Origin of the sequence: Nonlabens sp. SY33080 (genome assembly GCF_011784885.1) — a bacterium.
GTDB classification, from domain to species: domain Bacteria; phylum Bacteroidota; class Bacteroidia; order Flavobacteriales; family Flavobacteriaceae; genus Nonlabens; species Nonlabens tegetincola.
In genome coordinates this window covers 2,710,556-2,768,226 of sequence record NZ_CP050461.1, presented here as the reverse complement: position 1 = coordinate 2,768,226, position 57,671 = coordinate 2,710,556, and the positions used below count along the sequence as shown (strand labels likewise).

Below are 57,671 nucleotides of genomic sequence, written 5' to 3'. Positions count from 1 at the left end.
TATTTGCAAAAACTAATATGATTGACAGTGTAGTTGGCAAATCCTATGCCGATCAACCAGAATGGTTAAAGAACTATGAAGAAATTGGATTGATTGCATGGGCAGATAAAAATGGAGATGGGAAAATTCAATACGGGCCTGGAAATGCATTTGCAGGTAATAAAAACAAACCCATGTATGATGAAAAAAATAGAACTGCAATCGGTAATAGAATTACAACAAATGCAGATACTGCTGTAGCCAACGAACTTTATGTAGATAGGGATATTATGGTTCTTGCAAATCCTGAAATTGCAAATTTACCTGATTGGGTAATCGCTCTGGTTGCTGCCGGTGGCCTTGCTGCAGCTTTATCTACAGCAGCAGGATTATTGTTAGTTATTTCTTCATCTGTATCTCATGATTTAATCAAAAAGGTAGTAAATCCTAATATCTCAGAAAAAGGTGAGTTAATCGCTGCACGTTTAAGTGCTGTAGGTGCTGTGTGTGTAGCTGGTTATTTTGGTATCAATCCGCCAGGATTTGTGGCTGCTGTTGTAGCATTAGCCTTTGGACTAGCTGCTGCATCATTTTTCCCTGCAATAATACTGGGAATTTTCTACAAGCGTATGAATAAAGAAGGTGCTATTGCTGGTATGGTAGTAGGTATCGTTTGTATGCTACTTTACATGATAAAATATAAATTAGGATGGTTTGATGCCACCTTACCTAGTAAAGAAGAATGGTGGTTTGGTATCTCTCCAGAAGGGTTTGGTAGCATCGCTATGCTCGTAAACTTTGTGGTAAGTCTTGTGGTATGTCACCTGACTAGCGCTCCTCCAAAAGACGTTCAGGAAATTGTGGAGAACATTCGTATTCCTAGTGGTGCTGGTGAGGCTACTGGACATTAATAATTACAAACCTGGTAACATGCAAGGTTTCCCTAAACTTTGTATGTTATCTGGTTTTACTGTGTATTAACACCAATTTTTTCTGAACATAGCAAAGCTTATAATAATTTAAAAAACCGATATTTAAGGAATCAAAGATTATTTAAACTAGTATTTCAGTGCTAAGCATGAAAAAAAGACACCAACAAAAATTAGTCATACTTTCAATAGCTCTAGTCATATTTTTGAACATCCCAATCCTATGGATATTCAATTATAGTGATTCCATCCTTGGAATGCCTATTTTATATGCCTACATATTCTTTGTGTGGTTGGTAAGTATTTTCATTACTTATTTAATTGTAAAGCGCTATGCCTAATTATGCTCTTATAATAGTAATAGTGTGCTACCTGCTTCTCCTATTTGGAATGGGTATTTGGGCCGATCGTAGATCTAATTCAAAATGGGTTCACAATCCTTGGGTGTACTCACTTTCACTTGCTGTTTATTGTAGTGCTTGGACTTACTATGGTAGTGTAGGAATTGCCGCTACTGATGGTATAGGCTTTTTAACCACTTACCTAGGTCCGGTTATCGCGCTACCCTTATGGATTTTAGTAATGAAACGCATTGTTTTAGTATCAAAGCAACATCAAGTATCTAGCATCGCAGACTTTATATCGCTACGATATGGTAATAATCGATCCATTGGAGCTATAGTAACCGTTATTTGTGTTATCGCTGTTGTTCCCTATATAGCATTGCAATTAAAAGCTGTATCAGAAACATTTGATATTTTGACTACAGGTGATAAAAGCAATTCATTACTTACAGATAGTACTTTCTACATAGCGATTTTACTCGCCGTGTTTGCTGCTCTTTTTGGCACACAAACTACTGATGCTTCACAACAACGCAGTGGCCTCATGTTCTCTGTTGCTATTGAAAGTGTTTTAAAACTCATATTCTTTTTAATTATAGGGATATATGCAACGTTCTATCTATTTGATGGAACTATTGATATCTATAATCAAATAAGCGCTCTGGAAGAATTTGACAAACTGGCCACGTTTGAAAATATGGAATCGAGTATCAATTGGTATTTTATGATCGCCCTTTCCTTTTTTGCCATATTTCTACTTCCTAGACAATTCCAAGCGAGCGTTGTGGAAAACACATCTACCAACCATTTAAAAAAAGCAAGTTGGGTTTTTCCATTGTATTTGTTGTTATTCAACGTATTTGTAATTTTTATTGCATGGGCAGGAAAATTAGTATTAGGCAATCAGGTTAATCCAGATTATTACACCTTGTTTTTACCCTTGCATCATGGTCACAAATTAATCGGATTAATGGTTTTTCTAGGTGGGCTTTCTTCCGTAATCTCTATGGTAGTAGTAAGCGCACTGGCATTGAGCACTATGGTAAGTAACAATTTAATTATACCCTACGGTTTTCTTAAGGTACTTAATAAAAACAATTCTGAAAGTAATTTTCAAACCATTAAAAACATTAGACGAGTTGCAATCTTCAGTTTAATAATTGGTGCTTATATTTTCTATGTCAACTTCAATATTGAGTTATCACTTTTTAGTATTGGGTTAATCGCATTTGTCATAATCGCACAACTGGCCCCAGCATTTTTCATAGGTTTATTTTGGAATAGAGGTAGTGCAACAGCTGCAAAAATGGGCATACTAGCAGGTTCAACTGTTACCTTTTATACGCTCGCACTACCTTTTATTACAGATGTTTTTGTTTCCAATAGTAAATTTACAAGTGATGGACCTTTTGGTTGGGAACTTTTAAAACCTTATGCCCTATTCGGGTTAGATTTTATGCCACCTGTACCACACGCTTTCTTTTGGTCAATGGTGATCAACCTTATGTTCTATCTCGTTTTTTCAGTTATTCGTAAAGGAAATTATCGAGAACGTAATTACGCCGAAATGGTGGTTAATGCAAGCAGTCTTAAAATGGGTGAAAACGCCTATGTATGGAAAGGCGAGGCAAATAAAACCGATATAGAGCAAGTCCTCATAAGATTTTTAGGAGCCAAAAAAACCCATCGAGCTCTTACCTTATTTTACCGTAAATACAACATAAATCCCAATGAAGAAAAGGCCGACGCTAGACTAGTCAATTTTTCTGAAAAAATACTAACGGGCTCCATAGGTGCTGCTAGTGCAAAGCTCATGATTGGTAGCGTGGTAAAAGAACAACCTGTCACACTACCAGAAGTTCTCAAAATACTTGAAGAAAATAAAGAAACTATAAGCGCAAACAAGCAACTACAGCAACAATCTTATGATCTTCAAAGATTAACCGACAGTTTGCAGCAGGCAAACGAAGCTTTGATTGAGAAAGACAAACAAAAAGATGAATTTCTTGACACAGTTGCTCATGAACTCAAAACACCTACAGCCTCAATAAGAGCAGCGAGTGAAATTCTAGCAGATGATGATGACATGCCAGAAGAACTCAGGCAAAAATTCCTGAATAACATCGTTGCCGATGCTGACCGTTTGAGTGTTTTAATCACCAACATTCTAGATCTAGAGAAATTATCTAGTGGTAGAGAAATCATGCATAAAAGAACCAATAACCTACAATCAACAGTTAAAAAAGCGGTTGAAGGCATCTATCAATTGGCTAGTAGAAAAGGCGTTAAAATTGATGCATCGCAAGTTGAAGACGTTACGCTGGTTTACGATGAGGACCGTATTCTTCAGGTTTTTACTAATTTATTAAGTAACAGTATCAAGTTTGTTCCTGAACATAATGGCCACATCAATATCAATGGTAAAGATCTAGGAAATCGCGTAAAGCTCACCTTTGAGGATAACGGTAAGGGAATTCCTCAAGAAGACATGAAATACATATTTGAAAAATTCTATCAATCAAATAATCAAAACATCAAAAAACCTTTAGGTAGTGGTATGGGATTAGCCATCAGTCGTCAAATCATTGAAAGCCATAACGGCGTTATTGAAATAGATAAAAACTATCAGAAAGGAGCTAGATTCATTATTGAATTACAAAAAGAAAATGCATGAAAAAATTACTAATAGTAGACGATGAACCTAATATAGTTATGTCTTTGGAATACGCATTTCAAAAACAAAACTACAATGTTTTTATCGCTAGGGATGGAAGCGAGGCCCTTAAAATAATGAAGCAAGAGATTCCTGATCTGGTTATCCTAGACATTATGATGCCACAAGTAGATGGGTATGAAACTATCGCTAGAATTAAAGATAATCCCGCTTTCGCGAAAGCGAAAATCATATTTCTATCTGCAAAAAATAAAGCCGCCGACATTGAAAAGGGTCTTTCCTTAGGCGCTGACCTCTACTTCACAAAACCCTTTTCAGTCAAAAAACTTATAACAGCAGTAAATGACCTCATACGCATATAATTAACCTCAAAAAAACAACTTAACATGAGTAATTACCACATAAAACACCTCGAAGAATACTGGCAAGTATATCGCAAATCAGTACGAAATCCTGAAAATTTTTGGGAAGAAATAGCAGAGGAACATTTCCTCTGGCGCAAAAAATGGGACAACGTTCTCTCTTGGGATTTTACCAAACCAGAGATAAAATGGTTTGAAGGAGCTCAACTTAATATCACAGAAAATTGTTTAGACAGACACCTGGCAACAAGGGCCGATAAAACTGCCATTTTATTTGAACCTAATGACCCTAATGAAGAAACCCAACACATAACCTATAAGGAGTTACACAAGCGTGTTTCTACTATGGCAAATGTTCTCAAATCTCAAGGAGTAGAAAAAGGAGATCGAGTATGTATTTATCTTCCTATGATTCCAGAACTTGCCATTGCTGTGCTTGCTTGTGCTAGGATAGGAGCCATTCACTCAGTAGTTTTTGCAGGTTTCAGCGCCACGGCACTTGCAACAAGAATTAACGATTGTGACTGTAAATTAATAATATGCAGTGATGGAAGTTATAGAGGTAATAAGACCATTGATTTAAAGAAAATTGTTGACGAGGCATTAGAGGACTGTCCTGGTTTAACAACCAGCTTAGTAATAAAAAGAACAGGTGGTGAAGTAACCATGAAAGATGGTCGCGATAAATGGCTAGCACCTTTATTAGATACAGCCGATTCAGTTTGTAAAGCTACTGTAATGGATGCCGAAGATCCCTTGTTTATTCTGTATACCTCGGGTTCTACCGGGAAACCTAAAGGTATGGTGCATACCACTGCTGGATACATGGTATATGCGGCCTACAGTTTTAAGAACGTATTCCAGTATAGAGAAAATGATATTTATTGGTGTACTGCAGATATAGGATGGATTACAGGGCACAGTTATATTGTATACGGGCCGTTATGCAACGGTGCTACCACGGTCATGTTTGAAGGTGTGCCTAGTTATCCAGACTTTAGTAGGTTTTGGCAGATTGTTGAAAAGCATAAAGTAACTCAATTTTATACTGCTCCTACTGCGATTCGAGCTTTGGCAAAACAGCATATCGATTTTGTAAACAAACACGATTTGAGCTCACTTAAAGTTCTAGGTACTGTAGGAGAGCCTATTAATGAAGAAGCATGGCACTGGTACAACGATAATGTAGGAAAACAAAACAGTCCGATAGTAGATACGTGGTGGCAAACAGAAACCGGTGGTATTATGATAAGCCCTATTCCCTACTCTACTCCTACAATCCCAACCTTTGCTACATTACCGCTACCAGGAATTCAACCAGCCCTAATGGATGAAAACGCGCAGGAAATTAAAGGGAATCAAGTCGAAGGTAGATTATGCATCAAATTTCCATGGCCATCCATCGCACGTACTATATACGGTAACCACGACCGCTATCGTGATACCTATTTTAGCGCTTACAAAAACATGTATTTCACAGGCGATGGCGCACGACGAGATGCTGTAGGTTATTATCGTATTACAGGTCGTGTAGACGATGTAATAATTGTGAGCGGACATAATTTAGGTACAGCACCAATTGAAGATGCAATAAATGAACATCCTGCAGTCGCAGAAAGTGCAATAGTAGGCTTCCCTCATGATGTTAAAGGAAATGCACTTTACGGTTACATCACATTAAAAGAAACAGGTGAAGATCGCAATCAAGATAACCTGCGCAAGGAAATCAATCAGCTTATTACAGACCGTATAGGACCTATCGCAAAATTGGATAAAATTCAATTTACCAACGGTTTACCAAAAACTCGTAGTGGGAAAATCATGCGTAGAATTCTACGTAAAATAGCAAGTAACGATACGGCCAATTTAGGTGATACCAGTACACTTTTAAACCCAGAAACTGTTCAGGAAATTATAGACAATAAACTAGTATAAGTTAAAATAATCTAATTTTTTAGAATTTCGCTTTCGCGAAAGCGAATCCTATACTATGTTTGCACCGTAATGAAAAAACAAAACCTACATCATCATCATTTTATTTACTCGCAACAGGCGTGCAAATGATGTATTGATGTAAGTCAACTATAATTATTAACCCGTCTGTTTTGCAGACGGGTTTTTTGTTTTTACAATCATAAACTCTATGCAAATCAAATAACAGATAACACAGAGTTTAAAAGAAAAATGAATACAACAGAAAACAAAACAAACGATAAAGTCTCTAATACTAGCATGAAAATAGCAGTTCAAAAATCCGGAAGATTAAGCGATAAGAGCTTACAATTATTAAAAGACTGTGGAATCAAGTTTGACAATAGCTCTCGTAAATTGTCTACTAAAGCTAAGAATTTTCCACTAGAAATTTTATTTCTTAGAGATGACGATATTCCACAATATGTGGCAAATGGAGTAGCAGATTTAGGGATTCTAGGACTTAATGAAGTAGAAGAAAAAGATCAAGCGGTAAATGTAATAAAACAACTAGGATTTGCAGGATGCCGTTTAAGTCTAGCCGTTCAAAAAGATGTGGATTACACAGGACTAGATTGGTTTGAAGGTAAAAAAATAGCAAGTAGTTATACCACCATTGTCAAAAAATTCTTTGCTAGTAAAGGGATAAATGCCACAACCGAAGAAATAGGTGGTAGTGTAGAGATCGCTCCAGGTATAGGACTTGCAGATGGTATTTGCGATATAGTCTCTACAGGATCAACACTGATCATGAATGGTCTTAAAGAAGTTGAAACTATCATGTATAGTGAGGCCGTGATGATTGCAAACAAACAACTGGACGGTGAAAAGGCAGCTCTTTTAAATAAACTACTCTTTAGACTAGAGGCAGTACAAAATGCTAAAAAGAATAAATACATTCTGCTTAATGCTCCCAATGAAAAGATTGATGAAATTACACGACTTCTTCCTGGTATGAAAAGCCCTACGGTGTTACCACTTGCAGAAGAAGGATGGTCTAGTTTACACAGCGTTATCGAAGAAGAAGATTTTTGGAATGTAATAGATCAACTTAAAGAAGCTGGTGCCGAAGGAATATTGGTGAGCGATATTCAAAAACTTATTGCATAATGTTACAAATTATTCAAAGCCCTACTCGGGAACAACAAGCAGATCTTTTACAAAGACCTCAACAGCAAAAAGCAAACATAGATACTGCGGTAAAAGAAATTTTAAATCAAGTTAAACAACAAGGTGATAGTGCCTTAATAGAGTTTGCTCAACGATTTGACAATGCTAGTTTAAGCAGTTTAAAGGTAAGTAATCAAGAAGTTACTGCAGCCATAGATAAAGTAAGTAACCAATTAAAAGAGGCGATAAAAACAGCTTACCAAAATATTTATAAGTTTCACAAGGCTTGTTATACCCAGGAATATCCAGTTGTTGAAACCATTCCAGGAATCACTTGCTGGCGTAAATCACTTCCTATTGAAAAAGTAGGCTTGTACATTCCTGGTGGTAGTGCTCCTTTATTTTCTACTGTACTTATGCTAGGTGTTCCTGCTCAAATTGCAGGTAACAAGCAAGTCATTCTTTGCAGCCCAACAGATAGTGATGGTGCAATAAATCCAGTAGTTTTATACACTGCACAATTATGTGGCATTACCGAAATATATAAGGCTGGCGGCGCAGGAGCAATAGCAGCTATGACTTATGGTACAGCCACCATTCCTGCAGTTGATAAAATATTTGGACCTGGTAATTCATTTGTTACTAGAGCCAAAGAACTCGCTCAACAGCAAGGTGTCGCGATTGACATGCCTGCTGGACCTAGTGAAGTTCTTGTAATCGCTGACAAAACAGCTAATCCAGATTTTATTGCAGCCGATTTGCTAGCGCAAGCAGAACACGGACCTGACAGCCAAGTAATTTTACTTACTGAATCTAGCGAGCTTGCAAACCGAGTTACAGATTCAGTTCAAGAACAACTGGCAGAATTAGAAAGGAAAGACATAGCTAGCGCAGCACTTCAAAATAGTAAAATAATCGTTTTAGAATCGATTCAAGAATGTGTGAACTGGTCCGATTTCTATGCTCCAGAACACCTTATCATAAACACTGAAAACGCAGAGAATGTGTCTTCACAAATAAATATTGCCGGTTCCATTTTTATAGGTGCTTACACTTGTGAAAGTTTAGGAGATTACGCTAGTGGTACAAATCACACATTACCTACTTATGGATATGCACGTAATTATAGTGGTGTGAGTGTAGATAGCTTTGTCAATAAGGTAACATATCAAAAAGCCACCTCACAAGGAATCACAAATTTAGGTCCAGCTGTGGAACTAATGGCGGCGGCAGAAGGATTAGGCGCTCACAAAAATGCGGTGAGCGTTAGATTGAAAAGTATAAAATCACAAGGTATCTAGTTTCATTCAACTGTAAAATAACATGACATTTAACTTAAAAGATATTGTACGTAAGAATATTTGGGACCTGAAACCTTATTCTAGTGCACGCAGTGAATTTGACCTGTACAATAGCGGTAAAAACAAATTGACCTTATTAGATGCAAATGAAAATCCGCAAGGGCAATTAAATCGTTATCCGGATCCTTTACAACTGGAATTAAAGAAAGAACTAGCTTATCAAAAGAAATTATCCATAGATCAAATATTTGTAGGAAATGGAAGTGATGAGGCTATTGACCTACTTTACCGAATATTCTGTAATCCAGGTAAGGACAAAACCTTAATCCTTCCTCCTACTTATGGTATGTATGAGGTAAGCGCTGGTATTAATGATATAGAGGTTTTAAAAGCACCACTTAATTCGGTATTTGAGATTGATTTTGATGCGGTCAACAATCAAATTACAAATAACGAAAACTTAAAAATTATTTGGATTTGCTCGCCTAATAATCCTACTGGAAATGCCATTTTAAAAGCAGATCTTAAACACGATTGGCAAGCTCAAAACTATACTAAAGGCGGTATGATGGACCTTCCCTTTAACCCAGCTTTTGAGGAAGAAATGCAAGAGAATCAAGAAAGGTTGGACAAGCTATTTAATAATTTTAAAGGGATTATTGTAGTCGATGAAGCCTATCAAGATTTTACTGAAAACATAAGTTTTATTAATAGATTACAGGATTACCCTAATCTTGTTATCCTACAAACTATGTCAAAAGCACAAGGACTAGCTGCAGCCCGAGTAGGATTTGCTTATGCAAGTAAAGAAATTATTGAACTTTTTAATAAGACTAAGCCACCCTACAATGTAAATGAGTTATCGCAAAAAGCAGCGTTATCAGCTATAAGAAACGTTGAACAAGCTCAAAAAAGTATTACTACGTTAAATGCAAATAGAAAATGGCTAAGTGAACAATTAGATACATTTGATTTTATAAATAAGGTGTTCCCTAGCGAAGCTAATTTTATACTTGCCCGTGTAAAAAATGCCAACCACGTATACAACTACTTGAGAGATCAAGGCATTATTATACGTAATCGTAGTAGTCAAATTGAAAACACATTACGTTTCACTGTAGGTACTATGCAAGAATGCGAGGAAATGGTACTAGCATTAAACAATTATCAAAAACAAGTCCAGTAAACTTTAAACCAATTAAGCAAACCTTTATAAGGTTATAGAATATGAAAAAAGTATTATTTATAGATCGTGACGGTACTATTGTAAAAGAACCACCTGTAGATTATCAATTAGATAGCTACGAGAAATTAGAATTTTTACCGCAAGCAATTACACAATTACACCGCATTGCACGAGAGTTAGATTATGAGCTAGTCATGGTTACCAATCAAGATGGTTTAGGAACAGATAGTTTTCCCGAAAATACTTTTTGGCCGGTACACAACCTTATGATGGACATATTGCAAGGTGAAGGAATTAACTTCAGTGAGGTGATTATAGACAAAACCTTTCCAGAAGATAATGCACCTACTAGAAAACCTGGAACAGCACTGCTCACTCATTTTATCAAGGGTGATTATGACCTTGCAAATAGTTTTGTAATAGGTGATCGCAATAGTGATATGCAATTAGCAAAAAACCTAGGATGTAAAGGAATTCAGTTACCTTCTATCACAGATGATAGTAATTTTGAAGACCAAGATATCGTAGCCTTAAAAACAGATAGCTGGAAAGAAATTTTCCAATTCCTAAGAGGCCAACCTCGCAAAGTGAATGTAAGTAGAACTACCAAGGAAACTGACATCAATATCACTTTAAATCTTGATGGAGCTGGAAATGGAACTATCGATACCGGTTTGAAATTTTACGACCACATGCTAGAGCAATTACAACGTCACGGCTCATTGGATTTGGACATTAAAGTTAAGGGCGACCTTGAGATAGATGAACACCATACCATTGAGGATACAGCTATTGCTTTGGGTGACGCTTTCGCGAAAGCGTTATCAACTAAAAAAGGTATAAATAGATACGGCTTTTTACTACCTATGGACGATAGCCTTGCACAGGTTGCCATTGATTTTGGTGGACGACCATGGATAGTTTGGGACGCCGATTTTAAAAGAGAATATGTAGGTGATATGCCTACTGAATTATTCTTTCACTTCTTCAAAAGTTTTAGTGATGCAGCTAAATGTAATTTGAATATGAAGGTTGAAGGAGATAACGAGCACCATAAAATTGAAAGTCTATTTAAAGCATTTGCCAAGGCTATCAAAATGGCTGTAAAACAAACTGGCGATGGTAAACTACCATCTACAAAAGGAGTATTATGATTGCTATAGTTAAATACAACGCAGGTAATATAGGTAGCGTTACCAATGCTTTAAACAGACTAGGTGTAGACAATATCGTAACTGACGATCCTATAGAATTACAGGCTGCAGATAAGGTTATTTTTCCAGGAGTTGGAGAAGCAAGTACTGCCATGAAATACTTAAAAGAAAGAGGTCTGGATAAGGTTATTAAAGAACTTACACAGCCCGTTTTAGGTATTTGTTTGGGAATGCAGTTAATGTGCACGTATAGTGAAGAAGGTAGAACAGATTGTTTAGGGATTTTTGACACCATCGTTAAAAAATTCCCAGACAACCCAACGCTTAAAGTACCTCATATGGGATGGAACAATATCGCGAGCGAGCCATCATACGGATCTAGTTCTCCATTATTAAAGAGTATCGATTCACAGGATGATGTCTATTACGTTCACAGTTATTATGCTGTGCCCAATGAAGATTCACTTGCTGTGTGTAATTATATCAATCCATTTGCAAGCATGATGAACAAGGGTAACTTTTATGCTACCCAATTTCACCCAGAAAAAAGTGCTCAAGTAGGCGAGCAACTATTAACTAACTTTCTTAACCTCTAGAGAAAACAATCCATGTCAACAAGCAATATTGAAACACCACGCATGAGAATCATTCCGGCCATTGATATTATTGAAGGTAAGTGTGTACGATTATCACAAGGTGATTACAACAAAAAAACAATTTATAATGAAGATCCACTAGAGGTTGCCAAGGAGTTTGAGGACTTTGGTATTAAACACTTGCACCTAGTTGATCTAGATGGGGCAAAAAACAGTCATGTCGTCAATTGGAAAGTACTAGAAGATCTATGTAATAAAACAAATCTTCAGGTAGATTTTGGAGGTGGCGTAAAGACAGATGAAGATATAAAAATAGTTTTTGAAAGTGGTGCACAACAGGTTACAGGTGGTAGTATAGCCGTTAAAAATCCTGAACAGTTAGAAAAATGGATTTCCAGGTATGGTAGTGAGAAAATCATTTTGGGTGCCGATGCTAAAGAAGGTAAAATTGCCACTCATGGTTGGCTAGAAAGTAGCGAACTCGAAGTAATTGAATTTATCAAAGAATGGCGCAAAAAAAATATTGAGTATGTTATTTGTACTGATATTGCCAAGGATGGGATGCTTTCTGGACCTAGCTATGACTTGTATAAATCTATTTTGGAAATACAAGTAGATCCTTCTAACCATTCAACAACCAAACTTATTGCTAGCGGTGGTGTAACCTCGATAGATGACGTGTATAAATTAAATGAAATGGGTTGTGAAGGCGCCATAATTGGTAAAGCAATTTATGAAGGAACTATTGAGTTAAAACAGTTGAGCTCCTTTATACTTTCTAATTAAAAATCAATCAGGTTGAGATATTCAAATCTCATAATGCAAACTAATATGCTTAAAAAAAGAATTATACCTTGTTTAGACATTAAGGATGGTCGCACTGTAAAGGGAATTAACTTTGTAGGTCTGCGTGATGCTGGTGATCCCGTAGAGCTGGCTAAACAATATGCCTTGCAAGGCGCCGATGAGCTGTGTTTTCTAGACATCACAGCAACTATTGAAAAAAGAGAAACCTTGGTACCGCTCGTTAAGGAAATTGCAAGCGTTCTTAATATCCCTTTTACCGTAGGAGGCGGAATTAACGATGTAAAGCTGGCTAAAGAAATCATTAAAGCAGGTGCCGATAAAATAGCCGTTAATAGTGCTGCTGTTAAACGACCTGAACTTATTAACGAACTGGCACAAGAGTTAGGTAGTCAGTGTGTTGTTGTAGCTGTGGACACTAAACTTATAGAAGTTGACAACACAGACAAATCAACAAATAAGGTTTTTATAGGTGGTGGACGATTTGAAACTGACAAGGAAACCATTACATGGTGTAAAGAATGTGAAACTCGTGGCGCAGGTGAAATTCTACTTACTAGCATGAATCACGATGGAACAAAGAACGGATTTGCACTTGAGATTACCGATATTCTTTCACGAGAACTTAATATACCGATTATAGCATCTGGTGGTGGCGGTAACACGCAACACTTTGTTGATCTGTTTTCTAAAACCCATGCAAGTGCTGGACTTGCGGCAAGTATATTTCATTTTGGTGAATTGCCGGTTCCAGATTTAAAAAATCAACTTAATGAAGCTGGTGTAGCTGTAAGAATATAAAAAAGATACTAATGAAAACACCCAATTGGAATAAAGCTAGCGATGGACTATTACCCGTAATTGTTCAAGATGCCACTACCTCAAAAGTGTTGATGCTGGGATATATGAATGAAGAAGCTTTTACGCTTTCGCGAAAGCAGAACAGAGTAACATTCTATTCACGTAGTAAGCAGCGACTGTGGACTAAAGGAGAATCAAGCAATAACTTTCTAGATATTGAAGAAATAAGATTGGACTGCGATCAGGACGCTATTTTAATTAAAGCACACGCTCATGGACCTACTTGTCATCGAGGTGAGGTAAGTTGTTTTGATGATGACGATTCTAATTCACAAGCGTTTTCGGTTTATGATTTAGAAAAAACCATACACCAGCGCATTGATGAAAAAACAGAAGGAAGTTATACGTATTCTCTTGTTCAAAAAGGCATCAATAAAGTAGCCCAAAAGGTAGGTGAAGAGGCTGTAGAAACTGTTATAGATGCTATAAACGGTAAGGAAGAAGACTTCATTTATGAAGCTGGTGATTTAATGTATCATTACTTGGTATTGCTCAAGGCCAAAGGTTACTCTCTAAAAGACATTGAGAATGAACTAGCTAAAAGGCATAAGAAGTAATTTCTTTATTGCATTGGACTTAGAATGGCAACTGATTGTCATTCTAAGTCCATTATCAATTGCACGATAGGTTAATGCAACTGTTAATTTGTAATTACTTTACGACCGTTTAGAAGTTCCTATATAATTACCATTTTCCCAATACCCGACTTTTTGTTGACCGTTGCTGTAGATCAGGATACCGAATCCGTGTTCTTTATTATTGAGCCAGTTTCCCGTATAAGAAGTTCCATTTTTCCAAAAATATTCACCAAAGCCACTGCGCAATCCATTGACGTATTTACCTACGTAGCTATCTCCATTTCCAAATACTGTGAGCGAATAATTGCTTAATTTACTATTTTTCCAAAATCCAACACTTTGACCGCCATTGCGGTATCGATAACCGCCGAAACCGTTACTGCAATTACCTCTACAACTACCGGATATTTTCTTGTTTACATATTGAGTTCCCAAGCTTAAGGTAAACTTATTGCTGTCTAAAATACCAGCGTTAAGAATTTTCTTTCCCTTTTTGTTGATACCGTAACCGTGCTGTACATTATTCTTCCAGCTACCTATGTAGTACTGGTCTGTTTCTTTCCAATAATAAGTTCCGCTACCATTTCTTTTGCCATAAGCATATTCACCACGATAGTAATTTCCATTTTCTTGTGTAGCTACGATAATACCGTGTGGTTGTCCATTTTTAAATTCGCCTTCGTATTCTATGGTCCCTTTGGTGGCAATTCCATATCCATCAATACAGTTTCCTTTTTTGCAAATTAATGTTGTAGTTGCGGACGCTTTTTTTTCTTGATTTGAATCATTGCTAGCAACCACAGAAGCTGATTTCAAGGGTTCACCGTTATAAGGTAAAACAGGTTTTAACTCCTTGTCTTTGGCTTGATAGTAACCCTTAAGAATATAGGTAGGTATTTTGTTTACCGTTATCACTGGATCGCCATTTTCTAGAAATTCCCATTTACCAAATTTCGAATAGTCTGACATTCGTTCTCCCTTGTCAAGAACTACAAATTTATTAGTCGAAATATTGCGATAGTAGGCCATTTGAGTGTTGTAAACAGCTTTGGCTTCTGCTCGTGTTACTCTACCGTCAAGTGTAGGTAATAGATTTACGTCGGGAACAACGTAGTAGTTGACTAATGGAAAATAAAACACCTCATAAGCTTTGTCTTTCTTACCTATTATAGTGCGTTGAGCTGCTCTAAAAATTTTATCGTTTAAATAAGGATAGATTAAAGAAGTGTATTCCGTTCTAGGGTCTGGAGCAAAATGAAATGATGGCTTTTTAAAATCTGAATAATAAATGATAGAGCGCACCTTTTTTGAGAATCGATCCTCTTTAGGAGAAAAACGATTATAAACCCAATTGCCTTTTTCATCAAATTTATATTCGTAGGTATATTTATCTCTTTCAGAATAGGTGATTAAACCATTTTTATAATGATAGGTGTTATGGGTTATGTCACCGTTGTAGTATTTAGACTCCATGTTTACTTTGATCTCACCGTTTTCTATATCCTGGTACGTGTATTTGATATAAGTTTCTACCTCAGGTTGGTCATCTTTTGCTGGATGAATGGTGGTAGACAAAATAATTCTTCCTTTGTTATCGTACTCAAAAATACGCGTATTCCACTTGGACACCTGCTTTATAAAAAGTCCATTTTTATAAAAATACTGAGTCGCATTTAATGTTCCATCAGCATCATAGCTACCTCGCTCAATTAAACGGTCTTTTTCATCTCGCAAGCAGTAGTATTTTCTCAAAGCTTTGGCTTCTTCCTTAGAGTATTTACAAAACTCAGTTACTTTACCTGCTAGACCTGTTAATATTTGTTTTCCATTTCTATCATACAAGTACTCATCAAGTGCATAAACATCTCCTGTAACATGTTCTGCATGCAGTGTGTGAAATTCTGGAACGGGATTGCAAGGCGCTATATCAAAGTTTGGTTCATATTGCGCATGTAACCCTAGACATTGTAAAAAAAATAGCAGGCTCAGTTTTATAGTCTTACTCATTACGTTAGTTTAATCAATCAAACTTATGGCAACCGCCTATCCAGTTCAATCAGGCAAATAGCGTATTTCTCTTAAACTAAAAAAGCCACAAGTCCCCTACAACCTGTGGCTTAAAAGATTACATAAATAATTTCCCTTTATTTCATTTTATCCTTAAGCTCTGCGAGATGGTGTTTTAAAAACTTACTCATCGCCATTTTTGCTCCCTTGATATAGGCCGCACCATCTACCGGTACTGATTGAAATTTTCTAGTTGTTTTGTCGTAGGTGTAAACAATAGGATTAAAACTAGTAGCAGTTTCTGACATTCCTTTAGATTGCACTGCTTTGATTTTTTGCTTTTCTAGCACTCCTTCTATAGGTAGTGCCTTTTTCAAAGTACCGTTGTAATTATTCCCTTTACTATCTGTAATATGAACCATTGTTTTTACTGGAAACACATCATTTGAACCTTTAAATCTCAAACCTTTTTTCTTTTCGGCGGTGATGTTGTCACTAGACACCAGTCGTAAATCAGTTTTAAAAGTAACTTTTGCAGTTCCAGGACTCCAGCCTTCTTTTACTTCGATAAACAAAATATTCAAATCCACTTTGGCAACTAGAACATCACCCAATTCCTTGGCTAATTTTTTGTTCTTGTTTAAATCTGTGTCCATTGAAAAAGGATTCCAACCCTTTTTTTCATTTCCTTCTTTATCTAAACCTTTAACGTAGTAACTAAAATTTTCTGGAGTTACTGTAACAACGCCAGGTAATTTAGTGGGAATTATTTCTCCGCCTTCACGTCTCGTGTAATCTTTATAGACCTCTGTTTTACCAGCTTCATCGGCCGTGATAATTTCTAATCCAGCGTCCTTTAAATCAGACACAAAGTCGTTATAAACTTCATTGGTAATTCGTTTTAATTCATTCTCGTCTAGTCCATCGAGTGCTACGGCAAGTTTAGCCGTTGCCGAATTTCTACCGCCAAATGAACTACCACTTTTATAGCTCACAGCGTCCTTAAAAACCTCAAAGTTGGTTTTAAATTGAGCAATGTAAATTCTTTTGTTTGCCTGCTTCAGTTTTTTAACTCCATATGATCCAGAAGTACTGGCTTTAAATTCTCCTAAGGATTGAGCTTGCAAAGCGGTGAAACTAAAAACACACATCAATAACAAGCATACTAAATTGTTTTTCATGGTTATATGTATTTATAGTTCAAATATGCCCTAGTAACCGTGATTGTGAAATAGGTCAATTGTCCTAAATCACTATTTAGGAAGTAACACTGTTTGAGTTACGAGATTTAATAAAGGGATTTGATGGACCTCAACACTATCGCCACCATTGAGTTGTTGGTATACATCTACTGGGACAGTAATGCTTTTCTCGTTTATTTGTATATAATGAGTAGTACGCGATCCATTGCTACTACTGGAAAACTTATCAATAACTTGAGATCTTGTAACGGTTTTATTATTACTGGATAAAACCCTGCGATACTTGCTGTACCACTTTATTAAAGAAAACAACTGCCATCCGACAATAATGGGTAATGGAAATAAAAACAAGAGTAATCCAGATAAACCAGAACTTATTAAACTAATAATTATGAATAAAGGTACAATTGATATAAGTACTGCTTTGCGTAATTTGGTGTACCAGGCTTTTCTTAATGCTTGTTGATCCGTAGCATTTAAAGAAACTATTTTGGGTATAAAAGCTGCCGTGTATTTAGTTGAGAATCTACTATCCTCTTCGTTAGTTTTAGTAGGTTCTATAACCGTTACATTCAAAATTACTTTACTTGTTGGCACCTGTTCTAGCTGTATAACATCACCTACCTGACCCTTTGAATATTGAGCGGCACTTACCTGGAACTCTGCATTATTTAATTTAAGGTAGTAGGTGATGGTTGTTTTACTACTTGATCGACCATTTCTTCCGCTACCTGATGACTGGGTTCTTGTAATCGATTTACGTTTATCTTGTAAAACACCTGTATAGACGTGTTTAATACCTGCTCTAAAGTCAATTACTTTTTTCCATAGCATTACAGTACATAAGAGGATAATTATTGACATAAAGGCAATAACCATATATTCTGGCATCGCAATTTCTTGACTAAATAAAGGCTTACCCTGAACCCAGCTGAAACCAAAAAATATAAAAGCGCCAAAAAGTATAGGCACCACTACAAATCCTATGATACCAAATCTGAGCGTGCGTTTATCTTGTTGCGATAAAGGTGCTTCTTGAAATAAAACATTTGTTTCCATTGCTACATGCTGTTAGTATCGTTTTATTTTGTGCTGAAAAAGAATATCAAATTGAGTGCTACCTACGGTTGTACTATCAGGAAAGTATAATTTCCTAAACACCCATCTATCTTCAAGTTTTGAAAACATTTTGCGAGTTATGTGTCGTTTAGTCCATTCGCCGGTTGAACTTTCGGTTGATGTGCTGTATTGCTCTAGCATCACTTCTTGCTGGGTAATTTCCTTTCTTTTGTTAAACAAATCGGTTCTTGAAATTGCAGCTGCTTTTTGTAATGCTTCAATAGCTTGTTCTTGAGATAACTGTGTACGTATTTTGTATACTCCAGTAAAATCGGCCACGGTGATTAATGGATCATTGGCAGTAACTCTAGCAATGGGAATACCTCTTGTATAATACACGGTAAATTCCTTTTTAAGTTCACCGTTTTCCTTGTATTCATGTTGTTTTACATAATCCAGATTTCCTTTTTTATAGTAGTAAGTTGCTGTTCTACGATTACCTCTTTTCAACTTCATTTCAATATGTTGCAGTTGATTGTTCTCATAAGTATACTGGGTAACATAATTGATGTATTTACCCGTTGCCTTTTCACTGGTTACACGACCTTGATTGTCACATTCAAAAATCATGGTAGCATCAAATCCACCGGAACTCGTTTTTTTAACGATACTATCTAACCTGGTTCCTGTGTAATAAAAACTGTCTAGGGTCTCTGACTTGTACTTACCAAAAATTTGTTGATAGTCTTGAAATTTCAATCCTTCTTCATTAAAATTTTGAACCTCTAGAACAACCGGTTCATAACCCAAACTATCGGCCTTATAAGTTGCCGTTTGTATTCTATACACTTCGTTTTTGGCCGTATTATCTGCCTGCGATATTTGAGGTAACTTTAAGTGTTCTAGACTTGAATGAACTTGTGCTGTTATCGCTTTCGCGAAAGCGAACACTAAAAACACACTTATTAAACTCTTCATATTTTATAGATTGTAACTGTGAATCAAAAAAGGTTAGTACATGCGTACTCCACGCAAGTAAATGTGAGGCTTACCATAGTTGGAAGGAATGGTTAACAAGTTGTTACCTACAGGAAGCTCCAGAACATCGTACGTTTTACCTAGATTAGCAGCATTGATTTCACTAGATGAAACTGGGATTTTTAAGTAACGATTACTGCTGGGATCAAAAGCATAATGCACGTTTTTACCTTTATGCGTTTGCAGTTTCATGTCGTTTACAGTAACTACTAGGGATGGCGAGTAAGTTCCTTTTTGAACGATTGCTTTATAAACTCTAGGCTCCTTTAATTGATCGTGATAAAACAAGTCTCTTTTTGAATTAATGACCTGTCCTTCTTTGTATTGAGTAATCCAATTGTAATTACTATCAAATTCATAGGTATAGGAAGTTGATTCTTGACCTACCTCTTCTCGTTGTCTGAGCAATCCATCGCGGTAGGTATAGTTGTATTCATTAACCACAACACCATCTTTATTTGTTGACACCTCATTAATCACCAATGATTTACCCTTGTTGGAATAGGTGTAAACAGAAGTATAGGTAAAGGTTGAGCTTGTAAAAACATCCTTGATAAGCCGGTTATCACTATCATAAAAATAGGTCTTGACCTTACCATCGGTTTGATAATTGCGCTCTATAAGTAAACCTTGCTCGTTATAAGTAAAGGTGGTGCTGTTTTCTTTCCCAGAATTAAACTCCTTGCTTTCAATGATTTGTCCCTTATCGTTTTTTATTAGGTAACGACCGTTGTATTTTTTTGCTATTTCTAGATTGTCCAGTACATTGGATTTTAACGAGAACCCAGTCGTATCATACCAGTGATCATTTATTTTGAGAATGTTACCTTTAATAGGACCTTGTGCAATAAAATGTAATTCTTCTAGCGGTGTGAGCGGATTTAAAGGCGCCCTATACCAATCTTTTACTATTTGATCTTGTGCTTTTAAGGTACTCACTAGCACGATAAAGAGCGTTAATAGATAATAGGTTCTATGTTTCATTGTGTAATAATTCATTTATAAAAAGCTAGTTAGTATCCTACTCGCGGTATGATTGTACCAGTTGATTGTTTTCATATTTTCCTACTTGGTACTGGTTGCTAGTGGCGATGTAACCCATGCCTTCTAGTTTACTGTCTTTATAGTGAGCTATGACATAATAATTTTGATTAGGACCTAAGAAAAAACTTACTCCGCTTGAATCAAAAAAGGCTACTGCAATCTTGTCACGACCAAATTCTACAGCAGGTCCTATAGTTTTTCCATTCTGATAAAAGCCATAACTTTTGGTGTAATAACTGTTTGTTTTCTTTTGTACAAACCCGTCTTCACAAACATCCTGAGAACATAATTTTGTGTCGCCATTGACTGTATTAAGGTCGTAGGAATTTTGAATGTTACCGTTCTTGTAAATCCCTGCTTCTACGGCAATTCCATTTACTATTTTGATACCATAGCCATCTAGTTTCCCTGCTTTAAACTCTCCTATTGTATAAGTATCCTTATTTAAAAAATCCCGTATATAGCCTGGTCCATGCAACATGTTGTTTTTAAAATTACCTTCAACTCGTTTACCATAACCCTGTACCCATCCTATTCCTTGTAATTCCCCATTCTTATAAAGTCCTTGAGACCTTACTAAATCACCAGCTGTATAACCGTTCCAGACTAACTTCTCGCTGGGTGCAGCCCATTTTTTTTGCACCTTATCAAATGAAATAGTACTGGCAGAACCATCAGAATAATGAAAGATCTTGATAGCATTATAGTCACCCTTATTATTTAATTGAGCAATAATGTTGTTCTTGTGATCCTTAACATAGGTATAAGTAGTTGGATTTGATGGTACAGCAGTACTTTTGTGATCGTAGTAAATCAAGCGGCCGTAGTTGTCGTACTTTTTTACGGTTTGACTACCATTGCTACCATAGGTAATGGTGAGTATATTATTCTCTATAGAATAGTGATAGTCATAACCATTACCTGAAATCAACCTGTTGTTATTGTCATAAGTGAATTCTTTTACCTTGTCCTCTACCATTTTATAAACACCCTTGCGAAATTGTTTTCTGCGGTATGTAATAAACTTAACTAGGTTACCACGATCGTCATAAGAATAAGAATGTAGTTTAGGATCTTCTAAATTAACTGTCCATTTTTCTTGTACAATTCGGTTTTCTTTATCCTTTATAAAGGAGTAATCACTTATATCAAATTTGCCTTTTTGAGGATCAAACAAACTATCAACTACACCCCTTTCATTGTAATAGAGCGTGTATTTAAGGTCACCATGCTGCCATAAATGACTTATCGCTACAATCTCACCATAGCCATTGTGAGGCAGCGGTGCAGGATCCATAAAAGGTTTAGGATTGAGAGGTGAATAAGTGGATAGATCTACTTTTTCCTGAGCATTAAGAAAGCTACTTACTAACACAAGTAGCACTAAAAAGGAGCATCGCATAATTATAAATTTGATAATTTAAAATTGCGATGGGTGCGTTTTTTAAGCAATAAGGCAATTGTCCTAAATGGTGCCTTCCAACCCTAGACTATTCTAGTAGAAGCGTGTGTGAAAGATTTTATATAATGAGGAAAAACGGATAGATCATTAACGGTGTATGCGGCAAAGACGATGAATTGTTTGCTTTTTAAACGATTTAACTATGTCACGAAGGAGATGATTAAAACTTCTTATGGAACATAAAATTTTGTAGGTTTTCTTAAACCTTATCTATGAGGTTTGTTTAGGTATTACATTTATCGTAATAGTGTATAAACATGCGTATCTACCATTTATACAACAATAAAGTAACAATGAGAAAAACCTATTTATATACCTGTGTTATGGGTAGTAAATGTCAATTTTTGATATATTGCTTATATACACCCGTTGTATGCAATTTGAGAAACAAAAATAATAATGAAAAACATTTGGCAATTATCAACCAAACCATTTGAAGTAATAAGTGAAAATAAGCTTATTTTTTTAACTTGGTTTTTATTCACAGTACTAGCAGGACAAATTGGAGTTATCTCAAATTTTATTATCAGAGTAATTAACGGAGATTTAAGCTTTTCACAATCTTTATTTCTAGATAGTATAAATGGAAGTTTCTATACTTATTCGATTGCTTTACTTGCTTCTGTTTTAGGTCCTTTATTTGTTAACCTAATTGAAAATCATCCAACAAAATTTAAATCAATAAAAATTCTAACAATTATTGTTTCAATTTTTACATTATTTTTTGCTGGTGTTTTTTATTCTAGTTCACCTAATAACTTAAATATTGAAAATTTCAAGAATTTGACTTACAATATAGATTGGTGGCAATTTACATTCTTATTACTTTCAATAATTATTTCTGTTTATTCTTTTAGTGTAATAAGATTAGAATATAATTATGATAAATATAAAGAGTTAGATGACAATTTTGCTTCAAAGGATGATGCAAAAGTTGATGAAATGAACGACAAAACAGAAGATTTAAAAACAGATTCTAAAGGAAATAAAATATGATAGTAGCACCTTACATAGAAATAAATCAACCTATTGGGAGCTTCTATTTTAGTAAAATGAAAGCTATTGATTTAGGTCAATTAGTACACGTCACACCTAGGTCTGCAAGTCCTAGTGCAATTCAGAGAGATGAATCAAGTAAAAGAATTAATGAAATAGCAAAATACTGTTCTGACCCTGATGCAACTTTTCCAACACCAATAATTATTAGCGTTTATGAAGATGCTAATATTACACTAAACAACAATAAATTCGAGATACCCTTAAATAATAATAAAAAAATAGGGGAAGTTATAGATGGTCAACATAGATTAAAGGGAATTTTAAAATCTGATTTTAAAGATAGATTTGAACTTCCTATAATTCTTATGTTCAATTTAACAGAAGAAGAAAAAGCTTATGTTTTTTCTATTATTAATAGTAAGCAAACAAAGGTTAGTATGAGCCTTATATATGATTTGTTTGCTTTATCAAGACATAGAAGTCCTCAAAAAACTGCACACGAAATTGCACGTGCTTTAAATAAAAATACTGAATCACCTTTTTACAATAGATTAAAAATGTTAGGTAAAAAGGAAGAAAATCAAGATTTAGCAACTTTATCTCAAGGCACTTTTGTAAAACATCTAATATTCTTGTTAACTAAAGATCCTGATTTGGACTATAGATTATCAAAAAGAAACGAAGAACTTCCTCAAGTCCCTTCACTTCCCTTGAGGACATATTTTTTAAATAATGAAGACAGTGTAATTTTAAAGATATTTTTAAACGTATTTAATTCTTTAAGAGATACATTTCCTGAGTATTGGGAATCACCTTTGGAGAATATTTTATGGAAAACAACTGGTTATGTTGCTATTTTAAATTCTTTCAATGCAATGTATGATTTAGGAGATAAACATAATGACTTGACATATAATCATTTTAAAAAATGTTTCACAAGTTTTAAAAGCTATTTAGAAAAAGAAAATCTTGAATTAACTAGTAGAGATTTTCCTTCTAATGCTCAGCAACAAAATAGATTGAGCAAAATGATAATAGAATCAATAAAAACTGCATACAACAATGAACTAAGCTAAAAACCAAGTGTTTTTTTGATTAGTTTCTAGCATAATTAGGATCATAACATAATCCTGATTTTGCAATGGCAAAAGCCTGTTTGATCAGTTTGTTACATACTGCTATTAAGGCTAATTTTTTACTCTTGCCTTTGGCTACGATGCGGTCAAACAATTCTTTGCATGGAATGTTGTGAATACAAGCCGTGAAACTGCACATGAACAAGTGGTTTCTCACTAGACCATCTCCTGTTTTACTTATTCGTGTTTTACCTCTCACTGAGCTTCCTGAACTACGCTCATTTGGGGCTAATCCTAAAAAGGAAGATACTTGTTTGTAGCTCGCAAAATCTTTAAAGCAATTTGTACTCAACATTAACAGAATAGCTGTCTTGTCGCCTATCCCTGGTATTGTTTTTAATCTTGAAAATAACGATGCCTCGTTATCTTTTATTAAAGCTAGTAATTCGGCTTCTAGAAGCTTGCACTCCTTTTTTAAGTTACGTAACTGGCGAGTTATAGAAACAATAACCTTACTACGCTTATCATGAACACTATTCAATGCGTGTAATTTATTTTTCAAACTCGTTGATTGCTTTAAGTACATCTGTAGTAGTGATAAAATCTCTCTTCCTTTTACCACATAACCCGCATCAGGTCTCCATAATTCTAGCTCTTGTTCAGTGCCATAACTATAGATCATAAATGCATCACTCTTATCGGTTTTAATGCGTCTTAATTTCATCTGGGTATAACGTTTAATCACTAATGGATTAACCACACTCACAGCTATACCTTGATCAAATAAGCCCATCGCTAAACGATGATGATAACAACCTGTAGCCTCCATGACGCAAATAGCTGTTTCTGGCAACGCTTTCGCGAAAGATGTAATACCTTTAACCGTATTACTATACTGTGAATAACCTGTTTGCACATTATAAACATCAAAGGTATCTTTACTGATATCAATCCCAAAAATCATTGTACTTTTAGTCATAAGTTTTAATTTTAAAGAACTACCTACTTCTTATACAACATCCTAAAACAGGTTCTTAATTGACCTAGCGAACTAATCGTATTTGGAGTAGAAAAAGAGCAGGGATTTGCATTGTTGACGGAATCTGTAGTTCCTACGGCTATAGTAACCTTACTCTGCTCTTTTGTTCTTTTTAGTTAATATCTAAATTTATTAATAACAAACTTAGGATGGCTATAAGTAATTGCTTGTTCTCACCTACTTCTGAAAATCCTCTCGGATTTTCATCTTGGTGTGCACTTGCAAAGTTAAGTGCTAACCCACGCAACTACTCATAGCCGAAACCGTTGCTGGACGATACCTACGGTCGTTCAGGCCATTTCGCTAGCGCTCAATTCTCTCCTGAACTTATAAGTTAAATCCACGCGTGTCTTCCTCTCGCGAACTGCGTTTGCTCGTCGGAGACAAGTCGCTGTAATTTGCTTTTATCTAACTATATTTATAACCTAAACAACTAAACACTAACCAGCGTTACTGGTACCGTCAACAACTACGGTTATAGCAAATTTGTGCATTCCTCTCATGCCGCTTTCGCGAAAGCGCACTCGTCGGATGCAAGAATGGCTACCGTACACTCTAGAATGCTGCGCATTCTGCGTGAACTCGCCATAACCTGTGCGTGTTGTACACAAGCTATGAAAAGCCAACCGCACAGTCAAGCACATTTCATTTTGCTCGTACCTCACAAAATAAAAAGAGCTTGCCATACCCACCACTACTCGTGATATTTCAATGAATATTTTCATTATAATTCAATGAACTTTACTATCTTTCAACTTTAATAAAACAAGGTTTAAAATGAACCGAATAAAGGACGTTTTAAAAGAAAAAGGAATTAGTCAAACCTGGCTTGCGGAAAAGATGGACAAAAGTTATCCGACAATTAACGAATACGCGAGAAACAAAAGACAACCGAGTTTAGAAGACCTTTTTAAAATTGCGGAAATACTTTCTGTTGATGTTAAAGACCTGATTCAAAGTACAGATAACGAAACGAATGCTAAATAAGATAATAAGAAATAAAACAGTTCAATGGATGCAATCACCAGATTGTAGTGTTAATGAACTTATTACATACATTAAAAACAAAGGCGAGTTAAGAGATACTCAAATTGAGGCTATTGAGACCTTTTTGTTTTTAAAAATTCAAGGTCAAAATAAACCACTTTGGAAGCTGTTTTCAGAAGGTTTTTTTACAAATGGTACTGATTTATCAAAATTAGATATTAACCAAAATGCAAGAGAATTCCTTGAAAACAATAAAGATGCTTTTTCTTTATTTGATTTTTCGAGACAAGAGGTGAAAGGCAAAAAACAATTGCCAAACCTTGAACAAGAAATCATAAAATCGCCTGAAAAGTTAGATTATCAAGAAATAATTAAAAAGTTATTTTACAACGTAAACTATTCTGACTATCTAATGAGTTTACCAATGGGTTCTGGTAAAACTTACTTAATGGCTGCATTTATCTATTTAGATTTGTATTTTGCTTCAAATGAACCTGAAAATAAAAACTTTGCTCACAACTTTTTGGTTTTAATTCCTTCTGGCTTAAAAACATCAATTGGACCAAGTTTAAGAACTATTGAAGATTTTGACCCATCTTGGGTTATTCCAGAACCAGCAGCAACTAATCTAAAAAAACAACTAAAGTTTGATGTTTTAGATGAAGCCAAGTCTGCCAAAAAAAGTAATAAAGCTCGAAATCCAAATGCTCAAAAAGTAAATGAAATACTTCCAGACCCTTTTGGTCAAGTTTTCATTGTAAATGCCGAAAAGGTAATCTTAAACAGAGTTGATACAACAGGTCAAATAAATTTATTTGAAGATGACGAGGACAAAAAGGCTAACGAATTAAGAGCGTTAATTGGGAAAATACCGAACTTAACAATTCTGATTGATGAAGTGCATCACGCTGCAAAGTCTGATATTAAATTAAGACAAGTTGTTAATAGGTGGAATGAAAGAGGTAGTATAACAACTGTACTTGGTTTTTCTGGCACACCTTACCTATCTACAGCCGAAAAAATCCAGCTTACTGAAGATGATACTTTAAGAATTTCAGAAATTACAAATACAGTTTATTATTATCCGCTTACAAATGCAATAGAAGATTTTTTAAAAAACCCAACAGTTAAAATTGCAGATAACCTTACGCATTTACAAATAGTAAAAGAAGGTATCAAAGACTTTAATAAAACGTATGGAGATTTAACTTATGCTAATGGCACAATTCCAAAAGTTGCTATTTATTGCAGTAATATTGAAATGTTAGAAGAAGAAGTTTATCCATTTCTTCAAAGTGATTTAAAAATCCATCCTGACGAAATATTAAGATTTCACGGTGGAAATAAAACTTACAGTTTACCAAAGGAAAATGAATTTCAGTTTAAATCATTAGACACAGCAATATCAAAAAAGAAATACATTTTGTTAGTAGCCATTGGTAAAGAAGGTTGGGACTGTAAAAGTTTAACTTCAGTAATACTACCTCAAAAAAGTAAAAGCGCTTCTAAAAATGCTATCATTCAAACAACTTGTAGATGTTTAAGACAAGTTGTAAAAGGCAATGATGAAACAGCTTTAATTTGGCTGAATCGAGAAAATGCAACAATACTTAATAAAGCATTAGAAAAAGAACAAAACACTTCTATTGAAGAATTAAACAATTTAGACAAAAATAAAGGTGCTGATTTAGTTGAACGTCATTCAAGAATGGAGTTTCTTAAACTTCCAAAAATTGACTATTACCAATTAAAAGTAAAATATCAATCTATTGAGGAAGAGGAAAAGCCAAACACTGGAATTAAATTAGAAGAGTTATTAAAAAGTATAACAAATTACAAATCTAATTACGCCATAACAACTAAAGGATTAGACTTTTCAGACGAGGGCGAATTGTCCTTTTTAAACAGTTCTGGATTCCAATTGGCTAATTACAATCATTGGATTGCTAATATTTCAAAAGATAGTTTCAGTACAATTTCTATAAAAGAATTACATCATTTTGATGACCAATTAAAACCTATTTTTAATGCAATTACTTTAAAGAATGAAGGTAATTTATTTTTTAATGAGCAATTTGATTCTTATATAATTGAATCCAAAATTCGAGTGGCATTCAGCATTAAAAGAGAATTAACAACCGAAGAAGAAATAATTCCAAAAGAAGCTAACTTACTTATTGTAGACAAGTTAAAATCTATTCCAAAGCATAAGAACCTTTATCCTGACCAAGAGATAACGAAACAAATTTTACAATTTGATAAAAACCCACTTTCTATTGAGGAATTTGATAAACAGAAACAAAAAAGAATAGAAGAACTTGCCAAAAAAGGAGACTTTAAAGGAGTTCAGGAGGAAGCTGCTAAATATATTAATCCATTAATCGAACAAAAAGACAAATCGTTTCATCTATTACCTTATAATTTTGATAGTGGTTTTGAAAGTGATTTTTTAAATGGTATTATAAAACTAAACACTTTCAGAGAAAATAATTTAGAAATCTACTTTAATGGTGAGCGTGGTATTACAGAGTTTGTAATAAACTGTTTTGCTAAAAAAGGTAAACGCTGGAATAAAGTAGGTAAATACACTACTGACTTTCTAATTATTAAACGCAATACAAAAGATGCCATACACAAAGCATTAATTATTGAAACCAAAGGAGAAGGTTACGCTAACGACAAAGATTTTATTAAGAAAAAGAACTTTATAGAAACAGACTTTTTAAAACATAACGAAGACAAATTTGGATATAAAAAATTCGACTTTCTGTATTTAGAAGATAGCAATAAACTATTAGACAATATTGCAGAAGTAAACCAACGTATCAATCAATTTTTCAAAGACTAATTACAATTATGCCAATAAAATATATTCCATACACGCCAAATACCATAGAAGGTCAAGCAGTATTAGACAATATTACACGCACAAAACGTGTATTACGTTATCGTGAAAACAATGAAGTGTATAACCGTTTAGAGCGTGGTATGCCATACTACGAAGTAGAAACTGTTGAACAAGTTGGCAAACCTTCTGACAACCTGGTTATTAGAGGTGAGTGTTTGTCAGCTTGTGCATATCTAAAAGAGCAAGGTATAAAAGTTGATTTGGTATACATAGACCCACCTTTTGCAAGTGGTGCAGACTATGCCAAGAAAGTGTACATACGCCGTAACCCAAAATTGGCAGAAAAAATAAAAGCTGCCGAAACAGAAATGGATATTGAGGGCATAAAAGCTTTTGAAGAAACAATGTATGGTGACATTTGGCAAAAAGAGGATTTTCTTAATTGGATGTATGAGAATTTACAAGCAATTAAAAGTATTATGTCTGAAAATGCATCAATTTATATGCATTTAGACTGGCATATAGGTCACTATGTTAAAATACTAATGGATGAAGTATTTGGTGAAAATAATTTTGTAAATGAAATTATATGGGCCTATAGAAGTGGTGGTGCTTCAAAAAAAGCTTCAATTGCACGTAAACACGATTGTATTTATTTTTACTGTAATAATCCAGATACCTTTGAAATAAATACAATTAAAGAAAGACAATATCTCGATAAGAAATTTATAGGCACTTTAGTAGATGAAAATGGTAGGTTTTATGTTGACACAATATTAACTGACACCTTAATGGGTGTAATCCATAGAGTTTTGGATGACGGCAGTATTAAAAATTACAGTTGCAGACCTGTCTTGAATGTTTCTAAAGAGCGTCTTGATTATTCAACTCAAAAACCTGAAGGATTGGTTGATTTATTATTAGAAATTGCATCTAACAAAGATATGGTAGTTGCAGATTTTTTTGGTGGCAGTGGTGTAACTGCAAAAGTTGCCAATGAATTAGGTAGAAAGTTTATTCATTGTGATATTGGTATTAATTCTATACAAACGGTTAGAGACCGATTAGTAGCAGAAAAAGCAAACTTTACTGTAAAAGAAGTTAAAGATGGTGTAAACCTTTTTAGAAATCCGCAACAAACAATGGATAAGTTATCAACTCTAATTACAGGCTTGCAAACTAAAGTAGAAGGCGTTTCTAATTTTTGGTTAGGTGCTATAAACGATAGTAAATTAGGTAGTGTTCCCGTTTATGTTCCAGAATTAATAGATAGTCAACAAAAATTATTAGATATACCAACCATTAACCGTATTATCAATCAAGAAATACAAAACCTTTCAATTACTGCTAAAAAAGTAATTGTGTATTACATTGATATTGATGATGAAAAAGAACTGAAAAAATTCATCAAAGAAAATAATGCAACCACAACAGATATTGAATTAAGAGATTTAAAGAATCTACTTCACGAAACAGTTGTGAATGATGAATTAGAATTTTCAGTTAGTAAAGAAAAAGAAGAATATTCTATTTCCATTGACAAGTTTATAAGTGACAGATTAAAGCAGAAAATTAATGAGTTCAATGATAAAGGAAACTTACAAGCAATAAACAAAGGAAAGAAATTCGACCCTATTAATATTAGCGAAGAAGGATTAGAGCTAATCGAATTAATCTCTTTAGACTGTAAAAATTCAGAGGGAGAATGGTTTAGTTCAACAGAAATAAAAATTGACAAATTAGGTTATGTCATTTACGATGGAGAGAAATCGAAAGACTTTTGGAATGGAAAAATTACATCAAAAGAAAAACCATTGAGAATTAAAGTTAGAAACATTAGTGGAGATGAATCGATTGTGAGTGTTGAATAAGCCAACACACAAAGCCATACACATTTGCAATTCGCACCAGCCAAAGCTTAATCCAAAAATTGCAAAAGAGTATGTCTTTCGCAAACGCTGAATGACAATCTGAACGGAAAAAAGCCAGTGTACAACAACGTATATAAAAAATAGCGGTTTAATCGCTTAAACGAAACAAAATGAATAAATTAGAGGTCAGTTATAATCCGAAAAATTAGTGCATAAAGTCCGCTACTTTTCATATACAATACCGTTGCTGGACGATACCTACGGTCGTTCAGGCCATTTCGCTAGCGCTCAATTCTCTCCTGAATTTATAAGTTAGATCCACGCGTGTCTTCCTCTCGCGAACTGCGTTTGCTCGTCGGAGACAAGTCGCTGTAATTTGCTTTTATCTAACTAAATTTATAACCTAAACAATTAAACACTAACCAGCGTTACTGGCACCGTCCACAACTTCGGTTATAGCAAATTTGTGCATTCCTCTCATGCCGCTTTCGCGAAAGCGCACTCGTCGGATGGAAGAATGGCTACCGTACACTCTAGAATGCTACGCATTCTGCGTGAACTCGCCATAACCTGTGCGTGTTGGCAGTAATATTGAAAACCGAATGAAAACATTAATTATAATAGGAATAATAGTATTTATTGGAATTTCTGTTTGGTATGCAAAACGGAATGATGTTTCCGCTCTATACAAATCGGAAACAAGTGAAATTAGCTCTGAAAAAGATAATCCTGTTGATTTTGGATATAAAAATGTTTGTATTGCAGTAAAAACAGATAATAAAAAAAGAATTTCAGAAGTGTTGCAACTTAAAAATGTACAACCTTCAAATTGGAAAAACGGAATTGAAACGGCATACAACGACGGAATTTTTATTACGCCTCAAATCGGACAATGGACTTTAGCAGTTGGAATGAAATTAGTCAATGATGCAAATCTTGAGAATATAAATAAACTAGAAAACATCCTTAACATATTGAGTTCGGAATTTGGAGAAGCGCAATCTTTCGGTACTCATCGTGTAGTTGAATATCATCATTGGATAAAATCTGTAAATGGAAAAACAACAAGAGTTTATTCCTACATTGGAGAAAGTGGAGAAAATTTTAAGGCTTATGGAGAATTAACTGAACCAGAAACCGATTTAAATTTATTCAACTCACTATCTAAAGAAGCGGAATTAGACGAGTATTGGGAAAGAGAAGATTTAGATTATGCAGACGAGGAACTCGTTATGAAAATAGCCGAAAATTGGAGTGTTAATCCAACTAAATTAACCGAAAGAACAGATATAAAAAACGAGTTAGGAATAATTGGAAAATAAAAAAATACTACTGCCAACAATGTATAACCGCAATTACGGCGGATTCGACTACGTCCGAATCCACTCGGAATTGCTAAAGCCTGTGTCAAACCGAAAATTAACGCATATTAACCCGTAACTGACGGTTATACGAGCCGTTGCTGGACGATACCTACGGTCGTTCAGGCCATTTCGCTAGCGCTCAATTCTCTCCTGAACTTATAGGTTAGATCCACGCGTGTCTTCCTCTCGCAAACTGCGTTTGCTCGTCGGAGACAAGTCGCTGTAATTTGCTTTTATCTAACTATATTTATAACCTAAACAACTAAACACTAACCAGCGTTACTGGTACCGTCAACAACTATGGTTATAGCAAATTAGTGCATTCCTCTCATGCCGCTTTCGCGAAAGCGCACTCGTCGGATGCAAGAATGGCTACCGTACACTCTAGAATGCTGCGCATTCTGCGTGAACTCGCCATAACCTGTGCGTGTTACCAGCAAGCAAAAAACACAACCTAAATGACAGAATTAAATTACAAAGGGAGTAGATGGTTTAAATGTGATTTACATCTACATACAACTGCGAGTAAGTGTTTTGAAGACCAAACTGTAACTGCTCAACAATGGGTTGATAGAGCTATTGAGCAAGGTTTGAATTGTGTTGCTGTTACTGATCATAATACAGGAGCAAGTATTGATGAAATAAAAGAAGCTGCGAAAGACACTTCATTGACAGTCTTTCCAGGGGTTGAAATAACTTGTGATGCAAGTAAGGTTCATTTGCTTATAATTTTTGACACAACTAAAACTACTGCGGACATAAGAGATTTTCTTGTTAGAGCGAATATCAGAGCGGAAGATTTTGGGAAACAAGAGGCGGCAACCATTTCTAGCATTTTTGAAATATCCGAATTAGCCCTAAAAGATGGAGCATTAGTAATTCCAGCACATATTGACGAATACAACGGACTTGGCTCTGTGAGTGTTGGAAATTTAAAAAAACTATATGCCGAATATGAGATAAATGCTGTTCAAGTAGTTCATAAGGAATTTTTAGACCCTTCTTTTCAAACGAAAGGTAATGTAGATTTGAAAATAAAGTTGAACGATTATTATAATAATCCAACACCTTCAATCGAAGATTCAACGATTAAAGAATGGTACACTTCTGTAAAATACGCCTTAGAATCTAAAAAAGCTATTGTAACTTTCTCCGACAACCCACACGCACCAAAAAATTCTAAACACGGCTTAGATGGAATTGGAACTAGGTTTACTTGGATTAAAATGGGCGACACGCCTTCACTTGAAGGTTTGAGACAAGCTTTTTTATTACCTGATTTCAGAATTAAGAATGATTTTAATTCTCCTAATTCGCCTTATAATCTTCCAGACTTGTGGATTAAATCTATCACGGTTTCTAATTCAACAATAACAAGAGACAACATTCCTCTAAAAATTGATTTTAACCCACAATTAACTACAATTATTGGAGGTCGTGGTAGTGGTAAATCAAGTATTTTGAGATTTATTCGCGGCTTATTTAATAGAACAAATGATTTAGCCGATTTAACAGAAATTCTTGATGACCATAATCACTTTTATAAACGTTTTGATGCTAGAACTCAAAAAGGTGTTATCAAGGAAGACACTTCAGTTGAGATAGAATTTATAAGAAATAGTATTGTTTATAAAATAATAGCAAGCAATATTTCTAATTCAGTTAATCAAACAATCATTATTAAGAAATACGATTTAGAAACAGATGATTGGATTTTGGAGGAAGCTGAATCATTTATTGACTTTTTTCAATATGAGCAATATTCTCAAAAACAGATTTATGAAATAGCTCAAGAACCTAATTCTTTAAGAGAGAGAATTGATAAATCTATAACTGGAATGGAATCTCTTGTAAATGAGAGAGAAATAATCAAAAAAGAGTTTTTAGAGAAATCAGCTACCATAAGAACAATAAGACAGCAAATTTCAGGAAAAGGAAAACTACAAACTGAAATAACGGATTTAGACGCTCGGATTAAATTATTACAACAAAGTGGTATAGCTTCATTGCTAACTTCAAAAAATAGGTTCACAAGTCAAAAAAAGACTATTGATGAATTTCTTCTAGAAGCCAAAAACAATGAGGATAAAATCGAAAACCTTTCCAATGATCTTAAAATAGAAGAAATTGATTTTACAGAATTTGACACAAAGTATTCTGACGAAATTTCCCCATTAAGTAAAACTGTTGTTGAAGGTTATGAAGAAATCAAACGTGAAATAGAGGCTTTAAAACAAAAAGCTGAGAAATTAAGAACCGACTTTAACACCTCATTGCCTTTAACAAATTGGAATAAAGATTTTGATCAAAATAATCTTGATTTCAACGCTAAAAAATTAGAATTAGAAGCTCAAGGTATTGATGACATATCTAATTATGAAAAACTTTCTGAAGCTAAAAAAGCAAAAGAATTAGAGCTAGAAAAAATAATAACTATTGAACAAAGTCTAATAACTGAAATAGCTGAAAGGCAAAATCTACAAAATCAATTCTTGCAGAAGACTAAAGACATTACTGTCTTGAGAAAAAATTTTGTAGCTGACTTAATGCAAGATGATAAAGTTAAAGTCTCAATAAAGCAATTTAGAAATAAAGCTGATTTTGTAAATAAAATTAGAGCTATTACTCAAAGATGGTCTGGTTTCGAAACTGATATCGATTCATTGGTTGACATTTGTTTTAATGGCAATGTTGAGAATAAAATTAAAGATGTTCGCGATATCTTTTTAAAAATTAGAAAAGAGGAAAGTGTAACAAATGTTAGTGGGTACTTTGTGAATTTAGTCAAGGGAATGTCTGAATCTCAAATTGATGAAATTGAGTTACTAATTCCCGAAGATGAAATTGATATACAATACAAACCTTCAGGTTCATCTACATTTAAGCCATTATCTACAGCATCAGCAGGTCAAAAAACAACAGCGATTTTGACATTTATTCTTTCTCAAGGTAATACACCTCTTTTATTAGACCAACCAGAAGATGATTTAGACAATAGATTAGTATATGAATTAATTGTTGACCGCTTAAAACAAGCAAAAGAAAATAGGCAAATCATAGTAGTTACCCATAATGCAAATATTCCAGTAAATGGAGATGCTGAATATATTTTGTCAATGGATTCTGAAAGTAAGAATCTAGAAGTTCTATATTCTGGAACAGTTGAAGAACCGACAATTAAAAAAGAAATTTGTGACGTTATGGAAGGAAGTGAAAAAGCTTTTAATATGCGTTCGGAAAGATATAAACATATAAAATAGCCAGCTGGTAACAATGTATATAAAAAATAGGCGAAATATTAATAAAATCAAGGCTTTTGGCTCGTATCAAACTACCTGTACAACCGAAAGTTTGGTACTTCGAAATCGCCTACTTTTCATATACTAACCGTTGTAGAGCATTAGAGAAAACATATGAAATACATATTTTTGGATACCAATATATTTTTACATTTTCAAGATTTTGAAAAAATTGATTGGTTATATGAGTCATCCTCTAATGCATGTAAATTGGTCATTCCACCAATCGTAATTGATGAATTAGATGAAAAAAAAATTGGCACAAATAAAATTGGAAATCGTGCAAGAAATGTACTAAATCGACTGGAGGAACTGGCTGAAAAAGAAGATTCCGTAATTGGAAAAAATATTGATTTTGAAATTCTTTTATTAAAACCAAGCCAAGAAGTTTATGAAGAAAACAACTTAAACTTCAAAGAAAAAGACCATAGACTTATCGCGAGTATTATTCAATTTAGACAAGAACATAATTTGAACGATATTTTATTATGCTCAAATGATATTGGTCCTAGATTAAGGGCAAAAATGTTCAACATAAAATCTTTAAAATTAAATTCTAAATACCTTATACCAAATCAAGTTTCTGAAGAAGAGAAAAGGATTAAGAAACTAGAAAGAGAAAATCAAATTTTAAAAACAAGAATACCGGAATTAGATGTTTTGTTTTCAAATGAAAACAAGTTTCTAAAAATAAAAGTTACTAAAAGAGATTATTCAAATTTTGAAAACTTTAAAGCTCAAAAGTTAAAAGATATCAAAATGGAATACCCTTATCTAAAATATAATGAACCTAAAGGGAATATTTTAACTCAATTAGGTCCTTTATTCTCTTCAAGAATTGAGTCCTACAACAATGAACTTGATGAATTCTATTCCGAATATGAAAAAGTATTAGACAAAATATTTGAATATGAGAAGAAAGAGTTATTATCATTTAATATTCAGTTAATAATAAAAAACACTGGAAATAGTCCTGCTGAAGATATTGATTTACATCTTCATTTCCCAGACGGCTTTGAATTAATAGAAAGTTCAGAAAAAGAAGATTACCCATCATTACCAAATCCACCTTATAAGCCTAAAAATGCATTTGATATTGGGCATTCTGCATTTCCTTTTGTGCCACCAGTTTACAATCAGATTACGCCTAATACAACAATTAATTTTAATTCCCCAAGTATAAAAAAAACCAATAGTTATGATGTTGATTTCAGTAGAAAAAACTTAAAACATGGTTATTCCGAGCATTTGGAGGAATTAACTATCATTTATGATTCCGAATCAAGCATTAATAATTTTCAAATAGACTTTGAGTTGAGTGCTGGAAATATGCCAGAAAAACTGATTGGTAAATTAAATGTACTTTTTGAAAAATAACGCTCTACAACAACGTGTATAGCTCATTGCGGCTGAATTCCTAATCGGAATTCATTGCAATTTGCTATCTTTCGGTTACGGCGGAAAATCATAGCTGATTTTCCGCAACGAGCCATACACAAAACCGTTGCTGGACGATACCTAAGTTCGTTCAGGCCATTTCGCTAGCGCTCAATTCTCTCCTGAACTTATTCATTAGTTTCACGCGTGTCTTCCTCTCGCAAACTGCGTTTGCTCGTCGGAGACAAGTCGCTGTAATTTGCTTTTATCTAACTATATTTATAATCTAAACAACTAAACACTAACCAGCGTTACTGGTACCGTCAACAACTACGGTTATAGCAAATTAACGCTATTGGCTACCGTACACTCTAGAATGCTACGCATTCTGCGTGAACTCGCCATAACCTGTGCGTGTTGTAGCGCATTTGAAAAATGGACAGTAAGGATTGGAAAAGACATATTGATTGGGAACTTGAAAGACAAGTAATGATTTTCGTTTCTGACGAAGCTCCCGAAGGACTTTTTGAATTGCCGTCAGAGTTTGGTCGGTACGAATTGACCTTTCCTCAAAGAATGGACTTGACTTATTCCATTTTGATAGAATTGTTAAACGAAGAACTCGTGATATTGGAAGAATATCCGAACAGAGAAGCTCGAAATCCAACTAGAGTGATTGAAAAAGAGAAAACTTTGGAGATTCTCGACAATCACTACAATTGGTATCCAGTTGGACAACCAATTTATAGTATCGGAACAACTGAAAAGGGAATCGAATATTTGAACAACTTGTCGGACGAAAAAAAGAAGAAGTTAAATGACCGACTATTTGGAAAAGAATAAAATAAAAACGCGCTACAACAATGAACTAAGCTAAAAACCAAGTGTTTTTTTGACTAGTTTCTAGCATAGTTTTAATCATAATATAATCTTGGCTTCACTATTCAATAGGCTCATTTTCTCAATCCTCACTCCTACTTTATTAGTATGGAATTCAATATATTTGAGAAAAGAAAATACTAACCAAACCAACGACCACCGCACACTATAGAACATCACCCTTTCTGCGTGAACTCGCCATAACCTGTGCGTACTGTGCATAATACGAAAAAGACTAAAGGCTAAATTTAACTTATGGGAATATTTGACATTTTCGGCTCAAATTCGAAAGAACTACCGATTGATTTAACAGATTTTAGATTCGTTTCTGATGACCATATTCGATACGAAAATGGACAAGAACGAAAAGCAGATAATAAAGGAGCAATGCGTGGTGTTAGAATACAAACTTCAGATAATAAAGTATTTTCTGCATCAATTTATAATATGAGCGGAATACATCCCGTTTGGGGAAATAATGTTCAAATGGCACCTAAACAAATGAAAATTATTGACCAAAATAGTTCTCTCATTAAATTAAGAGGTTTTGGAGTTGACGCAATGGGTTCGTCTTTTGCGGATTATGGAATTTCACTTCATTTAAAAAATAAAAGTGTAGAAAAAGCTACATTACATATGCACGACAGAAATGTAGATATAGTTTACTTAAAAGCTGATCAAAACACTCAACAAACTAATTCTGAACCGAAATCCGAATTCCAAAAGTTCAAAGAATTTACAGATAATTGGAGGTTTTTATCCCAAACTGAGCAATGGCAAATAGCAGGCGAAACCGATAGACTAAATAATATAGGAGCTAACTTTTATAGACAAGATAATATGTTACAGGCAATTGCCTATTTTCAAAAAGCAATTGAAGTGATGCCGAATAATGATGATGCTCTGAAAAATTTGAAAATTTGCTACAACGAAATTGGCGAATATGACGAAGCGCGTGAAATGGAAAGGCGATTAGCATACGTGTAAAGAATTATGCATAACAACACGTACAACTCATTATTAATCATTTTCTTAACAGAAGTTAAGGCATGATTGGAAAGCCGCCAAATTTTTAATTTGGATTTTAAAAAGAGAAAAATTAAAAACAAAATATAAAAATTCGGCTCTGTGTTAATCCGAAAATTTAGTGTCTTTTTGCACGCTACGTTTCATACACTAGGCCGTTGCCCACAATTAAAACCAAACTCAAACGAAAATTTAAAACGAATGAAGAAAACATTTTTATTTAGCACATTAATAGGATTAGCGATTGGATTAACAAATTGTTCAAGCGATGACGATGCTAATGCAGATACGACTGCACCAACAATTTCAATCCAAAGTCCTGATTTGAATCAAACATACTCAACTGATTTAGGAAACGGATTAGGTCCTGAATTGGTTAACTTAACTGCTCAAGGCGTAGACGAAACGCGAATAGCTACGATGCAATTGACCGTGACGAATAGTAGCGGAACTGTAGTACTTGAAGATAATGCCGAAGCAACTCCGAATAGCGATACGCAATTAACGATTTCCGAAAATTTCAGCACGAATAACGCTGGAACTTACAACGTGGTTTTTACAGCTACCGACGCAAGTGGAAATGTTACGACTTCGAGTCCTCGAACATTTACATATCAAGATTAAATTAAGTTGATTGTGGGCAATTTTAACTTAAATGGAATATACAAACAGTTGAAAAATAACTGTGGGCGACAACGTGTATAGCTCATTGCTGATAAGTTGCTTAATCAAAGTTAAGGCATATTTGGAAAGTCGCCAAATTTTTAAATTTGACGACTTTCCAACAAAAAAGATAAATAATAAAATTTAAAAATCTGGCTTGTGGCTCAACCGAAAATTAATTGCTAATTTGCATGCCACGAGCCATACACCAGACCGTTGCCATACATTTAAAACAATCACTTCCAATTGAAAATACTACAACGATTATTGATTTCTTTACTTCTGATATTGACAATTGGTATCACTATAGTATGGGACATTTTTGACCGCGGCGAATATTATTCCGTACATACTCCCGAAAAAGAATTCGCAGAGTTTTATGGTCATAGCGATTGGAAAGAACAGCAAAAAACCTACAAAAAGAACTTTGGAAAAGATGAGTGGAAGTTCCCTCGCGAAAAAGTAGCTAAGGTCAAATTTTATAAAAATACTCTTCTGACAAGCAGAATAACGTCTGAAAAACTTACCGAAAATGAAACTGAAGAAATAATGACATTTTTCAATAATCCTGAAAATTTCAGTTTTAGAGAAACAACTTGGGCTGTTGCGGAATCTGACTACATTTTTCGATTTTTCCACCAAAATGATAAAGAAATTGGCAAAATATGGTTGTCAACAGATGATACTTGGATGACTAAATCCCGACCTTTTTCGCCCAATATGAAATATGGAAGTTTGAGCGAAACCGGAGCCAAGAGAATATTAGAATTGATAAAAAGAATACAGCGGAAATAAATCGTGATACAACAAGGACTAAACTCAATTGCTTGGTTCGTGCTCATCCGGAAATTCCTGCAATGTTTTTTACTAATTAAGTATATTTGAGAAAACAGATTACTAACCAAACCGACAACTATCATACACTTTAGAACACTACGTATTCTGCGTGAACTCGCCATAACCTGTGCGTGTTGTAAGTAAGCTGATGAGCCAACCACACAAACAGCATAATTGGTTTTTGCCAACAAAAAGCCAATGCTAAAAAACCAAAAGAGCTGTTTTTAGCCTACGCTCGAGATACAAAATGAACCAAAATGAATGATGAAAAAATATTCCGCTAACTACTCTTACACAAACCATAATTTCGTTATTCAAAATCTAAATAGTTCAAGAAAAGAATCGGAATTTTTATCAGCAATACATATAATCAAAAATTTAATTCAAAGAGGAAAACCTACTTTGATGAGCCAATATTTACAAAGTGTTTATGGCTCAATACATAAAAAAACGGAACACTTTAAAAAACCTTTTGTTCTTATAAATCAATCAAATCTAAAATGGAATAACACTATAAGAGGAGATGAAGAGAACAATTACTTTCCTGCAAGAACATTTTTAGAAGAAAGAATAAGTCAAGATTTATCAGAGTATGAATTTATAAAACAACTAATAGTACCTGAAATTGAAATTAATCAAATCACGCAAAGGGATGATGTCAATTTCAAACACCAATGTGTTGACTTCTTCTTACCTCAAGCAAATTTAGTTATCGAAATAGATGGACAACAACATAAAAAAGAAATTGGAAGAGTTGTTGATTCAATCAGAGACAATCATTTAAGTTTATCTAAAGTTAAAACAGTTAGGATAGACACAATAGATTTAGAAACAAGAAATGAAACTTATTTTGAGAAAATTGAAGAAATAAAAAGCCAACTTGAAACGTATTCAAGATTTTTAAATTTATACAAAAACAACTTTAATCTCAGTTTTGCTGAGATTCCAGAAGAAATAAAAAAAACAAAATTGTTGCCTACGGCAACAATTCGGTTTCAAATCCTACTTCTTGAATTACTAGAAAGTGGATTATTAAATCTCGATGATTCTAAATGGGTTTTTGAAATTAAAAACAGAGATGTCAATAGTTACGAAAATTACGCAATTGAAGATGTTTTTGAATGGTTTCAGCATTTACTAAAGTTACAAAAAATTGAGTTTAACGAACCTGAAGTTGAAATTAGAAATGTTGAGAATTTCAGTAACGGAAATTGCATAAAAGTTGACTTTAGTCTTTTAGAACGATGGACAGATGAAAATTCACTAAATGAAAGTGTTATTTATGTTAGAACTGATTATTTAGACTTGTTTCATAATCGAAACAAAAACAAACTAGACAGAATCAATTATTTTAAACTTAGTACTTCTAAAAAATTTAAATATAAACTGCTTTTTAATGACGAATCTGATGACCTAGAAAACTTAGAGTTTTTTCTTAAAAACATATTTGAATACAATAAATTTAATAATGGTCAGATTTCAATCATTCAGAATATTTTAGAGAACAATACAACAATAGGCTTACTTCCAACAGGCGGTGGAAAATCTTTAACATATCAGCTCGCTTGTCTTTTACAGCCTTGTATAAGTTTTGTTGTTTGCCCTATAAAGTCATTAATGTATGACCAAATAAAAGACCTTGACCAAGCATACATTCAAAATATTGAGTCAATAAACAGCGATACGATAGGTGCTGAAAGAACAGAAATAATGGATAACTATGGTAATGGTAAATATTTCTTTGTTTTTATTTCACCTGAAAGATTTCAAACAAAGGATTTTAGAGAAAGACTAAATGCCATAAATAAACAATTAAACTTTTCTTATGCTGTAATAGATGAAGTACACTGTTTATCAGAATGGGGACACGATTTTAGAACTTCTTACTTAAATCTTTCAAACACCATAAAAAAATATTGCCCGGAAATTAACTTTTTAGGCTTAACCGCAACTGCTTCAGTAAATGTTCTAAAGGACATTCAATTAGAATTTAACACAGACCAAAAAAATGTCAAAACATTAACAGATTATACTCGACCCGAGTTAGAGTTTATCGTAATAAATGACAATGGAAATAAGTATCAAGAATTAAATTCTGTTATTGATTATCAAATTGAAGAAAACAGTCTTTTTAATTCAGAGTCTGACATTATTAAATGTGGTCTAATTTTTACACCTTTTGTGAATGGTGTAAATGGTTGTTTTAATTTGTCAAATAATCTTACAACTAATTATCAAACGCCTATTAAATTCTATTCTGGTTCAAAACCAAGAAATTTTGCAGGAACAGATAAAGAATTTGAAAAATACAAGCTCAAAGTTCAAGATGAATACAAGAAAAATAAGTTCACTTTACTAACAGCTACAAAGGCTTTTGGTATGGGAATAAACAAAAAAAACATAGGATTTACTGTACATTATGGAATGCCAGCTTCAATGGAATCACTATACCAAGAAGCGGGAAGAGCAGGAAGAGATAAAAGCAATTCGAAATGTTACGTTTTGCTTACAGAAGAAAAGCCTGAAAATGACGTTAACAAAATCTTCAACCCAGAATCAACTTACGAAGAAATAAAAGAGTTACAAGAGCAAGTTGGTAGAAATGGTAAATGTGTATTTCGTCAGATATTCTTATACCAAAATGGGTTAGATTCAATACCAAAAGAATTAGAGCTTGTTTCAAGGCTTCACAATGTATATTCTGAATCAGGAGCAACAAAAATTGTCTATGCTTTAACCCTTTTCCCAAATGCACAAACAGCGAACCAAAGAAAAGAAGCTAAAAGCAAGGTTGAAAAATCTATCTATCGATTATCTAACTTGGGTATAGTTTCTGATTGGACAGTTGATGATTTTTTAAATGGTGTATTTACTGTTACGTATAATAATTATACAGAAGACAGTATAAAATCTACGCTACTTAAATTCATTAAAAAATATGTTGACGATTTTGAATTTGATAACCATTCAGACAGAGTTAAATACTCAAATATTTTAAACGACAATGAATTACCAGTATTTAAACGTTATGTAAAGGTTTTATTACAATGGTCTTATGATAAGTTTGGTACAAATAGAAGAGAGTCTTTAAAGAATGTCTATGAAAACTGCTTAAAATATGATGATACACTGCAAGGGAAAGAAGCGTTTAAAAAGTCATTAGAAGCATATTTTAAATTTACAGAAGCAACTTATATTTTACAGCACATTGCAGAAAACAACAATAAAGATTTCGCAAAATGGTTTGAAGTTTTTTATGATGAGAACAACAACTTTATAAAAAAGGAAGATTTAATTGACCTAAAAGGAAATCTGCAACGGTTTTTAGAAAGTTTTCAAACAAATACAGGCTTAAACCTTATAAATGGACTAACTAATTTGCTTTTAGAAAATTCATTTAATGCAATTGAAGAACATAGATTTTCAAAAGCATTCGATACTATTTCAAACTATGAAGAATCTAAGTTTGATTATATAGTTGACCAAATTCTTGAAATTTCAAAAAACATAAACCAAAAAGGAAAAATTAAATTACTAAAATTCTTATATAAATTCAGTAAATCTGATGAAGAAAAATTACGATTTGCTAAAGAATTAGGAGATACAAAAACAATCCTTATTCATTATAACGACAGACTTAAAAACATTAATAAAAATATAGAAAATGGATTTAGAAAAATTGGATAGTGTTGTAAATGAATTGGAACACAATTCCAAGCAACTAAAAGATTTTACAGATGTGTATTCGGAAATAAGCACACTTCAATCGAACATAAGTCGCAACTTGGACTTAATCGAAGATAACAACAAAAATTTAAACACTGTAAGCTCTGTTATTAAAAAACAAACCCAAGAAAACACAGAACAAATAAAAGTTGCTAATGAGTTTCTAGAACAAAAGATTGGAGAAATATACAAAGACAATAAAGCGTTCCAAAAAGAGCTTGATGCAACACTAATAACGAGACTTGACAAATATAAGTCTGATATTCAAGTTGAAATTAGAAACGAAGGAACCCAAATACAAAGAGCATTTGAAATTACGTTGAACTCTAATTTTAACACAATGGAGAGTAAAATTAAAGAACAATTTGAGTTGCAAACTAAAGAACTAAAAACACTAAAAATTTTAGTCTTTATTCTAATTGCAATTGGAATCGGTTTAGCAGTTGGATTGTATCTAAAATAGCCAACGCACAAGCCATACACATTTGCAATTCGCTTAAGCCAACACACAAGCCAAAAATTGCAAAAGAGTATGTCTTTGCCAATGCTGAAAGACAAGTTGAATGAAAAAAGCCAGCTTACAACATTGTATAAAAATAATAGCGGTTTAATCAATAAAACGAAAGTAAGTAAATATAAAAAACGCCAGTGTTTAACCGAAAATTAACGCATACTAACCCGTAACTGACGGTTCTACGAGTCCGTTGGCAGTAATTTGAATGAAAACCTACAAACAAGAAGTTAAAAACCATTCTAGAGATATAATCTGGAAACATTCAATCGACAATTTAACATCGAATCGAGAGGATAGTAAAATCCTAAATTCAAAATATATTAATCGGCTTTGGGACTTTGCATTTGAAGACCATATTTTAAAATATAAAATTGCCGAAAAAGTAAATGAAAAATACCTTAATGACTGGAATAGTTTTTCAGTACAGACATATTCTAACAAAAAGGCTGACCAGTTAAAAGTTGCTTATCTGTGTGGACCTGAACCTCAAAATGATTTAGACCATCTAATAAATCTAGGAATTAGAATTGAGAATGTTTATGCTTTTGAAAGCGAGAAACGAGCATATAACCAAGCTCTAAATTCATTAAAAGACAGTTATCCTACATTAAAAATTTTTAATGGTAAAATCGACCACTACTTAAAATCAACTTTCGTCAAATTTGATATTGTTTACTTGGATTTTACAGCATCTTTATTTAGCCGTGATTCTAAACCTTTTAAAACAATAATTACATTATTTGAAAACCAGTCTTTAAGCAATCTTTCAAGTTTAATCGTAAACACTTGTTATCCTGACAAAACTGACGAGAACATTGATTTCTTGACTTCCTATTTCCATTATCAAGCGTTCTATGATTACCAAATTTACGACTCATCAGAAAAAGATGAAAAAGGAAGATTTATGGAAGATAATTTTTCAGCTGGTATAATTGAAAAAGATGAGTTTAAGCCTTATGTAAGCAAAAATTTCGAATATGCTTATTCAGCATTTCAAACCAATTTTATTATTAATTACAGTAATCATATTTTACCGATTACAAATGTGTTAAAGAATCCTTTGTTATTAAAAAGACTGTTTACAATGGATTCTAAAACTATTTTAAAAGAAATAGAGAAATTTGAACAAAATGAAAGCATATATTTATGTCCTACGAATTATTCCTTGTTCCATTTCTTTAATGAGATAATAAAAGGCGATTCTAAAATCAGTAGAAGTTGGAAAAATTTTATTTCAAAAAATGATTACAATGGTTATAGTATGGAAATGGCTGTTAAGTTTTTCTATATGCAATTAAATGCACCATCAGAAGGTTTTATGGAAATCTTATCAGATGAAATGAAAAAATCTATTCCAGAAATAATGGCTAATATTCCGGATTCTATAAGAAATGAAAGTAGAGGATTATTTTGTGATGTACCTATGATTCATTTATGGCAAGAGTTAGCAATAAATCAATTAGGTTATCCTTATCACCATAATACAAAAGCTCACAAGAGATTTTCTTATACAGCAAAAGAACGAAAAATGTGTGTTGATATATTCACGTTTGACCAATGTAGGTCATTATATGATTGGCTTCCTATGATTGAATATTACGGTGAGGATTTAAAAATACTGGAAAGACAAATTTTAACCAGAATATGTATAGATGCTATAGCAAAACATAGTTTACATATTTTAGAAAACCAATATTTTGGAGCACATATTGTTTGTGTAAATGATCGAAGTTGGTCTAAAAATCATTATTTTGATATTAGAGAAAATTTAAAATAAAAACTACACAATAAAGTATAAAATTCATTGCTATAAAAGGCTTAATTACGAAAATCCTCGCGGATTTTTAGTTTGTTGCGTACTTGCAAGGTTAAGTGCTAAACCACGCAACGAGCTATACACCAAACCGTTGCTGGACGATACCTACGGTCGTTCAGGCCATTTCGCTAGCGCTCAATGATCTCCTATTCCTAGCGTTGCTCGTAGTGCCAATTAGTGAGTACTTTTCCACGTTTTCGCGAAAGCGAAAAGAATATAAAGAAACTAATAGGTTTTATTATTTGAATGCCTGATCTATACTCACTTTACTTGCTTACACAATAAGCAGACAACGGTTTTAGGATTGTGTTTTTAAGCGGTTTGATCAAGAGCAATGTGCAAGGGAATACGCAGTGTAATTACGGTACCGGTTTCTACCTGTGTATCTATCGTAAAGGTAGCTCCTATCTTGCTGGCGCGATGCTTCATATTGGATATTCCATTACCGCTGGATACTGTTTCTACTTGAAATCCTGGTCCGTGATCCTTGATGGTAAAGATTAATTGATCTTGTTCAATCACCGAGTGTATCTCAATAGCAGTGTGCGCGTATTTTACAGCATTGTTTAGGGCTTCTTGTATTATTCTGAATACGTGCATGCCCATCTCTGAGGTAAAGGTGACACCGGTATCATTGACTAATTGTGTGGTAATGACTGGCTCGTGCTCCTCTAAGGAATTGAAATTTACGACAACGGCATGAATGCGTTCATTTATTTTATCCAGACTAATGTCGTTTAAATTCATGGCCCAAATGGTGTCTCTAAGCTCGGCAATGGTGGAACGGGTAAAGGTTCCTAAACCGCTTAATTTATCTTGTATGATAGGTTGGGTATTTTTAAGGGCATAGGCTAGATTGTCTATGGTACTGATGATATAGGTGAGCTGGGAACCTATGTTATCGTGTAGATCTCTGGAGATACGTAAACGTTGAGTTTGTAATTTGTTCTGGGTTTCTATTTTGGCAAGAGCTAGTTCTAGTTCTTTTTCTTTTTTTAATTGGTGGTTTTTAAGTTGTTGTTGTCTGTAAATCACAAATCCTATTAATCCCAGTATAAATAGGGCTGCGATACTGAGGTACAGCATTTGATTTTGCTTTTGGATTTTCAATTGGTTTTCGGCAATTACGGCGCGTTGCAAGGTGATTTCTTGCTCCTTTTCGGCGGTTTTGTATTTTTCAAAATAATCTTGGGCTTGGTCTGACCTGCGTTCGTAATCAAAACTGTCTCTAGCTTGCAATACTTGTGCATAGGAACGAGCGCTTGCTCTATAATCTTTTAAGCCGGCTTCAATGCGCGCTTTGATTTTGTAGGCTTCGGCTGTGTTTTTATAATCGGCTGAGTCTTGTAGAGCGATAGATTCGTTGATGGTAGCAAGGCCTTTCTTGTATTGCTTGTCCAGAAAATACAACTCGGCCAGGACTTGCAGGTTATTTGAGGACAATCTTTTAAATCCAGAAGCTTTGTACATTTCATCGGCCTTAATCGAGTAATGCAAGGCGCTATCTAGTACATTTTTTCTTCTGTAATCAATAGCTAGGTTTTGATAGGCGATGGCTAGACCTCGTTTGTCACCAGATTTGAGTTTGGCATCAATGGCTTTATAGGTGTAATAGCGCACGCTATCGGGCTGATTTAATTTTGAAAATGCCGTGGCAATATTAGAATAACTCGCTCCTATTCCATAGGAATCCTGACGTTCTATCCTAGATTTTAATGAGCTTTTGTGGTATTCTAGCGCCTCGTCATAGCGGCCTAGGTCGTATAAAATTAAACCTATGTTGTTTTGAGCACTGGCCAATCCATAGGTGTTTCCTAATTGTTTGAACAAGGTAGAACTTTGAATAAAGTCTTGCATAGCAGCCTCGAGCTCGGTACGGTTCCATTTGACTAATCCTATATTGTTGTAAGCTCCTGCCAGTGAAACCGTATCTTTATTAACACTGGCGATTTTGAGCACTTGGTTATAGAGTTGCAGCGCACTGTCTGTTTTACTGATCACATCGTAGTAAATTCCCTTGCGCATTAAGGACTGAGCGTGCAGGTAATCATGCGGTGGTTGTGCTGTTCTATTGATAGTAGTATCGGCTAGTGCCTTGGCAATTTGCGGTTCTCTATAAACGTACACAAAAAACTGTTTGTGTAAATGAATGATGGCTAAACTATCGTTGGGTTTTGCTGCTGCTAGTTGCAACAAGCTGTCTAGTTTAGTCGGGTTGGTTTGTTGTGCAGTGGTTACTCCGGTACTGGTAAGCAACAGGATTATAAAAAGATAGAGCAGTCTTTTCATGTGCTATATGATATTGTGTTTACGTGCTTTACTTACTGCTTCTAACTTACTGTGTACTTGTAATTTTTTGTAGATATTTTCAATATGCTTGCGCACTGTACTGGGTGAAAGAATCAGGTTTTTTGCAATTACAGTATAAGATAAACCGCTAGCTAGTTGTTCTAGTACTTGTTGTTCTCTTTCGCTTAAAGCGAAATCCTCCTTGTGCTCACTTAGATTATTAAGTTGTTCTGGTGAACGTAATAGTTTTAAGGTTTTTAAGGCTATCGCTGGATTCATTGCTGCGCCACCGTTTAAGGTTTGTAGGATTCCTGCATGTAACTTATCGGGATCAACATCCTTGAGTAGGTAACCGTCGGCGCCAGCTCTTATCGCATTGAATATATTGCTGTCGTTGTCAAAGACCGTAAGCATTACTATTTTTATGTGAGGATAACGCTGTTTTACGAGTTGTGTAGCTTCAATGCCATCCATTACGGGCATTTCTATATCCATAAGGATAAGGTCTATCCGACTATTTTGTTCGAGTTTTTCTAATAAATCCTTACCGTTTGTCGCGGTTAACCGCACCTGAATATCTTCAAAAAAGCTAAGCTTTTCCTTTACAGCGTGAATTAAAAAGCTGTTATCATCTACTATGGCGGTTCTTATTTTCACTACACTTTAAATATACTAATTTTTACCAGCGGTTATACGCATCCTTACACAAGGCAATTAAAAAGTTATTTTGCAACCTGGCCTGATCCAGCAACTTAGACTTTGCTTTCAATTGTTTGTAAAGGGATTTACGCCATGCGTTTTCTAATAAAAACAAGGCGATCACTAGGATACTCACGCAACAAACAAGACAGATTAAACTCATAGGAATGTACCTGGCTTTACCGGCTATCAAAACTATTTTTACAATCATAGCATCAAATAAATGTTGAATATCCTAGGTAGTTCACTCCAATTGCAATGATTAACAGGAACCAAACCAACTTGTCTAAATACTTATTTTGCTTAATCCCATCTTTTGACTTCGCTTTGTATAAATACGATGTTATTAAAAGTAGGAATCCCAAAATTAGAAAAGGAATACTGGTTAGTAACGCTAGATAAAACAACCATACATAACCCATAACTGCACTCCAAATTACCATACCTAAACTAATCGTTCTTAAAAGCAATACCTTATCCTTGGGCTGGCTGGTCGTTGTATAAATAAATACAGGAATAGACAACGAGCTTATCAGGCCCAGAACGATTAAAACAGATATCAAACTATTCGTTTTTAATTACCTCTAAAGAACGTTTTACATTAAAAGTTTCATCACAAATATGGAACTGCACACTTTCGTCTTTAAATATTTCAATTTGTGAAATAATACTCATTGCATTCAAGGCATAATCCATGGAAGTATCAGAATAATAAGTGGGATCAGTAACCATTTTAAGATTAATGATGCTGTCTTTTATAACTTGAAAACTCACAGTGCCATTCTTGCCGTACTCCAGGCTATCTAACAACACCGACAAGCTTTGAGCTTGATTCTTTAATTCATTGGGCTTGTAATATACTTCTACTCCACCGGTTTGCACCTTGGGACCATAACCGTTCAAGTCACATGAAGTAGTGAGTACAACTAGAAAAATAACGAGTATAAAATTTCTCATGATATTAAATTCAATGAATCAAAATTGACTTAATACCTGTGATTATTCAATAAGGCAATTGACTTATTCAAGTTTAAGGATGTGACACACGAGTTTGTAAAAATTCATACAGTACTCTGGATTGAGGCTCGGCCTTTTTCTTACCCAACCTACCCAATACGTAAAAGGCAATCCATAATAATACTATTACAACCATGCCTATCACAGGAAGTCTTGTAGAGGCACCGACAACGACATTGGTATAACACCATATAGCAGCAGCTAGAAAACAACCAGCTAGTACAAAATGTAGGAACATAAAAAAGGTCCAAGCAGTAGGATTGGGACCAAAAGTTCCCTTTAGCAAGGTTTGATTATCGTCGGTTTCTTCTGATTCAATATGAAGGTGTGGTGACCAGAAGTGTCTCTCTTCTTTATTGATCTTGATAAAGATATGACCGTCTAAAATTGAAGTATAGATGGTAGATGCTGTTCCTGGTGTAGTTTGTAATCGCTCTATAACTTCAGTTACAGGCATGGGAACAACAAGCTTAAACCTGGGACGTAAAACAACTTCATTTTGTAATTTCATTGTATTGATACTGAATAGCCTAACTAAGTTACGCAATTTTACATCATCAAAACCCAAAATGGAATTTATCCGCCTAAAGGCATACTTTTTGTATCTTTGTCACCGTGAAATTGATCTATCAAATAAAAGCTGTTTTTTTAGCTTTACTTGTCCTTGCTTCTACGCAAGGATTAGTGATTGATCAACATTTTTGTGGTAGTTTTCTAGTCGATACTGCCGTTAATCATCAGGCTGACTCATGTGGAATGGATTCCATGGAAAAGTCAGGTTGTTGTTCTAACGAACAAATCGTAGTTGAAGGTCAGGATGAATTACAGCTGCAAGTAGCAGCATCCTTGGACTTTCAATTTATCTTGCCTAGTCTAGAACATTCTTATGATTTCATCTATCAAGCACCCTTAGTTGAACAAAAGACAGCGCTAGGTTTTCTAGAGGAATCACCGCCATGGAAACGGCACGACCTCATCATACTTCACGATCAACTTTTAATTTAAAGTACCGATTTTTAAAACTAAAATTTTAAAAATCAGCTCATTACTTTAAATTAATCATACAATGAAAAACATCATTTTAGGAGGTTTTATCTTGTTGTCTAGTTATCTAGCTACAGCACAAGGACCACCTATAACTGCCGATAAACCTATCATGTTAGGCGGCAAAAGCTTTACAACAAAAACACTAATTGAATACCGACAAACTGAGCGTGGATCTGTTCTATACGCTCCAGTCATGTTGCATTATTTACCTACAGCAAACTCACTGGTAGCGCTGCATATACCCTTTACCATTTATGATTTACAAGATCAATCGGGCAATGGCCTAGCAGATTTAAAGATCATGGGAAAATATCAATTCTATCGTAAAGATGGAACTGGTAAAACTTGGCGTATGGTTGCCAAAACATTGCAAACGCTTCCTACAGGTAAGGAAATTGATGTAATGGATATAAGCACAGGTAAATATGCTGGATATTACGGTATCGTTTCTGGAATCGAGACCTTAAAATACGGTATCAGTACTGAGGTTGGCTACAACTGGATGCCAGATGGTACACTAGATGAAATGCGAGCAAAACTAGGTTTTGGTTTGCCCTTATTAAAGCCACAGTATCCCAATAAACAACTCAATCTATATTTTGAATACAGTAGTCATTGGTTGCACGAGCGCGATTGGTACCAGCTACTCTACGCGCAAGGTATTCAATACGCTCGCAAGAACATCACATTTGACCTAGCTGTACAGCTGCCTTTGGTTCAGGAAATTGATGATAATCGAGCCCTTAATTACTCTGTGTTTTTAGGAACACGTTACACTTTTTAAAAAAATAATATGAAAAATAGCATTTATATACTTAGCATTTTAATTGGTTTGTTCGCTTTCGCGAAAGCGGAATCACAAAACAACCAAGAACGAGATACTTTTGAAATTCAAGTCGACGGACTGGGATGTCCTTTCTGTGCCTATGGCCTAGAGAAAAAGTTCAAGGAATTCAAAGGGATAAAAGATGTCGCCATCGATATTGAAACGGGAGATTTTAGTTTCACTTATCCAGCAGAAAAATCACTAAGCATGCAAGCCGTGATCAAACAAGTTGAAAAAGCAGGTTACACACCCAATCTTGCCACTATTACAAGAGCAAATGGCGATATAGAAACCAATGCGAGCAACAATAATGAAGTCGCCAGCACATCATTACAAGAAAACAAATTGTGGGTAAACGGAAAATGCGGTATGTGTAAGGCCAGAATTGAAAAAGCAGTGTCTAACCTACCTGGTGTTGCAAGTGCTACTTGGGACGTTGACAGTAAACAACTTACTTATTCTCACGATGGTAGTACTACCATCAATCAGGTGGAACAAAAAGTAACCCAAGTAGGTCATGATACAAAAAGTACCAAAGCCAGTGATCAAGTATACGATCAACTACCTGGATGTTGTCATTATAAAAGAGTTCAATAATGAAATTGATATACGTTTTACTTTCAGCAGTTTTACTAGGCTGTTCACAACAACCTGTAGAGACGGAATGGACTTATGAAAAAAGCATAAGTCTAGATGGAATTAACCCTATTGGACTAGTTAGCGACGATGATCAATACATATTGAGTGATGGCGACCACAATCGAGTGGTTAAGGTTGACTACACAGGTGAAATTACCCAAACAATAGGTGAGTTTGAACGTCCCATGCACTTGGACTATATCAAAGACAAATCAACTCAACGATTGTTCATACCAGAGTACGGGAAAGATTCTATTGCTGTGATAGAAGGAACAAATAAAAGTTACCTTTCTATTACCGATTCCCTAGATGCACCGGCATCGATAAGTATGTTTAAGGATGAAATTGCCATTGCCGATTTTTACAACCATCGGGTTTTGTACTTTTCAAACGGTACATGGCAATCATTAGGTAGTGAAGGGAAAAAGCTAGGTCAATTCTACTATCCTACAGATGTTCAAATAATGGAAAACCACCTGTACATCGCCGATGCTTATAACGATCGCGCCCAAGTGTGGACTAAAAATGGGGAACCGGTGATGGAAATAGGTATGAACGACAATCTAAAAGCAGCAACGGGTATTCACGTTACCGCAACCGAGTTATTTTTAACAGACTTTGAAAACGATAGAATCCTTATTTATGGTAGAATGGGTGATCTAAAACAGATTATTGAAAAAGGTATTGACAAACCTACTGATGTAATTCAAAACGATGACGAACTTATCATTGCCAATTATCGCAAGGGAGAACTCGTTTTTTACAAAAAAACAGCTATCAAAAGAAAACAATAATGAAACAATTCATTCATATTGAAGGTATGACCTGCAATGGTTGTCGCAGCGATGTTGAACAACAATTGCAGGGAATTCCTGCTGTAAAAACAGCAAGCGTATCACTATCAGAAAAAGAAGGTACTCTTGAGGTAGAAAACTACATCGAGATTGAGGAGTTGCAACAACACCTTACTGAAAAATATACGATAAGCAAAAAGTCAGATCGTATCGCTCAAGAATTGCCTAGCAACGAACCCAGCAAATTACAGCAATTAAAACCCTTGTTTCTCATTCTTTTTTATATCACCACAGCAAGCCTGCTGTTGCATAAAGATACTTGGGATGTTAAAGCAATCATGCTAGATTTCATGGGGCTTTTCCTAATAGTTTTCAGCTTTTTTAAATTGCTAGATTTAAAAGGATTTCCAGTTAGTTTTAGCATGTACGATCCACTTGCACGAGTAATTCCTGCTTACGGTTGGATTTATCCTTTTATTGAAACTGCACTCGGTCTCATGTTCTTATTAAGGTTTAATACAAACATCGCTATTTTAATAACTCTGGTTATTTTGTCCATAACCACAGGTGGAGTGGTTCAAACATTGCTCAACAAAAGAAAAATTCAATGTGCTTGTTTGGGAACTGCCTTAAAACTACCTATGACTGAAGCTACTTTTATTGAAAACGCTATAATGATCGTCATGGGAACTGCAATGCTTTTATTATAGCCTTAACGACTATACTAGGTTTCATGTGTACCTTTATCCCACTATAAGACATGAAACAAATCCTTTTTATCCTATTACTTTTTAGCGTATTAATAAGTATAGCTCAAGTAAATCAAGCACAGGTTCAACCTTTAGATACGGTCGCTCTTAAGGTGACTAGAATTGATAAAAATCCAGATCAAGTAACTGCTAGTTTTTCTAGAGTTCGCTTTCGCGAAAGCGCCCTAAATCAACAGCAATTATCATTGCAAGAATATCTTAATCAATTAAATGGGGTTTTTAGTCTAAACGCCAATAATTATGCACAAGATTTAAGGATAAGCATACGAGGCTTTGGCGCGAGAAGTGCGTTTGGAATACGCGGTATAAAATTGGTAGTTGATGGCATCCCTGAAACTACTCCTGATGGTCAAGGGCAAATTGATAATTTACCTCTAGGAATTATAGATAATATAGCTGTTTTAAGAGGATCATCTAGTGCCTTGTACGGTAATGCTAGCGGTGGAGTTATAAGCGTAAATACGATAGACGACTTTAAAAAAGATTTTGTAGAAATAGGACTTACGGCAGGATCCTATAACATGCTACAATCTCAAGTTACTGCTGGTTTTAAAACAGAAACTTCACGTTATGTAATACACGCTAATCAAATCACAACCGATGGATATCGGGATCAAAGTGGTTTTGAGAATTACTTGTTCAACTATAGATCGTTTCATGATCTTTCAAAAAATACCCAGCTTAATTTTCAATTGAACTATGCAAATAGTCCCGAAGCAGAAGATCCAGGTAGTCTTAATGCAGAAGCTATCTCAACAGACCGCAGGCAGGCACGTGACCCTAACCTATTATTTGAAACTCAGGAAGCAGTCCAGCAAGTTAAACTAGGGACAAGTTTGAAGCATCAAACAGGTAATTGGACTTTCAACGGTTATGGGTTTTACAGCTATAGAGACTTTGAAGCTAGATTGCCTTTTGAATTTGGTGGAGCGATTGATTTAAACAGAAACTATTTTGGAGTTGGAGTTAATACGACTAGAGTTTCCAAAAAAGAACATCTTTCATTCAAACAGCAATTAGGAATAGACTACGGTTATCAAAATGATGCCCGACGCCGTTTTGAAAATCTGGAAGGTGAACGCGGCACCGAAACACTTAATCAAAACGAAAAATTTAGCGGTTTAGGATTTTTCTATTTGCAAGATTATGAATGGAAAAAATGGACGGTAAATGCTGGCGTGCGCTACGACATAAATGAATTAAGTGTGAGCGATGAATTTGAATCTGATGGAATCAATAATGATGACATTACAATCAATCAATTCAGTTTAAATGCAGGTGCAGCTTATAAATTAAATGACAAGAATCAATTCTATGCTACTGTATCCAACAGTTATGAAACACCAGTATTAAGTGAGTTGAGTGCAAACCCAGAGGATGATGGTGGCTTTAATCAAAATCTAGAGGCTCAACAGGCATTAAATTTTGAAATAGGCTATCGTGGTAAATTCGAAAAATTAAATTTGACTTCTACTCTATTCTACACCTTTACAACCGATGATATTGTTCCTTTTGAATTGCAGGACTTTCCAGATAGAACATTCTTTAGAAATGCCGGTAGCAGTAAAAGGTTAGGAACTGAAATTGCTACTCAATACCGTTTTAACCCTACTTGGAGTGCTGGACTTACTTACAATTTCTCCTACTTCACCTATCAAGACTATGAGCTACCTAATGGTGATTTTTCAGGAAATAATTTACCTGCCATTCCCAGACATCTGGCTCAACTCATGATTACTTATACCAAAAACAGTTTCAATCTTACTATGAGCGCTCAATATCGTGATCAAATGTTTACTGACGATGCCAACAGCACTGTAGAACCAGAAGTAATCATAGGTCAACTACGTGGATCTTACAAGTTTCAATTATCCGGAGTAAGTCTTACTCCATTTGCAGGAATAAATAATTTATTTGACCAAAAGTACAACGATAACATTCGTATCAACGCCTTTGGAGGCAGGTACTTTGAACCAGCTCCAGGCATTAATATTTATGCAGGATTGAGAGTTAGGTTTTAATTTTGTGAAGAATCTAGTATTCGTTACTAGCAGCATTTAGTAATCAGACCTGAAGATTTCCTTATTTATTACTTTAATCTTATGTATACTATCCAAAGTCTAGCCTTGTCGAAATACTGTATTAAAAAAAGCCCATGAAACATAAGTATCATGGGCTTTGTTCTTAAAAATTTACTATTCTATAAAAACTTCAGAATAAATAAGTCTATTACTTCTATAACGATGAGTATGATGATGATCCACTCCAACCTACTGCTTTCATTATGGAACATAATCTCTTTAAAAAGATCAAGGTTTTCCTTGACAATATCCAACTGTTGCTTGATGATTCTATAGCGTTCTTGTACGTCAAATGCTTTTTTAAGAGCATTATTGATGTCGTTTAAATTTTCATCGTCCCAAACCTCATCTGGTGAGTCAAAAATATAAAGGTGCTCACTGATATCATTTTTAATATTAAGCACTCCACCTATATACTTCTTGAGCTTCTTCCCTTTTATTTGAAGTCTTCCATCACGTTCTAGCAAGGACGTGTGTTTTTTAGTCTCCATTAAAAGATCCTCAGCCTTACTGGCGTAGGTTGAAAGCGCTACAGATTGTGACAAATGCAACATGACCATTCTTATCTTTTGAGGATCATCGTCAATTAAATCCAACTGATTGTAGTGCAATTGTAATCGCTCCTTAAAAAGCTCAAGTTGAAAAGAATCACTGTTTTCTTCCTGGTATCCATACCAATTACTAGCCTGTTTCTTGACTAATTGTAATTGTTCTGTTATACTATAAAAATCACTGGTTGAACATACTACTCCATAACTTAATAATTGTAAATATTCACCAGATTCTGTTTTTATAAACAGCTCATCCTTTACAGAATTGAGCTGTCTACCACTTAAACTAAGACTTAATTCCTTTAAGTCTATTTGATCTGCTACATGACAGGCAGTAATTTTCATTCTAAATTAGAAGTCAACTTCTGGTTGAAAATCAGCATCTTCATTTTCTGGAAGCATGCTGTCCTCACTGTCATCAAGTTCATTAGTAATGTCTTCCTCTTCAACATCACTCTCATAGGCTTCCATCGCTGTTTGAAGCCTTTTACTGATTTTAACTAGATAAATGGTATCGTGCGTGCGCACCTCAACACAATCTACCCATTCATAATCCTTATTTCTAAAACTTATAATATCCCTATCATCATACCCATCTGGATATCTATCTACAAGTAATTGTAATACTTGATCATTGAGTTTTTTATAATCTATAATAACTCGTTTGAAAGAAATAGCGTCTTGTTTCATGACTACATGTTAAGTAAATAAGCAAAAATCAAAGGAGCTACGATAGTAGCATCACTTTCTATTATAAATTTAGGAGTATCAATATCTAGCTTACCCCAAGTAATTTTTTCATTAGGCACGGCACCGGAATAAGATCCATAACTAGTAGTACTATCACTTATTTGACAGAAATAACTCCAGAATGGCGTATTGGTTCTTTCCATATCTTGATAAAGCATGGGAACCACACAAATAGGGAAATCACCAGCTATTCCACCACCTATTTGAAAGAATCCTATACCATTAT

Annotated in this window: 50 protein-coding genes (2 of these 50 running past the window's edge); 35 read left to right on the top strand and 15 right to left on the bottom strand. The window is 34.5% G+C overall.

What is annotated here, in order from left to right:
• The 13 genes from HCN53_RS12540 to hisIE form a co-directional block, all read left to right on the top strand.
• Nucleotides 1-890: the final stretch of a sodium:solute symporter family protein gene (locus HCN53_RS12540; protein ID WP_105018428.1), read on the top strand. It extends 898 nt beyond the left edge of the window; 890 of the gene's 1,788 nt are visible here — the last part of the coding sequence; its start codon lies off the left edge, out of view; it ends in the stop codon at nucleotides 888-890.
• A gap of 167 nt (nucleotides 891-1,057) precedes the next feature.
• On the top strand, nucleotides 1,058-1,249 hold the full coding sequence (locus tag HCN53_RS12535) for a hypothetical protein (protein ID WP_167343179.1): 192 nt from the start codon (nucleotides 1,058-1,060) through the stop codon (nucleotides 1,247-1,249).
• Nucleotides 1,242-3,926 carry a sensor histidine kinase gene (locus HCN53_RS12530; protein ID WP_167343178.1) on the top strand — a complete coding sequence of 895 codons (2,685 nt, stop codon included), beginning with the start codon at nucleotides 1,242-1,244 and terminating at the stop codon, nucleotides 3,924-3,926. The genes HCN53_RS12535 and HCN53_RS12530 overlap by 8 nt, the downstream gene beginning before the upstream one ends.
• On the top strand, nucleotides 3,923-4,288 hold the full coding sequence (locus HCN53_RS12525; protein ID WP_085774236.1) for a response regulator transcription factor: 366 nt from the start codon (nucleotides 3,923-3,925) through the stop codon (nucleotides 4,286-4,288). Before HCN53_RS12530 ends, HCN53_RS12525 begins: the two co-directional genes overlap by 4 nt.
• A 24-nt stretch (nucleotides 4,289-4,312) precedes the next feature.
• Nucleotides 4,313-6,223: an acetate--CoA ligase gene (gene acs / locus HCN53_RS12520; protein ID WP_167343177.1), complete on the top strand. Its 1,911-nt coding sequence runs from the start codon at nucleotides 4,313-4,315 to the stop codon at nucleotides 6,221-6,223.
• A 249-nt stretch (nucleotides 6,224-6,472) separates the two neighbouring features.
• Nucleotides 6,473-7,369: an ATP phosphoribosyltransferase gene (hisG, locus tag HCN53_RS12515; protein ID WP_167343176.1), complete on the top strand. Its 897-nt coding sequence runs from the start codon at nucleotides 6,473-6,475 to the stop codon at nucleotides 7,367-7,369.
• A complete protein-coding gene (gene hisD / locus HCN53_RS12510; protein ID WP_167343175.1) occupies nucleotides 7,369-8,670 on the top strand; it encodes a histidinol dehydrogenase in 1,302 nt (433 codons plus the stop codon). Before hisG ends, hisD begins: the two co-directional genes overlap by 1 nt.
• 22 nt (nucleotides 8,671-8,692) lie before the next feature.
• Nucleotides 8,693-9,856: a pyridoxal phosphate-dependent aminotransferase gene (locus HCN53_RS12505; RefSeq protein ID WP_167343174.1), complete on the top strand. Its 1,164-nt coding sequence runs from the start codon at nucleotides 8,693-8,695 to the stop codon at nucleotides 9,854-9,856.
• 41 nt (nucleotides 9,857-9,897) lie between these two features.
• Entirely contained in the window at nucleotides 9,898-11,010 is a 1,113-nt protein-coding gene (gene hisB, locus HCN53_RS12500) for a bifunctional histidinol-phosphatase/imidazoleglycerol-phosphate dehydratase HisB (RefSeq protein WP_042278798.1), read from the top strand.
• Nucleotides 11,007-11,606, top strand: coding sequence for an imidazole glycerol phosphate synthase subunit HisH (gene hisH / locus HCN53_RS12495; RefSeq protein ID WP_167343173.1), 600 nt, complete (start codon nucleotides 11,007-11,009; stop codon nucleotides 11,604-11,606). Before hisB ends, hisH begins: the two co-directional genes overlap by 4 nt.
• A gap of 42 nt (nucleotides 11,607-11,648) precedes the next feature.
• The gene (hisA, locus tag HCN53_RS12490; RefSeq protein WP_105018577.1) at nucleotides 11,649-12,392 is read left to right on the top strand and encodes a 1-(5-phosphoribosyl)-5-[(5-phosphoribosylamino)methylideneamino]imidazole-4-carboxamide isomerase; all 744 of its coding nucleotides are present in this window, start codon (nucleotides 11,649-11,651) and stop codon (nucleotides 12,390-12,392) included.
• Nucleotides 12,393-12,437: 45 nt separating this feature from the next.
• Nucleotides 12,438-13,211 carry an imidazole glycerol phosphate synthase subunit HisF gene (hisF, locus tag HCN53_RS12485; RefSeq protein ID WP_105018576.1) on the top strand — a complete coding sequence of 258 codons (774 nt, stop codon included), beginning with the start codon at nucleotides 12,438-12,440 and terminating at the stop codon, nucleotides 13,209-13,211.
• A gap of 11 nt (nucleotides 13,212-13,222) precedes the next feature.
• Nucleotides 13,223-13,828 (top strand): bifunctional phosphoribosyl-AMP cyclohydrolase/phosphoribosyl-ATP diphosphatase HisIE, encoded by a 606-nt coding sequence (hisIE, locus tag HCN53_RS12480; protein WP_105018421.1) that lies wholly within the window; start codon nucleotides 13,223-13,225, stop codon nucleotides 13,826-13,828.
• Between the two features lie 99 nt (nucleotides 13,829-13,927).
• Here hisIE and HCN53_RS12475 read toward each other — a convergent pair whose 3' ends face one another.
• The 6 genes from HCN53_RS12475 to HCN53_RS12450 form a co-directional block, all read right to left on the bottom strand.
• Nucleotides 13,928-15,856 carry an MORN repeat-containing protein gene (locus HCN53_RS12475; RefSeq protein ID WP_167343172.1) on the bottom strand — a complete coding sequence of 643 codons (1,929 nt, stop codon included), beginning with the start codon at nucleotides 15,854-15,856 and terminating at the stop codon, nucleotides 13,928-13,930.
• A 137-nt stretch (nucleotides 15,857-15,993) separates the two neighbouring features.
• The gene (locus HCN53_RS12470) at nucleotides 15,994-17,037 is read right to left on the bottom strand and encodes a hypothetical protein (RefSeq protein WP_167343171.1); all 1,044 of its coding nucleotides are present in this window, start codon (nucleotides 17,035-17,037) and stop codon (nucleotides 15,994-15,996) included.
• 72 nt (nucleotides 17,038-17,109) lie between these two features.
• A complete protein-coding gene (locus tag HCN53_RS12465) occupies nucleotides 17,110-18,117 on the bottom strand; it encodes a hypothetical protein (RefSeq protein WP_167343170.1) in 1,008 nt (335 codons plus the stop codon).
• Nucleotides 18,118-18,129: 12 nt separating this feature from the next.
• Nucleotides 18,130-19,095: a hypothetical protein gene (locus HCN53_RS12460; protein ID WP_167343169.1), complete on the bottom strand. Its 966-nt coding sequence runs from the start codon at nucleotides 19,093-19,095 to the stop codon at nucleotides 18,130-18,132.
• Nucleotides 19,096-19,128: 33 nt separating this feature from the next.
• Complete coding sequence (locus HCN53_RS12455) at nucleotides 19,129-20,139, bottom strand: hypothetical protein (protein ID WP_167343168.1); 1,011 nt, start codon at nucleotides 20,137-20,139, stop codon at nucleotides 19,129-19,131.
• Nucleotides 20,140-20,176: 37 nt separating this feature from the next.
• Nucleotides 20,177-21,601: a hypothetical protein gene (locus tag HCN53_RS12450; RefSeq protein WP_167343167.1), complete on the bottom strand. Its 1,425-nt coding sequence runs from the start codon at nucleotides 21,599-21,601 to the stop codon at nucleotides 20,177-20,179.
• A gap of 459 nt (nucleotides 21,602-22,060) precedes the next feature.
• Here HCN53_RS12450 and HCN53_RS12445 point away from each other — a divergent pair, with 459 nt between their 5' ends.
• Entirely contained in the window at nucleotides 22,061-22,657 is a 597-nt protein-coding gene (locus tag HCN53_RS12445; RefSeq protein ID WP_167343166.1) for a hypothetical protein, read from the top strand.
• Nucleotides 22,654-23,736, top strand: a complete 1,083-nt coding sequence (locus HCN53_RS12440) for a DGQHR domain-containing protein (protein WP_167343165.1) — start codon at nucleotides 22,654-22,656, stop codon at nucleotides 23,734-23,736. Before HCN53_RS12445 ends, HCN53_RS12440 begins: the two co-directional genes overlap by 4 nt.
• A 19-nt stretch (nucleotides 23,737-23,755) precedes the next feature.
• Here the strand turns inward: HCN53_RS12440 and HCN53_RS12435 are convergent, their stop codons facing one another.
• Together HCN53_RS12435 and HCN53_RS12430 are read right to left on the bottom strand one after the other, a co-directional pair.
• On the bottom strand, nucleotides 23,756-24,715 hold the full coding sequence (locus tag HCN53_RS12435) for an IS110 family transposase (RefSeq protein ID WP_167343164.1): 960 nt from the start codon (nucleotides 24,713-24,715) through the stop codon (nucleotides 23,756-23,758).
• Nucleotides 24,716-25,215: 500 nt separating this feature from the next.
• Nucleotides 25,216-25,500, bottom strand: coding sequence for a hypothetical protein (locus tag HCN53_RS12430; protein ID WP_167343163.1), 285 nt, complete (start codon nucleotides 25,498-25,500; stop codon nucleotides 25,216-25,218).
• A 52-nt stretch (nucleotides 25,501-25,552) separates the two neighbouring features.
• Here HCN53_RS12430 and HCN53_RS12425 point away from each other — a divergent pair, with 52 nt between their 5' ends.
• The 14 genes from HCN53_RS12425 to HCN53_RS12360 all read left to right on the top strand — a co-directional run bounded on the left by HCN53_RS12425 (nucleotide 25,553) and on the right by HCN53_RS12360 (nucleotide 45,943).
• Nucleotides 25,553-25,762, top strand: coding sequence for a helix-turn-helix domain-containing protein (locus HCN53_RS12425; RefSeq protein ID WP_167343162.1), 210 nt, complete (start codon nucleotides 25,553-25,555; stop codon nucleotides 25,760-25,762).
• A 28-nt stretch (nucleotides 25,763-25,790) separates the two neighbouring features.
• The gene (locus tag HCN53_RS12420; RefSeq protein WP_240919362.1) at nucleotides 25,791-28,610 is read left to right on the top strand and encodes a DEAD/DEAH box helicase; all 2,820 of its coding nucleotides are present in this window, start codon (nucleotides 25,791-25,793) and stop codon (nucleotides 28,608-28,610) included.
• An 8-nt stretch (nucleotides 28,611-28,618) separates the two neighbouring features.
• Nucleotides 28,619-30,481 carry a DNA methyltransferase gene (locus HCN53_RS12415; RefSeq protein WP_167343160.1) on the top strand — a complete coding sequence of 621 codons (1,863 nt, stop codon included), beginning with the start codon at nucleotides 28,619-28,621 and terminating at the stop codon, nucleotides 30,479-30,481.
• Between the two features lie 602 nt (nucleotides 30,482-31,083).
• Nucleotides 31,084-31,803, top strand: coding sequence for a hypothetical protein (locus tag HCN53_RS12410; RefSeq protein ID WP_167343159.1), 720 nt, complete (start codon nucleotides 31,084-31,086; stop codon nucleotides 31,801-31,803).
• Nucleotides 31,804-32,162: 359 nt separating this feature from the next.
• Nucleotides 32,163-32,303, top strand: a complete 141-nt coding sequence (locus HCN53_RS12405) for a hypothetical protein (protein WP_167343158.1) — start codon at nucleotides 32,163-32,165, stop codon at nucleotides 32,301-32,303.
• Nucleotides 32,304-35,105 (top strand): TrlF family AAA-like ATPase, encoded by a 2,802-nt coding sequence (locus tag HCN53_RS12400; RefSeq protein ID WP_167343157.1) that lies wholly within the window; start codon nucleotides 32,304-32,306, stop codon nucleotides 35,103-35,105.
• Nucleotides 35,106-35,258: 153 nt separating this feature from the next.
• On the top strand, nucleotides 35,259-36,521 hold the full coding sequence (locus HCN53_RS12395) for a PIN domain-containing protein (protein ID WP_167343156.1): 1,263 nt from the start codon (nucleotides 35,259-35,261) through the stop codon (nucleotides 36,519-36,521).
• 435 nt (nucleotides 36,522-36,956) lie between these two features.
• The gene (locus tag HCN53_RS12390; RefSeq protein WP_167343155.1) at nucleotides 36,957-37,364 is read left to right on the top strand and encodes a hypothetical protein; all 408 of its coding nucleotides are present in this window, start codon (nucleotides 36,957-36,959) and stop codon (nucleotides 37,362-37,364) included.
• A 291-nt stretch (nucleotides 37,365-37,655) separates the two neighbouring features.
• On the top strand, nucleotides 37,656-38,387 hold the full coding sequence (locus HCN53_RS12385) for a tetratricopeptide repeat protein (protein ID WP_167343154.1): 732 nt from the start codon (nucleotides 37,656-37,658) through the stop codon (nucleotides 38,385-38,387).
• A 168-nt stretch (nucleotides 38,388-38,555) separates the two neighbouring features.
• Entirely contained in the window at nucleotides 38,556-39,050 is a 495-nt protein-coding gene (locus HCN53_RS12380) for an Ig-like domain repeat protein (protein ID WP_167343153.1), read from the top strand.
• A gap of 285 nt (nucleotides 39,051-39,335) precedes the next feature.
• On the top strand, nucleotides 39,336-39,884 hold the full coding sequence (locus HCN53_RS12375; RefSeq protein ID WP_167343152.1) for a hypothetical protein: 549 nt from the start codon (nucleotides 39,336-39,338) through the stop codon (nucleotides 39,882-39,884).
• A 306-nt stretch (nucleotides 39,885-40,190) separates the two neighbouring features.
• Nucleotides 40,191-43,613, top strand: a complete 3,423-nt coding sequence (locus HCN53_RS12370; RefSeq protein WP_167343151.1) for a DEAD/DEAH box helicase — start codon at nucleotides 40,191-40,193, stop codon at nucleotides 43,611-43,613.
• Nucleotides 43,591-44,115 carry a hypothetical protein gene (locus tag HCN53_RS12365; RefSeq protein ID WP_167343150.1) on the top strand — a complete coding sequence of 175 codons (525 nt, stop codon included), beginning with the start codon at nucleotides 43,591-43,593 and terminating at the stop codon, nucleotides 44,113-44,115. Before HCN53_RS12370 ends, HCN53_RS12365 begins: the two co-directional genes overlap by 23 nt.
• A gap of 256 nt (nucleotides 44,116-44,371) precedes the next feature.
• On the top strand, nucleotides 44,372-45,943 hold the full coding sequence (locus tag HCN53_RS12360) for a hypothetical protein (RefSeq protein ID WP_167343149.1): 1,572 nt from the start codon (nucleotides 44,372-44,374) through the stop codon (nucleotides 45,941-45,943).
• 351 nt (nucleotides 45,944-46,294) lie between these two features.
• Here the strand turns inward: HCN53_RS12360 and HCN53_RS12355 are convergent, their stop codons facing one another.
• From HCN53_RS12355 to HCN53_RS12340, 4 genes are all read right to left on the bottom strand, one after another.
• A complete protein-coding gene (locus HCN53_RS12355; RefSeq protein WP_167343148.1) occupies nucleotides 46,295-48,271 on the bottom strand; it encodes a sensor histidine kinase in 1,977 nt (658 codons plus the stop codon).
• 3 nt (nucleotides 48,272-48,274) lie between these two features.
• A complete protein-coding gene (locus HCN53_RS12350; protein ID WP_105018399.1) occupies nucleotides 48,275-48,928 on the bottom strand; it encodes a response regulator in 654 nt (217 codons plus the stop codon).
• A 606-nt stretch (nucleotides 48,929-49,534) separates the two neighbouring features.
• Nucleotides 49,535-49,927, bottom strand: coding sequence for a hypothetical protein (locus HCN53_RS12345; protein ID WP_060523089.1), 393 nt, complete (start codon nucleotides 49,925-49,927; stop codon nucleotides 49,535-49,537).
• Between the two features lie 73 nt (nucleotides 49,928-50,000).
• The gene (locus HCN53_RS12340; protein ID WP_167343147.1) at nucleotides 50,001-50,498 is read right to left on the bottom strand and encodes a GTP-binding protein; all 498 of its coding nucleotides are present in this window, start codon (nucleotides 50,496-50,498) and stop codon (nucleotides 50,001-50,003) included.
• A gap of 104 nt (nucleotides 50,499-50,602) precedes the next feature.
• On the opposite strand from HCN53_RS12340, the gene HCN53_RS12335 reads away from it, so the two are divergent.
• The 6 genes from HCN53_RS12335 (at nucleotide 50,603) to HCN53_RS12310 (ending at nucleotide 56,084) form a co-directional block, all read left to right on the top strand.
• A complete protein-coding gene (locus tag HCN53_RS12335) occupies nucleotides 50,603-50,992 on the top strand; it encodes an HYC_CC_PP family protein (protein WP_167343146.1) in 390 nt (129 codons plus the stop codon).
• A 61-nt stretch (nucleotides 50,993-51,053) separates the two neighbouring features.
• Nucleotides 51,054-51,818: a hypothetical protein gene (locus tag HCN53_RS12330; protein WP_167343145.1), complete on the top strand. Its 765-nt coding sequence runs from the start codon at nucleotides 51,054-51,056 to the stop codon at nucleotides 51,816-51,818.
• A gap of 9 nt (nucleotides 51,819-51,827) precedes the next feature.
• Entirely contained in the window at nucleotides 51,828-52,457 is a 630-nt protein-coding gene (locus tag HCN53_RS12325; protein ID WP_167343144.1) for a heavy-metal-associated domain-containing protein, read from the top strand.
• Nucleotides 52,457-53,293 (top strand): NHL repeat-containing protein, encoded by an 837-nt coding sequence (locus HCN53_RS12320; protein ID WP_206063926.1) that lies wholly within the window; start codon nucleotides 52,457-52,459, stop codon nucleotides 53,291-53,293. Before HCN53_RS12325 ends, HCN53_RS12320 begins: the two co-directional genes overlap by 1 nt.
• Complete coding sequence (locus tag HCN53_RS12315) at nucleotides 53,293-54,003, top strand: heavy metal translocating P-type ATPase (protein WP_167343143.1); 711 nt, start codon at nucleotides 53,293-53,295, stop codon at nucleotides 54,001-54,003. The genes HCN53_RS12320 and HCN53_RS12315 overlap by 1 nt, the downstream gene beginning before the upstream one ends.
• A gap of 50 nt (nucleotides 54,004-54,053) precedes the next feature.
• Nucleotides 54,054-56,084, top strand: coding sequence for a TonB-dependent receptor family protein (locus HCN53_RS12310; RefSeq protein ID WP_167343142.1), 2,031 nt, complete (start codon nucleotides 54,054-54,056; stop codon nucleotides 56,082-56,084).
• Between the two features lie 179 nt (nucleotides 56,085-56,263).
• On the opposite strand, the gene HCN53_RS12305 is transcribed toward HCN53_RS12310, so the two are convergent.
• The 3 genes in view from HCN53_RS12305 to HCN53_RS12295 are tightly spaced (at most 6 nt apart) and all read right to left on the bottom strand, a layout consistent with a single transcriptional unit that may run on beyond the window.
• Nucleotides 56,264-57,040 (bottom strand): RMD1 family protein, encoded by a 777-nt coding sequence (locus HCN53_RS12305; RefSeq protein ID WP_105018390.1) that lies wholly within the window; start codon nucleotides 57,038-57,040, stop codon nucleotides 56,264-56,266.
• A gap of 6 nt (nucleotides 57,041-57,046) precedes the next feature.
• Nucleotides 57,047-57,385, bottom strand: coding sequence for a hypothetical protein (locus tag HCN53_RS12300; protein ID WP_042279823.1), 339 nt, complete (start codon nucleotides 57,383-57,385; stop codon nucleotides 57,047-57,049).
• Nucleotides 57,386-57,387: 2 nt separating this feature from the next.
• Nucleotides 57,388-57,671 carry the end of a deoxyhypusine synthase family protein gene (locus HCN53_RS12295; protein WP_042279825.1) on the bottom strand. Its footprint extends 694 nt past the window's final position, so the window shows 284 of its 978 coding nt (coding positions 695-978); its start codon lies off the right edge, out of view; the stop codon is at nucleotides 57,388-57,390.

Excerpts from the sequence above, each read along its gene's own strand:
- HCN53_RS12535 (WP_167343179.1), top strand. The coding sequence starts at position 1,058 with ATGAAAAAAAGACACCAACAAAAATTAGTCATACTTTCAATAGCTCTA.
- HCN53_RS12530 (WP_167343178.1), top strand. The coding sequence starts at position 1,242 with ATGCCTAATTATGCTCTTATAATAGTAATAGTGTGCTACCTGCTTCTC.
- HCN53_RS12525 (WP_085774236.1), top strand. The coding sequence starts at position 3,923 with ATGAAAAAATTACTAATAGTAGACGATGAACCTAATATAGTTATGTCT.
- acs (WP_167343177.1), top strand. The coding sequence starts at position 4,313 with ATGAGTAATTACCACATAAAACACCTCGAAGAATACTGGCAAGTATAT.
- hisG (WP_167343176.1), top strand. The coding sequence starts at position 6,473 with ATGAATACAACAGAAAACAAAACAAACGATAAAGTCTCTAATACTAGC.
- hisD (WP_167343175.1), top strand. The coding sequence starts at position 7,369 with ATGTTACAAATTATTCAAAGCCCTACTCGGGAACAACAAGCAGATCTT.
- HCN53_RS12505 (WP_167343174.1), top strand. The coding sequence starts at position 8,693 with ATGACATTTAACTTAAAAGATATTGTACGTAAGAATATTTGGGACCTG.
- hisB (WP_042278798.1), top strand. The coding sequence starts at position 9,898 with ATGAAAAAAGTATTATTTATAGATCGTGACGGTACTATTGTAAAAGAA.
- hisH (WP_167343173.1), top strand. The coding sequence starts at position 11,007 with ATGATTGCTATAGTTAAATACAACGCAGGTAATATAGGTAGCGTTACC.
- hisA (WP_105018577.1), top strand. The coding sequence starts at position 11,649 with ATGAGAATCATTCCGGCCATTGATATTATTGAAGGTAAGTGTGTACGA.
- hisF (WP_105018576.1), top strand. The coding sequence starts at position 12,438 with ATGCTTAAAAAAAGAATTATACCTTGTTTAGACATTAAGGATGGTCGC.
- hisIE (WP_105018421.1), top strand. The coding sequence starts at position 13,223 with ATGAAAACACCCAATTGGAATAAAGCTAGCGATGGACTATTACCCGTA.
- HCN53_RS12475 (WP_167343172.1), bottom strand. The coding sequence starts at position 15,856 with ATGAGTAAGACTATAAAACTGAGCCTGCTATTTTTTTTACAATGTCTA.
- HCN53_RS12470 (WP_167343171.1), bottom strand. The coding sequence starts at position 17,037 with ATGAAAAACAATTTAGTATGCTTGTTATTGATGTGTGTTTTTAGTTTC.
- HCN53_RS12465 (WP_167343170.1), bottom strand. The coding sequence starts at position 18,117 with ATGGAAACAAATGTTTTATTTCAAGAAGCACCTTTATCGCAACAAGAT.
- HCN53_RS12460 (WP_167343169.1), bottom strand. The coding sequence starts at position 19,095 with ATGAAGAGTTTAATAAGTGTGTTTTTAGTGTTCGCTTTCGCGAAAGCG.
- HCN53_RS12455 (WP_167343168.1), bottom strand. The coding sequence starts at position 20,139 with ATGAAACATAGAACCTATTATCTATTAACGCTCTTTATCGTGCTAGTG.
- HCN53_RS12450 (WP_167343167.1), bottom strand. The coding sequence starts at position 21,601 with ATGCGATGCTCCTTTTTAGTGCTACTTGTGTTAGTAAGTAGCTTTCTT.
- HCN53_RS12445 (WP_167343166.1), top strand. The coding sequence starts at position 22,061 with ATGAAAAACATTTGGCAATTATCAACCAAACCATTTGAAGTAATAAGT.
- HCN53_RS12440 (WP_167343165.1), top strand. The coding sequence starts at position 22,654 with ATGATAGTAGCACCTTACATAGAAATAAATCAACCTATTGGGAGCTTC.
- HCN53_RS12435 (WP_167343164.1), bottom strand. The coding sequence starts at position 24,715 with ATGACTAAAAGTACAATGATTTTTGGGATTGATATCAGTAAAGATACC.
- HCN53_RS12430 (WP_167343163.1), bottom strand. The coding sequence starts at position 25,500 with ATGAAAATATTCATTGAAATATCACGAGTAGTGGTGGGTATGGCAAGC.
- HCN53_RS12425 (WP_167343162.1), top strand. The coding sequence starts at position 25,553 with ATGAACCGAATAAAGGACGTTTTAAAAGAAAAAGGAATTAGTCAAACC.
- HCN53_RS12420 (WP_240919362.1), top strand. The coding sequence starts at position 25,791 with ATGCAATCACCAGATTGTAGTGTTAATGAACTTATTACATACATTAAA.
- HCN53_RS12415 (WP_167343160.1), top strand. The coding sequence starts at position 28,619 with ATGCCAATAAAATATATTCCATACACGCCAAATACCATAGAAGGTCAA.
- HCN53_RS12410 (WP_167343159.1), top strand. The coding sequence starts at position 31,084 with ATGAAAACATTAATTATAATAGGAATAATAGTATTTATTGGAATTTCT.
- HCN53_RS12400 (WP_167343157.1), top strand. The coding sequence starts at position 32,304 with ATGACAGAATTAAATTACAAAGGGAGTAGATGGTTTAAATGTGATTTA.
- HCN53_RS12395 (WP_167343156.1), top strand. The coding sequence starts at position 35,259 with ATGAAATACATATTTTTGGATACCAATATATTTTTACATTTTCAAGAT.
- HCN53_RS12390 (WP_167343155.1), top strand. The coding sequence starts at position 36,957 with ATGGACAGTAAGGATTGGAAAAGACATATTGATTGGGAACTTGAAAGA.
- HCN53_RS12385 (WP_167343154.1), top strand. The coding sequence starts at position 37,656 with ATGGGAATATTTGACATTTTCGGCTCAAATTCGAAAGAACTACCGATT.
- HCN53_RS12370 (WP_167343151.1), top strand. The coding sequence starts at position 40,191 with ATGAAAAAATATTCCGCTAACTACTCTTACACAAACCATAATTTCGTT.
- HCN53_RS12365 (WP_167343150.1), top strand. The coding sequence starts at position 43,591 with ATGGATTTAGAAAAATTGGATAGTGTTGTAAATGAATTGGAACACAAT.
- HCN53_RS12360 (WP_167343149.1), top strand. The coding sequence starts at position 44,372 with ATGAAAACCTACAAACAAGAAGTTAAAAACCATTCTAGAGATATAATC.
- HCN53_RS12355 (WP_167343148.1), bottom strand. The coding sequence starts at position 48,271 with ATGAAAAGACTGCTCTATCTTTTTATAATCCTGTTGCTTACCAGTACC.
- HCN53_RS12345 (WP_060523089.1), bottom strand. The coding sequence starts at position 49,927 with ATGAGAAATTTTATACTCGTTATTTTTCTAGTTGTACTCACTACTTCA.
- HCN53_RS12340 (WP_167343147.1), bottom strand. The coding sequence starts at position 50,498 with ATGAAATTACAAAATGAAGTTGTTTTACGTCCCAGGTTTAAGCTTGTT.
- HCN53_RS12330 (WP_167343145.1), top strand. The coding sequence starts at position 51,054 with ATGAAAAACATCATTTTAGGAGGTTTTATCTTGTTGTCTAGTTATCTA.
- HCN53_RS12325 (WP_167343144.1), top strand. The coding sequence starts at position 51,828 with ATGAAAAATAGCATTTATATACTTAGCATTTTAATTGGTTTGTTCGCT.
- HCN53_RS12320 (WP_206063926.1), top strand. The coding sequence starts at position 52,457 with ATGAAATTGATATACGTTTTACTTTCAGCAGTTTTACTAGGCTGTTCA.
- HCN53_RS12315 (WP_167343143.1), top strand. The coding sequence starts at position 53,293 with ATGAAACAATTCATTCATATTGAAGGTATGACCTGCAATGGTTGTCGC.
- HCN53_RS12310 (WP_167343142.1), top strand. The coding sequence starts at position 54,054 with ATGAAACAAATCCTTTTTATCCTATTACTTTTTAGCGTATTAATAAGT.
- HCN53_RS12305 (WP_105018390.1), bottom strand. The coding sequence starts at position 57,040 with ATGAAAATTACTGCCTGTCATGTAGCAGATCAAATAGACTTAAAGGAA.
- HCN53_RS12300 (WP_042279823.1), bottom strand. The coding sequence starts at position 57,385 with ATGAAACAAGACGCTATTTCTTTCAAACGAGTTATTATAGATTATAAA.